Source organism: Butyricimonas sp. BSD2780061689_150309_C8 (assembly GCF_015560935.1).
Taxonomy (GTDB): domain Bacteria; phylum Bacteroidota; class Bacteroidia; order Bacteroidales; family Marinifilaceae; genus Butyricimonas; species Butyricimonas paravirosa.
On record NZ_JADMSV010000016.1, the window covers coordinates 57672 to 108569 of the forward strand.

The following is a 50898-nucleotide window of genomic DNA, read 5'->3' on the forward strand; positions in this document are numbered from 1 at the left end:
AATGCTTGCAGGATAGATTGGCGAATCCACCATACGGCATAGGAAATAAATTTGAATCCCCTCGTTTCATCAAACTTCTCTGCCGCTTTAATCAAACCCAAATTCCCCTCGTTGATAAGGTCCGGAAGGCTTAACCCCTGATTCTGGTATTGTTTTGCAACAGATACCACGAAACGAAGGTTTGCCCGAGTCAGTTTCTCCAAAGCCCGTTGATCTCCTTTCCGGATTCGTTGGGCAAGCTCAACTTCCTCTTCAACCGTAATCAAATCCTCCTTACCAATCTCTTGCAAGTACTTGTCAAGAGAAGCACTCTCTCTGTTCGTTATAGATTTTGTTATCTTTAGCTGTCTCATAATCTTCTAATATTCTCCCCCAAATATGTCGCAAAGGTAGAACAATTTATCCATAAACCAATATGTTAAAATCGACACCTTTCCAATATTAACGTTTTTTAATTCTGTAAAGATAAAGCGTAGTACTCGACACGTCCTCGCGGCGAGATAGTTGTCACAAGAACACCCTCATTTTCTGCCGCTTTCAGCGCCCGTACCAAATCGTCTTTATCATAAATCACCGTGTTATTAATTTTCACGATAATATATCCTTCATCCAAACCAATCGCTTTAAAGGGGCCATTCTTTATATCTATAATTTTCACTCCCCCGTTCAAGCGATAGCGATAACGGTCCTCCCGACTCAACGGCTCCACCGTGGCTCCTAGTATTCCGGTATAATTCTTATCTACCAAGGCAACATCACCATACGTATTCTGGAGTACCACATCCAAATCTTTTAATTTTCCTCCACGACTCACGGTCACGGAAATAGTCGCTCCCGGGTGATATTTAGCCAATTGGCCCTGGAATTCCGGTCTTGTCTTTATCTCGATACCATTAATACGTTTGATTACATCTCCTTTCTTTATTCCGGCTTTAGCTGCCGCCCCGTTAGGTATCACGTCATATACATATATTCCGCTCACTTCATCCGTTCCCAGTTCTTTCGCCACGGCAGGCGTCAACTCGTCTCTCCACATGGATATTCCCATCATCGCTCTCTGAACCGTACCGAACTCCTTCAAATCCCCGACAACTTTACGAGCAATATTCGAAGGCACGGCAAACGAGTAACCCGAGTAAGAGCCTGTCGGGGATTCAATTGCCGTATTGATCCCAATCAATTCTCCCTTGGCATTCACCAACGCACCCCCACTGTTACCGGGGTTCACGGCAGCATCTGTCTGTAAGAATGATTCCAGACTCATCTGACTCCGGTTTATTCCCAACTCTCTCGCTTTGGCACTGATAATTCCCGCTGTAACCGTTGAGGTTAAATTATACGGGTTACCCACGGCCAAAACCCACTCTCCCAACTCCACGTCATCCGAATTCGCATACTCCAGATAAGGAAGTCCGTTTGCTTCTACTTTTAATAACGCAATATCCGTGCTAGGATCTGTTCCGATTACCTTGGCCTCGTATTCCGTCTTGTTATCTAAGGTCACCGTAATCTTGTCGCTCTTGTCGATCACGTGATTATTCGTGATAATATACCCGTCCTCAGAGACAATTACACCCGACCCAATACCCATTCTTTGCGGGGTTTCCCGTGTACGCGGGGCATAACCGTAAAAAAACTCCAATAGTGGGTTACCTATATATTCCCGTCCCATTTGTACTGTTTTGACATGAACAACAGCCGGAACTGTCTTTTTGGCAGCCTCCCTCAAATCCACGCTACCCGCTCCCCCAACAGGAAGAGCCGTGTTAGACGCGAGTGAAACAGGACGAACCGCCGCGGGAGATGCAATTTCCAATTGTGAAACCGGTGCAGCACTTTCCCCTCGAATGGCATCTATCGCCACGAAAGCAAGGCAACCGCCAACAACCCCCAGTCCTAAATTTAAAAATGATTTTCTCATTGTCATATCTTTATCTCCTTTATAGATTAAACGTAAAGTATCCACATTTTGTTTGTATATTACAATATTAGCAATATCCTTGCCAACTGACTATTAAGAAATTCTTAATTAATATACCTTAACTATGTTTTGAAGCGTGCCAAAATCTTTTCATTCCAAATCCTAAATTCTAAATTTTACATTTTGTATATTTGTACCTGCGATTTCGATAATTTCAATTTACATGATAACACGTATAAACAATAAAAAGAGTGGTAAAACACGTACCCCCTATTCCTTTAATTTTCTGAAGGATCCCCGGACACGTGTAGTTGTTGGGCTGATTTTTATGCTATTTTCCATTTACCTGCTGGTGTCCCTCGTCGGTTTCTTTTTCACCGGTGGCATGGACCAGAGTCTGATCGATAAAGAGACCCGGGAATTAATGACCAACCCGGATATTGTCGTCGGAAACCCGGGACGCAAACTAGGAGCGTTTCTTTCCGATTTGCTCATAAACCGGTGGTTCGGAGTTTCGTCATTCATATTCTGCTACTTGCTATTTATCATCGGGCTACGTATTGCCGGACGGAATATCAAGAAATTCGGGAAAAAGATCATCATTAGCTTTGTCCTAATCATCTGGTGCTCCTTGTTATTGGGATATATTTTCACGTTCTTACCCACAGGATACGTATTCCCGGGCGGGGCTCACGGTTATTTCGTGTGTTTTTGGCTTAACTCATTTATCGGAGAGATTGGCTCATTCTTCCTGTTGATTGTTTCGTTTGCAGCCATTCTTTTCTTTGGCTTCGAAAACGCTTTCAACAAATGCGTGACCATGATCAAGAATTACTTCGCTCGTCGGGTTCAACTCAAGGAAGAAAGGGCCTTGGCACGAGAAGCCGCTCTTGCCCGGAAACGAGAAGAAATGGCAAAAACAGAAGAGCCGGAAGACCTGCAAGAAAAAGAAGAGGACATAGATACTGAAGAAAAAGAGAAATTGGATATCGAAACGGTCCCGCCTGTTGAAGATGAACTTTTCCCCCGTCATGAGTTTGACACGACCGATCCGGATGAATCAGAAAAACTGGAATTGCATGATCCGGAAGAGGAATTCACGACAGAACATCACTTCGATTTATCCGTGGACAAGAACCCCGAAAATCAAGATGAACACAGAGAAGATACTCCCCCGCTCACCAATGACGATATTGAATTGACCGTTATGGCTGACAAGCTGGAAGAGCAATTAACCAAAAACTTGATGCCGGACACGGAGTACGACCCGACTCTCGATTTATCGAATTATCAATATCCCCCGCTGGAATTACTGGAAGAACACTCTTCCGGTTCGCAAAAAGTAACAGCGGAAGAACTCGAAGAGAATAAAAACACGATTATCGAGACATTGCGCCATTATAAAATAGAGATCACCAAGATCAAAGCGACCATCGGGCCAACTGTCACGTTATACGAAATTGTCCCCGCTCCCGGTATAAAAATCTCGAAAATCAAAAACCTCGAAGATGACATCGCGTTAAGCTTGTCAGCCTTAGGCATACGAATCATTGCCCCGATCCCCGGAGCCGGAACCATCGGTATTGAAGTACCGAACCAGAATCCGGAAGTCGTTTCCATGCGGGGAATCATCGCATCCAAGAAATTCCAAGAATCCAAATATGCCCTTCCGGTAGCACTGGGACGAACCATCTCGAATGAACCTTACACGTTCGATCTGGCAAAAATGCCCCACTTGTTGGTAGCCGGAGCCACGGGACAAGGTAAATCCGTGGGCTTGAATGCCATTATCACATCGCTCTTGTATAAAAAACACCCGTCACAATTGAAATTCGTGATGGTGGACCCTAAAAAGGTGGAGTTAAGCATCTACTCCGTCATCGAAAAACATTTCTTGGCGAAGTTACCGGATGCAGAAGAAGCCATTATTACCGATAACGACAAGGTCGTGGCCACACTCAACTCTCTCTGCATCGAGATGGACAGCCGCTACGATCTGTTGAAACAAGCTCACGTGAGAAACATCAAAGAATATAACGAGAAGTTCGTGAAACGGCAACTGAACCCGAACAACGGTCACCGTTATCTACCTTATATAGTAGTAGTGGTAGACGAGTTTGCCGACTTGATCATGACCGCGGGTAAAGAGGTGGAACAACCGATTGCCCGTATCGCCCAGCTGGCCCGTGCCGTCGGGATTCACATGATCATTGCCACGCAACGACCTTCCACGAACATCATCACCGGGGTCATCAAAGCCAACTTCCCGGCACGAATAGCCTTCAAGGTGGCCTCCATGATCGACTCCCGCACTATTCTGGACTCACCGGGAGCCAACCAGTTGATCGGCCGCGGGGATATGTTGATTTCCAAGGATAGCGAGATGGTACGTGTACAATGTGCCTTCGTCGATACCCCGGAAGTAGATGCCATCACGAAATTCATCGCGGATCAACAGGGTTACCCGGAAGCCTACGCACTCCCCGAATATGTTTCCGACACGGAAAACGGGGTGAGTGGTGACATCGATCTCGGGGTAAAAGACCCGTTATTCGAAGAGGCCGCCCGTTTGGTAGTGAACACCCAACAGGGTTCAACCTCCTCTATCCAGCGACGTTTCTCCATCGGCTACAACCGGGCTGGAAGAATCATCGACCAACTGGAAGCGGCAGGCATCGTGGGACCATTCGAGGGTAGTAAAGCCCGTCAAGTACTTATCCCCGACGAGTACAGCTTGGAACACATTCTTAAAACCGTGGAGTTTTAAAAATTTAAAATGAAAAATTTAAAATTTAGAATGGAAAAAACTACCCCCTTTGGCTCCCCCTTACATAGGGGGAGAAACGAACGCAAGAAAACGTTTCAATGTTATAATGTAGCGTGTCTTCCCCCTGTGTAAGGGGAAGTTAGAGGGGGGTAGTTGGAAAGATTGAAGTTAAAAGATAAAAACTAAAAGATAAAAGTTGAATGTAGTAAATCTAGAAGGGTGATTTCGTGGGTGGAAATTTAAAATCTAAAATCTAAAATTTAAAATTAATAAGGTCATGTTTTTAGAAAAGTCATACAGAGGTAACAACAAATGGTATTTTTACATTCTCACGCTAATCATCGTGTTTGCCGCGGTACAAGTAGCGTCCATCCCGTTAGCAATTTACAGTATCATCATGAATCCCGAAATACTAAGCGGGGGAACGAATAACATTCTGGCTGTCACGAACACGAACCTGGGCCTGGCACTCATGCTATTCACGTTCGCCGGAGGCGTCATCGCACTTCTGTTATGCGTGAAATATTTCCATCACAAGAAACCGACGGATATACTCACGGGCCGAAATCGTTTTGACGTGAAACGGGTATTTTTCGGTGCCGCTATATGGGGCCTCTTGACCATCGTCCTACTGGGTGCGCAATACGGATTCGGAGACACGTCTAACCTCGTGTTCCAATTCCAACCATTCAATTTCATCATGATGTGCATCGTTATCCTGATTTTCATTCCCTTCCAAGTGGCATTCGAGGAATTTATTTTCCGGGGATATCTGATGCAAGGCAGTATCCTACTTTTCAAATACAGATGGGTAGCCCTATTACTTACCGGTTTTGCCTTCGGATTACTCCACGGATCTAACCCAGAAGTGGATCGTTTCGGTTTCTGGGTAGCTATGCCGCAATACATTCTGATGGGATTACTCCTTGGACTGGTAGCCATCTGGGACGACGGGCTGGAATTGGCCCTGGGATTACACCTAGCCAACAACGTCATTTCCTCCCTCGTGGTGACACACGACGCCTCGGCCCTGCAAACACATGCCCTGTTCAAGGATATGGCGCCAACGGCCTCACACATGGATACCGTGGTCATGCTCGTGTGCGGGATCATTTTCCTTTGGGTTTGTAACCGAAAATATAAATTTTTCTCCAAAATCAACTTGTGGGGAAAAGTTGAACGGGAAGTCATCGAGTAAAAGAAGTTCTTAAAATTTTCTTAATACTCGTGTCACTTTCATGACATTGCCAATAAAATAGTATCTTTGGCGGTAAACAAAAACACGATAGCAATTATATTAATCTATAAATCGAAGTTTCAAAAAAATGAGAAAAATTACATCTTTAATGTTCGCTCTCATCTTTGGGCTGTCTTTCTTAGCTAATGCTCAAGATGTTCAAAAGGACCAACCGAAAGGTTACCAATTCACTGATATTAAGAGATTACCGGCAACTTCTGTAAAGGATCAAGCTCGTGCAGGTACCTGCTGGTCATGGTCCGGAATCTCGTTCTTCGAATCAGAAATGATTCGTATGGGCAAAGAGCCTATTGATCTTTCAGCCATGTATATTGTAAGACACGCTTACAGCGACAAAGCGACCAAATTTGTTCGCCTGCATGGTAGCATGAACTTTGCTGTTGGTGGAGCTTTCTGCGACGTGATGCACGTGATCAAAAACTACGGTATCGTTCCGATGGACGTTTACATGGGATTGAACTACGGTGAACCAAACCACGCTTTCGGAGAAATCGACGACGTGTTGGCCGGTTATATCAATGCCGTTATCAAAAACTCAAACAAAAAATTAAGTACTGCATGGAAAAAAGGCTTCGACGGTATTCTGGATGCTTATCTTGGAGAAGAACCCGAAAAATTCGAATACAAAGGTAAAGAATATACCCCGAGAACTTTCGCTGACGAAGTTGTTGGCTTGAACATGGATGATTACGTGAGCTTGACCTCATTTACTCACCACCCGTTCTATTCTCAATTTGCTATCGAAGTACCGGACAACTGGTTATGGGGAATGTCCTACAACTTACCGATAGATGAACTGGCACAAGTCATGAGCAACGCTATCGACAACGGTTACACTTTTGCTTGGGCTTCTGACGTGAGCGAAAGAGGTTTTCAAACCTCACAACCCGGAGTTGCCGTGGTTCCGACAACTGACACGAAAGAAATGAGCGGTGCCGAAATCGCTAAATGGGAAGCTATGCCTAAAGGAAACCAAACTCCGGATGCCTTCAGACAAGGTCCAGCTCCTGAAAAAGAGATTACGCAAGAAATGAGACAACAAGAGTTCGACAACTACCTGACCACCGATGACCACGGTATGCACGTGATCGGTAAGGCAAAAGACCAAAACGGTACGGTTTACTATATCGTGAAAAACTCTTGGAACAAGTATAACAAATTCGGTGGATACTTCTACGCATCTGAACCTTTCATGAAATACAAAACCATGAACATCATCGTTCACAAGAATGCCATCCCGAAGGATATCCGCAAAAAACTTGGAATCAAATAAATCCACTCTATAAGGAGTTCGAGAAAAACTATAAAAAAAGGCCGTTAATCCATCCGATTAACGGCCTTTTTTTCATAATTTCGCGAGAGCGAAAAAGAAATACATAAAATTATAATCAATATGAATCTAGCGAGAGAAATTAAGAAAGACATTTACTGGATTGGAGTCAATGACAGAAGAACGCATATCTTCGAAAATTACTGGCCTCTTCCCAAAGGTGTTGCTTATAATTCTTACATCATCGTGGACGAAAAAGTGGTAGTCATCGACACGATCGAAAGAAGCAAAATGGATGACTACGTGGAGAACATCGAACAGTTACTGAACGGGCGGAAAGTGGATTATCTCGTGATTAATCACATGGAACCCGATCACACCGGAGCCATCAAAGCTTTATTATGCCACTACCCGGACGTGAAAATCATCGGTAACGCCAAGACTTTCCCCATGCTGAAAAACTTCTACGGGGTTTGTGAAAACTTGATGGAAGTGAAAGAAGGCGATTCTCTCGACCTTGGAAAACATAAATTGAATTTCTACATGGCACCGATGCTGCACTGGCCGGAAACGATGGTTACTTTCGAATCAACCGAAGGTATCCTGTTCAGTGGTGACATCTTCGGAGCGTTCGGAACACTTGACGGTGGCATCTTTGATGACGAGGTTGACCTGGATTACTTGGAAGAGGAAATCAGTCGCTACTATTCCAATATTGTTGGAAAATACGGTCAACCGGCTCAAACTGCACTGAAAAAACTCGGAGGTCTTCCGATCAAAATGGTATGCGCTACCCACGGGCCGATCCGTCGTTCGCACATTGCCGACATCGTGGCTAAATATGACAAGTGGAGCAAGTACGACACGGACAAGGGTGTTGTGATCGTGTTCAGTTCCATGTACGGGAACACGGAAAAAATGGCTGATATAATCGCTCGTTTCTTGGCTGAAAAAGGAATCAAGAAAATCCGTATTCACGATGCATCCAAAACTCACCCGTCATACATCATCAACGACATTTTCCGTTATAAAGGAGTTATCCTCGGAAGTTGTGCTTACAACGGTAACGCCTTCCCGACCATGGAAACCCTATTGTTCGAATTGGAACACATGGGCGTGAAGAACCACGTGGTGGCCTTCTTTGGCGGAAAAGCATGGGCTGGCGGTGCAATGCCCCGTTTCAACCAATTCGCTGAAAAAATCAAATGGGAAGTGGTTGCTCCTTCTTGCGAGGCTTGCGGTTGCCCGAAAGATGAAGATTTCGAAACGTGCCGCAATATCGCCTACGCTATGGCAGATAAACTGGACGAAATCTGTTGATTTCAAACGATATGAAAAAGGAGAGCGGGTATTTCAAACATACTCGCTCTCTTTTTTTCTATACAAAAAAGAACAGCCCCATTCACCATGAGGCTGTTCTTTTATAGGTAACAATAAATTCTATTCTAGTTCGCTTTGAACATCTCATCTATATGTTTGGCAGCCCGACGACCGTCACCCATAGCCAAAATTACCGTTGCTCCACCTCTCACAATATCCCCCCCTGCAAAGAACTCTGACAAATTAGACTGCATCGTTTCGTCATTCACCACGATCGTACCTTTACGTGAAATTTCCAATCCTTTCACGGAGTTCGGAACAATCGGGTTAGGAGAAACCCCCACGGCTACAACCACCACGTCTGCATCAATCGTGTACTCGGAGCCTTCCACCGGCACGGGACTACGGCGTCCACTAGCATCCGGTTCACCCAAAGCCATCTTCTGCACCCGTACCTGTTTCACACGTCCCCGTTCGTCGGCAATATATTCCACCGGATTAGTCAACGTGATAAACTCGCATCCCTCTTCCTTGGCATGTTTCACCTCTTCCAGACGGGCAGGCATTTCCTCCTCGCTCCGACGATAAACGATCATGGCACGTTCCGCACCCAAACGTTTTGCCGTACGCACGGAGTCCATTGCCGTGTTACCACCACCCACGACTACCACGTTCTTTCCGCGATATACCGGGGTATCGGAATCTTCACTATCGGCACCCATCAGATTTACCCGAGTCAAGTACTCGTTGGAAGAAAGGATACCATTATAGTTTTCTCCGGGAATATTCATAAACCGGGGAAGTCCGGCTCCTGAAGCCACGTAGAAAGCCTTGAAACCTTCCGCCTTCAAATCTTCCACGGAATCCGTCATTCCCACGATAAAGTTGGTAACGAATTTCACACCGATCTTCTTCAGATTATCAATCTCCACGTCTACCACACTATTCGGCAAACGGAATTCAGGAATACCGTATTTCAACACACCGCCGATCTCGTGCAACGCCTCGAACACGGTTACATCGTAACCCAATTTTGCCAAGTCTCCTGCACACGATAACCCGGAAGGTCCGGAACCGATAACGGCAACTTTAATTCCATTGGCATGGGCAACTTCCGGCACGGTAATATGCCCGGATTCTCTCTCGAAATCCGATGCAAAACGTTCCAGATAACCGATAGCAACCGACGGTTTCTTCAATTTCTGTAAATAAAAACACTTGGATTCACATTGTTTTTCTTGAGGACAAACCCGACCGCAAACTGCGGGTAAAGCACTCGTGCGTTTCAGCACGGCAGCGGCCTGCAAAAACTCGCCTCTCTCAATGTTTTTCACGAATCCGGGAATATCAATACCCACGGGACAACCTTCCATACAAGTCGGGGTCACGCAATCCATACAACGGGTAGCCTCCCGCATAGCCATATCGGCCGTCAGGCCTTGATTCACTTCTATACGCTGACTCTTGATACGTTCTTCCGGTGCGGTTTCGGGCATGTGAACACGTTCAATAGAAGTACGTTCCTTCCCAGCCACCTTCTGACGCAATTCCTGACGCCAAGGTTCGTTCCGGTCGCTCACGCCATGAGTATGTTCGGATTCCTCTTGCTTTACCTCGACATCATGCAATTTGGCCACCTCGGCATCCTTGAATCCACCTAACCGGGACAAGATCTCGTCAAAATCAATCAGGTGTGCATCGAACTCCGGTCCATCAACGCAAGTAAAGCGGGTCTTTCCCCCCACGGTTACCCGGCAAGCTCCACACATTCCGGTTCCGTCCACCATCAACGCGTTCAAACTGGCCACTGTCGGGATATCATATTTACGAGTCAGTCTCTCGCAGAATTTCATCATGATTGCCGGTCCGATGGTCACGGCCAAATCTACTTTCTCACGTTTGATCACCTCTTCCATACCTTCCGTGATCAGACCTTTTTTTCCATAGCTCCCGTCATCCGTCATGATAATCACTTCATCCGAAGAAGCCCGTATTTCATCTTCCAGAATCACCAGATCCTTATTACGTCCGGCAATTACTGAAACCACCCTGTTTCCTGCCTCCTTGAAAGCTCGCACTATGGGCAGTAGAGGAGCCACGCCAACACCACCACCGCAAGCCAACACGGTTCCGACCTTCTCGATATGAGTCGGTTTTCCGAGAGGACCTACCAAATCCGTGATATAATCCCCCACTTCCAAAGCGCACAATTTCCGGGAAGACACTCCCATCACTTGTACCACCAGTGTAATACTTCCTCTTTCCAAATTAGCATCAGCAATGGTCAACGGCATCCGCTCGCCCTTCTCTCCCACGCGTACAATCACGAAATTACCCGGTTTACGGGCCTTTGCTATCAATGGTGCCTCAACTTCCAGCTTTACAACTTTTTCTGAAAAATAAGTCTTACTTAAAATTTTATTCATAGTCTATAGGTTAATCTATTCTACTTATTTCAACCCCGCTATCGTTTTCGATTTCAAGCCGCAAAGATAACGAACCCCTTGGAAAAAACAATTTTTATTTCGATTAATGACAAGATTAATTAGAAGTAATCAAAAGATCAAACGCCACCAGAAATTCACGCATACTTCCCCGATATTACAAAGCCAGTCCTCAAACGACAATGAAACGAAGGGGGAACGTCTGTCATTCGCTTATCGTTCCTTATCTCCCGCTTAACTCGCCCCAAACCGAACACACAAAGTAAAGTAACTTCCTACAATCTGTCATATCGGAAAACTCACGCCATTTCGTGACAATCCGAGTAATATTGCTATTTTTGTTCCCGAAAACAAATTATACAGACATCATGGGCAATAAAAACGATAAAAAAGAGCGGATTAACGTGGTTTACTCCACGAATCCGAATTACCAATACGAATACAATCAAGAAGAAGAGCAGGAAACCCTAGCCCCAGAAAAACAAAACCTGCGGGTGACTCTCGATTCCAAACAACGCAAGGGCAAAACTGTCACCCTCGTACAAGGTTTCGTGGGTACGGAAGAGGATCTGAAAGAACTGGCCAAGCTACTAAAAAACAAATGTGGCGTGGGCGGCTCCGTGAAGGATGGAGAAATTATCATCCAAGGGGAAGTAAAAGAAAAAGTGTTGACTATTCTCCGGGACAACAAATACCGGGCAAAATAAAAAGATCGGCTAAGCAAGAGGGCTTTCCAGTTTATGAAAAGTGGAAAGCCCCGAGCTATTGAAAAATACAGATTATTATTCAAACACGAGAATATCCATAAGGGTTCCCTGCGTTTTCACGATCGGAGCAGAACTACATTGATCAGTTTTGCGATTATAGGTGAAAATTCCCGTTCCATTTTGTTCCGTTGCCAAACCAAAAAGAATGTCGTCCCCGTATTTATTTATTGCACAACTATATCCATTCGTGCGAGGAAGATTCAAGGCTTTCATCGTACAATTATATAAATCAGCTTTCAAACAGTAATTTGTCTTCTCGTTGATGTAATCAGGACTGGCACTAGCAAATGCCGGACAATAAGCTAAAACGTACAATTCTCCATTCCCGGCATAAAAGTTAGAAATAGAATATTGCAATTTACCCCCTTGAACTCCTTCCACGTTCATGTCACTCATATTAAAACAGTACTCCGGATCAAATTCCGTCGCTCCTTTTTTAATTCGTAACAATCCGAATTTCTGATCCGGGACATAACCATAAGATCCCCAACAAGTCACGTAAAGATCCCCTTTTTCATCAATAAACATACCGCAATCAAAAATAGATGCCGCGGAAAGTCTCGTGTCATGAATAATCTTTTCCGGCGTATCGGTTGCCTCATCAATGATCAAAATATGCGCACCACTTTTACAAATAGGCATCTGGTCAAATTCACCACACCCGACATAGAGTTTCCCATCCCGCAAGATCAGTCCCAGCGGGTTCGGAGTACTACTTCCGTCAAGCCCATACTCAGGCTTGGCAACATTAATTTCCCCTGTTTTTACCATGGTTGTTGGATTAAATATAATGATCTTGTTATCGTTCGGAGCGGATGCATAAGCTTTCGTAGTCGAAACGAAAGCAATAGAAGCACACATGGGAGCAGCCGTTGCCACTTCCAAACGTCCTTCCAGTTTCAAGGTCCCATTATCTTGTCGGGAATATTTTATAATCGTTCCCTCCGAAGTCCCCGGCACGTAGAACACCCAATCATTATAAGACATCAAATAAGGAGTAATTTTGGTTTCAACCGCATTCGTGTAAGACATCGTTCCGACATTCATATCCTGTATCGGTACGATATATCCCATATCCGCCTGTGGCTGCATATTAATACCCACGATGATCGACGCTTTACCATCGTTATCATCATCATTTTTGTTATCATCCGTACATGACGTTACAAACAAGGCTGTACATAGAAAAGCCCCCAGAATAAAGAGATTGTTTTTCATTGTGATTTACTTTATTTATATATTTCAATTAAAATTCTCAGGCACATCACCATTTCAACGTCGTGAACCGAATCTTAGCCATGATCGTCCGCCCCGCCAACGGGTAATTAAAATTAGTCATCTCATCCGTATCAAACAGATTATGACATTCCACGCCAAACAAAATTTTCCGGTTCATGATCCCGTACTCCATCCCGACCGTATGCAGGCAAGTAGAAGGTATTTTATAATCCTGATTGCGACTAAGCTCGTATCCATAATAGTATTTATCCGTGTAGCCGCCCTCGTAATACGCTCTGGCATACTGTCCTTTACCACCAAAGGGATTATCCTTCCGGTAATCCAGCATCCAGTTGAAAAAGAGAATCGGGATATGAGGCAATTGCATTTTATAGGTCTCACTTTCGGTGTTTGTTCCCGCTATATATCTTGAATAATCCAATGATTTCTGCCAGGTAGCATTAAATGATACAAACCAATTACGATTAATATCCCATTTGATTTCACCGTCCACCCCGTACAACAAAGCCTCACCCAGATTCTGGTATTTGGAATACCCCACAACAGAGGTCAAATACATCATGTTCTTCACTTTCATTATATAACCGTTCGACTCGAATTGTAAACGGGAATTCGCGTTATAATAACGGTCAAACATGATACCCAGATTATAATTATTAGCTTGTTCGGCTTTTAACTCCGTGCTTGTCAACGTCGTTACACGATCTCCCAAAGCCTCCTCGTAACGAGGAAGGCGAAAGTTATGTTCCAAGGCAAACTTCACCAACCAATGAGAAGATAAATCGTATTTCAAAGCAAGACTGTATCCCCAATACTGATCAGATTTATCCGTCTCTGCCGGAACGGCATCCCCCGGATAAGCCAAGTTCACAGTTTTCCCCCCTAAATGATAATAATAATGCCGTCCCGTCAGAACTGACGTCAAACGTCCTTGAAACCACTTATTCTGTAAAGCGATAGAACTGATCATTCCCGATATATTTGATTTCAAACCGCTATAATCCTTTTTCAGAAATCGATCGGCAACAGTGTCCCGGGTTTCATTGCTCACGTAACGGAAATCATTATTAATATTGACCAGCATTTTGTTCGGGACCAAATGATATTGCAAGTTCAAGTTATAACGATAATCCATCATCCCGTCATCCGACAAGTTCGGGACATATCCCACTTCTCCGCCATACGTGTTGGGAACACGATCACCATAAAAATCATAAAGGAAGGACGAAGTATCGATTAAAGCAGTATGAGTATAAGTAACCATTCCATTGAATTTTAAATCCAATTTCTCGTGCAAAAAATGTTTTTTCTCCAGCTTGGGATTTATACCGACTGTCCAGATTTTTGTCCGGGCATGACGGATATTTGTTTGTACTCCCTGGGTTTCTTTATAACTGTAATACCCGACAAATTCCAACTCGGCCTTGTCAAAATAATGATCCAGAAATTTAAGCGTCGCCCCGAATTCCCCCATTTTCAACTGGTCATGATCCCGTTTGATTTTCAAATCATTGACATAGGGAGAAGTGATCGTGTAATCATTTTTAGCAAAGGTTCCTCCCGCAAAAAGCGTAAAAGCCATATTCGCTTTATCAAAATAATGAGAAATACAAGCAGTAGGATTATGCACACCGTAAGACTGGTAGCTATACGACAAATCATAATATCCATGTTCGGCATCTATCGTCACCACATTAATCGCACTTCCTAATCCATCTCCCCCGAATTCAGGCGGAACAATCCCCTTGTATATCTCGATGCGATCGATGAATTGCAAAGGAATATCATTAATGGAAAAACTACCATCCGGGGTATTCAAGGCATAACCGTCCATGTATATCTGAACTCGATTTCCTTCCAATCCCCGGATATTAACTTTTGTTTGGTTACCGACACCGCCTGTTTGTCGTAATTTCACCCCTGTTTGGTGATTCAATACCTCCGTGATCGTGGTTCCACGTCCTGCCAACTGTTTTCCATCAATAACGGCAACTGGAGTCCCCTGACGTTTCACGTCATGGATCTCTTTTCTTTCCCCTTTAGCTGCAACGACCACTTGGTCTAGAGATTTCATATCTACCTGCATATAAACATCCAACTTCAATTCTTTGTTCGCCTCGACCTTCACTTTCTTGATGACATCTCTCATACCCACGAACGAAAAATGGAGTTCGTACTCCCCGGCAGGAATATTTTTAAAAAAGAACTCGCCCTTGGCATTTGTCCCCGTCCCCTTCTTTAGAGAATGTATAACAATATTTACTCCCGCAATAGGCGTGTTATCAGAGGAATCTTTCACGACCCCGGAAATCGTCTGCCCGTTAGAGAAAAGAATATTTCCAACAATAAAATAGATCCAAATATAAAAACACTTCATAACATACACGAATTAATTAATAATTAGTATTCTAAAGAATATTTTAATGAATGAACACTAAAAACATTAAATAGTCGTGCAAAAGTATACGGCAGATCAATTTACAACAATCCCTATTAATAGGGAATGTTTATCGTAAACTCCTTACTAATAAGGACAATTAAAACAAAATGCGGCTCCAAAGTCCTATATTGAACTTGGAGCCGCATTTTTATTAGTATATACCCGATACTATCCTACACCCATTTCACCAAAGCAAAATCCTGTCTGTGAGGAAGTAATATATTCTTCGGGAATATTCTCAATCCCAGCATAAAGATTCCGGGATCATCGGGAGTCACTTCAATGGAATACATGGCCTTCCCGTTCTCGAAAGAGACGGGTACGAATTCCTGTGTGAAACACACCTCGATCTTCTCGTCCTTTTTCATCATGGCAACCAATTCGACCCCGATGTCATCAATAGACAACTCTCCCAGATCAAGTACCACTTTCCCCTGGTAAGATTTACCCAAAGAGATAATCTGTTTCGATTTATCGGGAAGAATCAATGCATCCACCTGCACGGATTCCCATTCCCGGCTAACTTTCCTCTTCCACTCTGCAATCTGCGTGGCTAAAGCATAGTTGTTCTCACTCAAACGATGGAAACGGCGAGACATCGGTATATAGAACTTATCCTCGTAATCCGTCAGCATCCGATTACTCGTGAAGTTTGATGCCACCTTAGCAATCGTGTTCTTGATGAATCCCGACCACTTGCCGGAGATTCCATTCTCTCCCCGATCATAGAACGCCGGGGCGATTTCCGATTCGATAATATTATAGATCAACTCGGCATCCAACTCGTTTTGGAATTCCTGGTTCTCGTAGGTCCTTTCCATCGGTAACGCCCAACCTGCATCTTTCTGGTAGCCTTCAACCCACCAACCATCTAACACGCTAAAATGCATGACTCCATTCATGGCAGCCTTCTCTCCACTCGTACCGGAAGCCTCCTGCGGACGAGTCGGGGTATTCATCCACACGTCCACCCCTTGCACCATACGACGCGCTAAGTCCATGTCGTAATTCGGAAGGAACAATATTTTACCCAAGAACTGCGGGTATTTGGAGATCTCCACAATCCGCTTGATCAAATCCTGACCGGCCTGATCTGCCGGGTGAGCTTTCCCCGCGAAAATAAACTGGACCGGACGATCCGGATTATTCACGATCTCATTCAAACGATCCAGATTACTGAATAGCAAATGAGCCCGTTTGTAAGTAGCGAAACGACGAGCAAAACCTATGGTCAGAATATCATCCCGCAAGGTGTCTTGAATCTCCACGATTTGGCGCGGCGTGAAATAAGCCGTACTCTTCTCGTCAGCCAAACGATGCTTTATATGACGGATCAAGCGGCTTCGTAAAACCATACGAACCTCTTTAATCATCTGATCCGGAATTTGGTAGATTCCTTCAAAACACGTTTTATCGTAATGATGAGTCTTGAATTTCTCACCAAACACGCTCATCTGTATTTTCTTCCATTCCGGAGCCGCCCAAGTCGGGTAATGCACTCCATTGGTTACATAACTGATGTGTAACTCTTCCGGCATATATCCCGGCCATAAATTCTTGAATATATCCCGACTGACTTTCCCGTGCAACCAGCTAACCCCGTTCACCTCCTGCGATAAGTTCGCTGCCAGAAAACTCATGGAGAATTTCTCGTTCGGATCATTCGCATTCACACGTCCTAACCCAAGCAACTGTTCCCACGTGATTTTCAAACGTTCAGCCACAAACCAGAAGTAGTTTTTCAACAGGTTTTCTGTAAATGAATCATGTCCTGCCGGAACCGGCGTATGCGTGGTGAAAAGCGAAGACGCCCGAACAACTTCCATGGCTTCGGCAAATGAAAGTTGATCTTCCGCCACGTATTCCCGCAATCTTTCCAACCCGGTAAATGCCGCGTGTCCCTCATTACAATGGTACACATCCGCCTGGATATTCAATTTCCGCAAGGCCCGGATTCCCCCGATACCCAACAAAATTTCCTGTTTCAAACGATTTTCCCAATCCCCGCCATACAGGTAATGCGTGATACTCCGATCGCTTTCCTGATTATCCTCGAAATCCGTATCCAACAGGTACAATTCTACCCGTCCGACATTTACCTGCCAGATTCGGGCATACACCTCGCGTCCGGGGAATGAAAGACTGATTGTCAACCAATTGCCTTCAGCATCCCGAGCCGGAGATACCGGTATCTTCGTGAAATCCTGAGCCTCATATTCAGCCTCTTGATTACCCGCGGCAGAGAATTTTTGGGTGAAATAACCGTAACGATACAACAAGCCGATACCCGTGATCTTTGTTTTTTTGTCACTAGCCTCTTTCAAGTAATCTCCGGCCAACACGCCAAGACCTCCCGAATAGATTTTCAGAGAAGCGTGTAACCCGTACTCCATACTAAAATAAGCAATGGAAGGATCATTCATTTGCTTTTTCTCCTCCATATATTGGGAGAATTTAGCGTACACGGCTGCCAGACGGGCAACAAACTCCTCATCATTCTCCAATTCTTTATAGCGATTCAAAGAAATCTTATCCAATAACGCTATCGGGTTATGCCGTGTCAACATCCATTGCAAAGGATCGATGCTTTTAAACAAATCAACGGCCTCCTCGTTCCAACACCACCACAAATTATTCGCCAACTCTTCCAAGGCACTCAATTTGACCGGAATTGAACGATGGATGATCACGCTGATCCAGTTCGGAACATTTGTTGCCGTCTTTTTCTCTATGAATGACCATTGTTCCTCTTCCACAACCGGAATTTCATTCACCCGTCCGTTTACTTTATCTATCGCGATCTGATAAGCCTTCTTGTAATATGAAACCAAATTTTCCCAAAGTGCAATCTTCGATACCTCTTTGGCATTCTTGGCTACAGCTTGGTACTCTTTTTTGTTTAGTCTGGCAATCGCTTTTATTTTATCGGCAATTTTCTCGACCACTTCTTCGTTATTCCGGTCATCCCGTTCAATCACCTCAATTCCCGGGTGTGCTTTTTTATAATAGGACTCAACCCACAAGCCGAAACCGGCCAAAGTTGTCGTGATCGTCGGAACTTTAAATGCCAGACTCTCCAAAGGCGTGTATCCCCAAGGCTCGTAATAAGAGGGGAAAACGGTCAAATCCATTCCCACAAGCAAATCATAATAAGGCATGTTAAACACACCGTCATTACCATTCAAATAGCTTGGAGAGAAAAAGACCTTCACCCGGTCCCCCGGTTGATTCGATAATTGTTGTTCCTCAATCTTACGCAATACCGGATCATTTTGCGGGTCCGATAATTCATGTGTCACGTAAGGATGTGTGATTTCGATCGCCTGGTAAGGACGTTCCAAATTATTCAGTAATTCCAGATTTGCCCCCTTATGTCCTGCCGGCACCAGAATAAACGCCAAAATATCCCGTTTATTATCTACATCCCGGTTCAAACGCCCCAGTGCTTCAACAAACACGTCCAAGCCCTTATTTTTAAACTCGTAACGTCCACTGATACCCACGATTAAAGCATCTTCCGCGACCGCCCGGCCCAATAAAGCCTGCGCCACTTTCAACAGTTTTTCACGTCCTTGCTGACGCTTAGCGGGATAATCCTCCTCGCTGGGGGTGAAACTGTTCTCGAAACCATTCGGGGTGACAAGATCCACTTGCTTACCCAAGAAATGTTCACATTCTTTCGCGGTAATGTCACTGACCGTCGTGAAACAATCCGCCCATTCCGCCGCCTTACTTTCTAGGGATTGTTTGGAATCCACGCCAAAACGATGGGCCGTTTCCACCGGATTGTAATCCTTCATCGGATCATAAAGAGGCAAGCCGTTCCCGGCAATACTACGTCCTAACACGGTGGCATGAGTGGTGAACACACATCCCACTTGTGGAAGGGCATTTTTCAGGTACAACATACCGCTTCCCGTCATCCATTCGTGGAACTGGGCAATAATACGCTGACGAGGAGATATATGGTAACGAACAAAACTCTCAATCACTTTTCCCGCCGTGTAACCGAATAACACGGGTTCGATGTAATCCCATTGTCCGGTTAACGAATCCACCTGAAACTTCTCCCAGAAAGAAGTCAATATCTGATCCTTCTGGGGAATAAAAGAGGTGAAATCCACCAAAATAGCCACAGGGTTACCGGCTACATTCCATCGCCCTACCTTAATACGCAATCCCTCCTGTGCCGCTTTCACCCGCCACGATTTAAACAAATGGGCATCCTCCGTGAATTCCGGATTCGGTTCATTATACCGCCACACGTCCGGGCCGATCAATATATGGTTGTTTTTGAATTCCCCGGCCAAACTCAACACCTTTGTTGAAATTACCGTGTGAATTCCCCCAACCTTATTACATACTTCCCAACTTACCTCGAACAAATAGGCGGGATCTTTCAATTCCAAATTACTCATATTTAATTTTTAATGTTTTGACTTCACTTGTTTCTCCTTAGTACTCACCTTTTTCGTCGCCTTCGCAGCACTCTCCGCACTTTTTACACGAGGAGTCCGTTTCTTTTTTTCCGGACTTTTCTCTTCTTCGGTGATTTTATTGCCCGCAATATTACGCATTTTTTCCATATCTTCCACACGTGCGACAAAATCACTCAACACATTCATATAATTTATGAATGCTTCATACGGGGTTTCATAAGGTGAAACGTAACGATGGTAGTCGTTATCGGAGAACAGTTTCGTCCTCATATAATAGAAATGATCACTAGCCTGCAAGCGAGAGTAATCCTCGTTCAGCTCCGGATCATTTAATGCTTCCACTTTAGGTTGTATTTTGAATAGCTCTTCAAAAGCCTCATTTTGTAACTCATTTCCCAACCATCCGGTAATATCCTTTTCTTCATCCGCCCATGAAATCGGGTAAGGCACGTGTAAAGGAGCCACCGGCTGATGTTTTTTCACCGCCTCACTCGGGGTCAGGAATTCAAAATCGGTTGTCGAGAATATATATTCGGGTAAAGAACGCATAAACTCGAAAATTCCGGTCTCTGCCAATTGGTTTTCACCAAACGTTTCGTAGTTCATAAACAAATTCACGATCTCACTATCTTGTGTGCTATCTTTTAACCAACGGGCATATTTATCTGCCGTGAGAGGCCATTCATGCCAGCTATGATCTGAAAAACGCAGGGTCAAGTCGTCGCTCAACCGGGAATTTTTCAATAACAGTTTCAACCGGGGATTCATCACGTTCGTGTAAACGAAATTCGGACTCTTCCACCCCAACACATGCTTTGCCCCATCAGTCAGCATAGATTCAAATCCCATGGCAGCCACTCGCTCCCCGATCTGATCGGAATAAATCAACGAACTATTTCGCAACGTCACCGGCTTCTGCCCGAACAACTCTTCCATTTTAGCTGCATGGCGCTGTACTTGTCTCTCGAATTCATCGGTATCAGACAAGGATGCCAAAGAGTGAGCGTATGTCTCGGCCAAAAACTCCACGCTACCGGTCTTTGCCAATTCCTTGAAACTTTCAATCACTTCCGGGGCATGAAGAGCAAATTGTTCCAATGCCGAACCGGAAATAGAAAAACTCACCTTAAAATTCGTTCCGTAACGCTTGATCAAATCCATGATCAAATGATTCATCGGCAAATAGCATCTCTCTGCCACTCGTCGTATCGTGGAACGATTCACATACTCGTCAAAATAATCATGACGTTTACCTATATCAAAAAAACGATACCTTCTTAATCTTACGGGTTGATGTATCTGGAAATAAAAACATAATGTCTTTTTCATAATTTTACATTTTAAATTTTAAACTCTAAACTCCCAATACGTCCTTGTACACTTCCTCTACTTTCGACGCTGCATTCTCCCATTTTAACTGGTTCACCTCGTCCAATCCTTCTTCTCCGGCCATTTTACCTAAAGCCGGATAAGCTAACAGACCATATATAGCATCAGCCAGTGCATCAACATCCCAATAATCAACTTTTATAGAATGTTTCAAGACTTCCGCTACCCCAGACTGTTTGGAAATAATCGTGGGAACTCCCGCACGCATCGCCTCCAATGGAGAAATTCCGAAAGGCTCGGACACAGAAGGCATCACGTACACGTCACTATACAAGAACATCTTCTGAACATCATCACCTCGTAAGAACCCGGTAAAGTGAAACTTCGTGGCTATTTTCAATTGTGCCACACGCCGAACAGAACGATTGAACAAGTCACCGCTACCGGCCATAACAAACCGGACATTCGGGAAACGTTTCAATACCTTGTTCGCCGCTTCGATAAAATACTCCGGTCCTTTCTGGAAAGTAATTCTACCCAAAAAAGTAACCACCTTTTCTTTCACTCCACGATCAACTTCAACATCTTCACGTGTTTGAAAATCCACGGCGTTATGGACTGTCACTACCTTATCCGGATTAATCCCGTAACGATTGATCACGATATTTCGTGTCAGATTACTCACTGTAATCACCCGGTCGGCAGCCTCCATTCCACGCCTCTCTATATCATACACCTGCTGGTTGACATTCTCCCCACTTCGGTCAAATTCCGTGGCATGTACATGGATCACCAACGGTTTACCCGAAACTTTCTTCGCCACAATCCCGGCCGAATAGGTCAGCCAGTCATGCGCGTGGATAATATCAAAATCCTGTTGTGCCGCTATCGTCCCTGCCACCATGGCGTAACGGGCAACTTCTTCCATCAGGTTTGTTCCGTATTTACCGGAAAATTGGAACTTGTTACGGAAAACGATATGCTCTGAATGTTCCCCCGTCTTGATGGTCTCCTTTACCGTTCTTTCGAAGGTTTCCGGGTCCAGATAGGGAACAAGATTCGAACCGATCTCCATAAAGTTTACATTCTGCCAGTATTCATCTAAATTTGAATACTCGCTCATCATTTCGACATCACTCGCATTAATGATTTTCACGACGCTTTGATCCTCATCACCTCCGGCCTTCGGCATGACGAACATCACCTTGACGCCATGTTTCGCCAAGCCTTTCGTCAACCCGTAACTGGCCGTTCCCAAGCCCCCTGCAATATGCGGTGGAAATTCCCACCCAAACATCAATACTCTTATGCTCATAATATATTAATTTGCAAATTCGGAAATGGTCTAATTCGATTAATTTTCATATTTCCTTATCAATTTCATACTCCTAAGTACCTCTCCGACACTCCATGCCTGGGAAATACTTCCATTCGGATGATGTGGTGGATCGCCATCATACACTTCAGCAATCGAACACAAACCGTAAAGTGCCATATCTTCTTCAAATCCTTCCAACAATTCTTTCGCCTCCGGCAAGAACTGTTTCCCGTAAAGTTTAAGATTTGCCTCTATATACGCACCGATTAACCAAGGCCACACGGTTCCCTGATGATAAGCGTTGTCCCGCTCATCCTGATTGCCTTCATAATGCCCGTGATATTTCGGATTTTTGGGAGACAAAGTTCGTAAGCCTTTCGGGGTCAACAACTCACGGGTAACCACTTTCAGAACCCTCTCCTTCATATCATCCGTGATCGGGGAATAAGTTAAGGAACAAGCAAATACCTGATTAGGTCTCACATCCAAATTCTGCCCTTTTTCATCCACATAATCAGCTAAATATCCCTTTTCCTCGTTCCAGAATGTTTCCACGAATGAAGTACGAATCAATTCGGACATATCCTTCCATTCCTTTATAAAAGTATTATCTTTTGCCTCTTCAGCTAATTTCAGCATGTAACAAACCGCATTGTACCAAAGAGCATTGATCTCCACGGCATAACCGGCTCTCGGGGTCACGGGAACACCCCGCACAACAGCATCCATCCATGTCAGTGCTTTTCCGGGTTGTCGGGCCCAGATCAAACCATTCGCATCCATTCTCAACCCGGGATTCACACCCTCTCGAAAAGCTGTCAGGATTGATTTCATTTTACTTCCATAATTTTTCCATACCATCCCCGGCTCTCCTAACGCTTTATCGTACTCCAGCACGGCCCAAAAGAACCACATGGGGGCATCTATCGAATTGTAAGCAGCCTTATCCCCTTTACCAATGTTCGGGAACAAACCATCGTGTAGCTGACGAACCATCGTGTCAAGTACTTCTTTACAATTTCTCAAATCTCCCCCGGCTGCTAATGTCAAACCCGGAAGGGCAATAAACGTGTCGCGTCCCCAGCGCCCGAACCACGGATAACCGGCAACAACCTCCGTATCTTTGCCTTCATGAACAATAAACTGGGATGCCGAATAAGTCAAACAACTTTCGAAATCATCCCGACGCTCCCGTTTATTTTCCATTTGCTGGAATTTACGTTTCAGCGTGGAAGGCTTTACCTCTTCGGTTGAAGCTGAAAATATAATACTTTCCCCTTTTTTAATCGGTACCTCAAAATAACCGGGAACAAACAAGTCTTCCTTATAATCATATCCCCGGTTCTTTTCCTCCAAGTATTCTATATTATAATACCAATCAGGCACGGGTACAAACTCGTTCGCCTTGCTCAACTGCATATTCAAAGCCGGAAAACCGACATACAATTTCGAACGTATACCATTTTCCACGTGATCGAATTTCGTGTTTGCCATCATATTCGCCTTGCTCAAAGCGTGAACGTTCCGGTAAGCCAGAAACGGTTTCAACCGCAAGTACGTTTCCGAATGAGCATCTTCCAATGTATAACGAATCATCAATTGAGCCTCATTATGCACCATCAGAATCTCTTTCTTCAACACAACGCCTCCCACCCGGTAAGTCAACGTGAATAGCGGATCGTATTCCAAATCCACGATATATTTATGTCCCCGCGGTTCATATACCCCGGGATATTTATGGATCCCCAAATTAAAAGATTGCCCGTGTTGAACAACCGTTTCATCCAAAGAGGAAAGTAATACATGATTCTCTCCCCCGAACTCCGAGATCGGCAATACAAGTAGTCCATGATACTTCCTCGTGTTACAGCATACGACCGTTGTCGAAGAATACCCCCCGGCTCTATTCGTTGATAAAACTTCTCTCTTCAAAGAATATTCCAGATTTACCAATTCTTCTTTGTTGAAATTTAAATAACTCATAATCTAATTTTAGATTTTAAATTTTAGATTTATGATTCAACAATTACCTCAACACCCAAATCGTAAATCATAAATCCCATATATTTATGAACGCTTTAATACAAATCCCGTCCTCGCGGGTATATACAAACTTAACTGTCCCCTGCCCGGAGAAACGTATCGGGTAAAGTGTTCAATCTTCTCATCAATTCGTCCCAATCCGTCAAAATTCCTGTTATCCGTGTTCAATATCATCGTGTATTTTCCGGAAGGTGCATCAAAAACGTAATCCGGGAATGACTTTTCCGGGTTAAAATTGAACACGAACAAATAATCTCCGCGGGTAAAAATCAGCACCTGACGCTCGTTATCCCGCACCAACGGTTCCGGACGCCAGTGAAAAACACGCGTATCATTCACCATCTGAATCATCGACTTATCGAACACATTCAAAAAGCGAAACCGAAGATTTTCATCATCTACCAGACTCCATAAACGCCGGGCATGATCGTAACTCCACCCGTTACCCTCTCTCGGGAAATCAATCCATTCCGGGTGTCCCCATTCATTTCCCATGAAATTCAAGTAACCGTCGGCAGCAGTTCCGATAGTAACCAAGCGAATCATTTTATGAAGTGACATTCCCCGATCAATAATCACGCTCTTGTCAAACACACTCATTGAGGTATATATTGCCTTATCCACTAAACGGAAAAATATAGTCTTGTCACCCACCAACGCCTGGTCATGACTTTCCGCGTAACTAATTGTACGTTCCTCTTCCCGCTTGTTTGTCAACTCGTAAAAAAGATCTCCGACGTGCCATTCCTCATCCCGTTTCTCTTTCAATAGCTTGATCCAGTAATCCGGGGTTCCCATATTCATCCGGTAGTCGAAACCCATACCGCCATATTCCAAAGGACTGGCAACACCCGGCATCCCACTCATGTCTTCGGCAATCGTGATCGCCTCAGGATCGACTTGATGAATCACCCGGTTAGCTAATGCCAAATAGGTAATTGCACTCTCGTCCTGGTTTCCATCATAATACAAGCTATACTCCGTGAAATCCTTATTGATTCCATGATCCCAGTACAACATACTGGTAATCCCGTCAAAACGATAACCGTCGAAACGGAATTCCTCTAACCAATATTTACAATTCGAGAGTAAGAAATTCAACACTTCATGTTTTCCGTAGTCAAAACAACGAGACCCCCACAAAGGATGATACCCTCTCTCGCCCGGGTAAAAATATTGATCGTAACTACCATCAAAGCGGCTCAATCCTTCTTCCTCGTTATTCACCGCATGCGAATGGACAATATCCATAATCACCCGGATTCCCATACTATGAGCAGCATCAATCAAGGCTTTCAACTCATCCGGTGTCCCGAAACGGGAACTCACGGCAAAGAAATTCGCCACTTGATAACCGAACGAACCATAATAAGGATGTTCCTGCACGGCCATCAACTGTATGGTGTTATAACCTAGATCAACAATACGCGGTAGCACAAATAAACGGAATTCCGTAAAAGTCGATACTCTCCGATGCTCCGTTGACATCCCGATATGAGCCTCGTAAATTAACGGATAACCTGTTCGTTTGGGTCTTTCATGACGCATCTGGTAGGGATTCAATGGGTCCCATACCTGCGCACTGTATATTTTCGTGTATTCATCTTGAATCACTCGTCGCACATGAGAAGGCAACCGCTCCCCGCTCCCCCCGTTCCACTCCACGAGTAAACGATAAAGCATCTCGTGAGCCAACGCTCCCAGAGGCAGTTTAATCTCCCAATTTCCATCTCCGACCTTGGTCAAGGCATAATCAGGATGCTTTCTCCAATCGTTAAACTCGCCTAACAAATAGATTGCCGTGGCATTCGGCGCCCATTCTCGAAACACCCACCCCTCATTCGTTCGATGCAACCCATAATACAAATAAGAATTACACGAATCGGACAAACGAGTCGTCCGATAAGTAAATTCTCGTTCCATCGCCAATACTTGCTGGTGTCTTTTTTCAATAATTCCTGCAAATGGCTTCAATAATTTATCTTCTTCTACGAGTTTTAGCATCATATATCAATTTTATTTCTATTTATCATGTAATAATACCCTTCCAAATGAACTACTTTTATATTACGTTCCGGTTGTGATACTATTACTAATTAGTTACGTAGAATTACGGCTTTTGTTCTATTGCAGGTCTTAAAAAATCCTCTCCTTTCTATATAATCGACCTGCGGTAGTTCGAGTCGAATACGACAACTTTCTATCCTGTTACAATATACAACTTTTGAACCACAAATCATACTTTTTGAGTATAAATTTGTTAATCATACAAAATATCACAGATTTTCAATTTATTGAAAAATTCTTATCTTTGCCCGGCTAATATAAATGGATCATGAGCAATATACTAATTAACACGGCATACTTTCCACCTGTTCAATACTTTACAAAAATAAACAATTGTACCGAGATATGGATTGAACAATACGAAAGCTATGGTAAACAAAGCTATCGGAATCGGTGTGACATCATGACTGCCAACGGGGTTATGACCTTGTCCGTACCCGTCGTGAAAGGCTCATCCATAAAAATATTAACCAAAGATGTACTGGTTGACTATTCCACGAACTGGCAAAAACTCCATTTCAAAGGGATTGAATCCGCTTACAAAAATTCTCCCTATTACGATTATTACATCGACAACTTCATCCACTTTTTCGAACGGAAAGAAAAATTCTTGTTAGATCTCAATACCAAGATTCTAAAAGAACTCATGGATAACCTGCAACTCCAACGGTCAATTAAATTCACAGAAGACTATTATCCGACATACGATACCCTCACAGACTTGCGGGATGTTATTCACCCCAAACCTTCCCGCCGCCGTGTAGAAGATCCTTTCGTCGCCAAACCTTACCACCAAACCTTTGCCGAAAGATTCCCTTTCGCCCCCAACCTCAGCATCCTCGACCTATTATTTAACATGGGGCCGGAAAGCCAAGGATATTTATGATTTAATGATTTTAGATTGAAGAAGAACTTGTAACCTGTCAACTTGTAACCTGCAACTTTTTAATTCGTCTTCAGCGAATTAAAAAATCTGCCTCACCACCTTCAGTGTATGCGTGTAACGTTTCAAATCTTCATTGAAAATGCCGTGATGATCAATTTTATCCACCCGGACTTTTCCCGAGGCATGGATAATTCGTCCCTGTTCCCACAAGATACCGACATGAGTAACAGCACCGGAAGAATCACCAAAGAAAGCAAGATCCCCCGGTTGCGCTTCTTCCAGAAAAGACAAAACTTGTCCCTCGCCGGCTTGTTGCTCGATATACCGCGGGATAGTAATTCCCGCCAAACGATACGCCATTTGCACCAATCCGGCACCGTCTACACCATTGGGAGTTCGCCCTCCCCAACGATAAGGAGCATTATAGAACATCAACGCATATTGAATCAATAATTCCCGTAGACTTTCAATCCCTACTTCCCGTAAAAAACCCTTCACGACATACTCCTCATCCCCTATCATCAATTTTTTAGTATATGCATCGTAGAAAGGCAGCACACTCCCCGCCACGACCATCTTGTTCTCCCAATCCCCTTTTTTAACCACCAGATTAAACACCTCACTCATGATCAATTGATCGGAAGCCCGGTACTTTTCCGCGAACTCTTCACTTACCTCTTTGTAAGTTTTACGATCAATCCATCCACAACAACAATCATGTAACAAGCGAATATTAAGCCATTTATCCTCCTCCTCCAGTACCTCATACACCTCCCCGAACAACAACTGAGAAACCATTTCGCTCCGTTCCGATTTTTCCCGTCGCATGGGGATAACACTTAAATCCGCTATACCAAAAGTCATACCATACAAAATTGAAAATTGAAAGTTACGAAAATAGAGTTTTTTTATCTAACTTGCAATCGAATTCAATGATTAAAATACAATCTGATTATGAACAAGTTAGTCGTTTTAACAGGAGCCGGTATGAGTGCCGAAAGTGGAATTCGTACCTTCAGAGACAGCGACGGCCTATGGGAAGAATACAATGTTATGGACGTTTGTACCCCGGAAGCATGGCAACGTGACCCGGAATTAGTGAACCGTTTTTACAACGAGCGTCGTAAACAACTCTACGAGGCCCAACCAAACGCCGGGCATTACGGGCTTGCCGAACTCGAAAAAGATTTCGATGTCCGGATCATCACGCAAAACATTGACGACTTACACGAACGTGCCGGAAGTACGAAGGTATTACACCTGCATGGAGAACTTAAAAAAGTCAGAAGTAGCCGGAATCCGGACCTAATATACGACCTTGACGGTTGGGAATTAAAGCTAGGAACAAAAGCCGAGGACGGTTCTATCCTGCGCCCTCACATTGTTTGGTTCGGGGAATCCGTTCCGAACATCGAACCGGCCATAGAACTCGTTCAACAAGCCGATATTCTCGTGATCATCGGGACCTCGCTAGCCGTGTATCCGGCTGCCAGCCTGTTACACTATGCACCTGCCGGTTGTCGCATCCTGTTGATCGACCCGAAAATTCCGGAAAGTGTCAAAAACAGTAAGATCGAGTTCATTGAAAAAGGCGCCTCCGAAGGTGTCAAAATCCTGAAAGAAAAACTGAAAAACAAATAAATTAGGTGATTTCCGATTGAACGATTCTGCGATTCTAAATCACCTAATCAAAAATCATGAAATCACTTCATTGATCAGATCTAAAATTTAAAATCTAAAATTAATATGGCTCGTGGTAAAAAGCCCTTACTGGAAAATATCGAAATAAAAAAAATAGCCGCGGAAGGAAAATCCATCGCTTACGTGGATGAAAAGGTATTATTCGTACCGAACACCGTACCCGGTGACATCGTTGACGTACAGGTCACCCGGAAACGTAAAAGTTTCCTGGAAGGCTTTATTGTTAACGTACGGAAATACTCCGACATCCGCACGGACCCCTTTTGTTCGCACTTCGGAATATGTGGCGGATGCAAATGGCAAAACCTGCCTTATCAATTACAAACCGAGTTCAAACAACAGGAAATCATCGACAACCTGCAAAGAATCGGTAAGGTAGAACTACAAAATGTATCCCCGATCATCGGTTCACCCAAAACTACCTACTACCGGAATAAGCTGGAATACACCTTCTGTAACAAACGCTTTCTGACACGGGAAGAAATTGCCAACGGTCAGGATATAGACCGTACCCCGGCAGTAGGCTTTCACGTACCCGGTTTATTTGACAAAGTTATTGATATCGAGAAATGTTATTTACAGGCCGAACCTTCAAATGGCGTTCGTAACTTTATTCGGGAGTACGCTATCGAACATGAATTAAGTTTTTATGATATTCGTGAACAGGCAGGATTCCTACGTACTCTTATCATCCGTACCTCTTCCACGGGAGAAGTTATGGTAATCGTTACGTTTGGGGAAGAAAATCGGGAGGCACGAGAAGGTTTACTGAATGCTATCGTGCAACAATTCCCCGAAATCACCTCTTTAATGTACGTCATCAACGAAAAGATGAACGACACGATCACCGATCAAGAAGTGATCTGTTTCCACGGAAACGACCACATCTTCGAACAAATGGAAGATTTAAAATTCAAGATCGGTCCGAAATCTTTCTACCAGACCAACTCCGAACAGGCCTACAATCTGTACGCTAAAACAAGAGAGCTGGCAGGATTAACCGGAAATGAAACCGTGTACGACCTTTACACCGGAACCGGAACCATTGCCAACTTCGTGGCTCGCAATGCCCAAAAAGTTATCGGTATCGAATACGTCCCGGAAGCCATTGAAGATGCCAAAATCAATTCGGCACTCAACAATATCCACAACACGGTATTCTACGCCGGAGACATGAAAGACGTGCTGAACGAAGCGTTCATCCGTCGCCACGGTCACCCCGACGTGATCATCACAGACCCTCCTCGTGCCGGAATGCACAAAGATGTCGTGGATACTATATTAAAAGCCGCTCCCGATCGAATCGTTTACGTGAGCTGTAATTCTGCCACCCAAGCACGAGATTTGGCACTCATGGATGCAGACTATAAAGTAATGGCCGTTCAAGCCGTGGATATGTTCCCCCACACGCATCACGTGGAAAACATTGTATTGTTACATCGTAGATAAAAATAAAAAAGTCAATCCCTCAAAATAATTGAGCGATTGACTTTTATTTCATCTCCCAATTTCACTACTTCCCTTTTCTTCGAATCAAAACAACAGCCCCTATCAAAAGAAGTAACGCCGGAAATATCCATTGTAAAATAATCTTCAAAGTAGCACCTGTTTCCATCCCGATAGTCAATGCATTATCAATAGCACTCGGACGGGAAACATCAATCGGCAATTCTCCATAAGAAAACCAATCAAACATCGCCATGATTAAATTTCCATTGGCAGAACGTATTCCGCGTCGGGAAGTGGAAAATTCGCCCATACTGAAACAATCAGCATCCCCTAACACGATAATTCGTTGCTGAAGTCCGGCTTGTTCTCGTTCCAACCCCAGCATCGTTGTCTTTACCCCGGCTCTCTCGCCCACCAGGGGATTCAATCGGGCCGTATCGTTAACAAAATCAATAGTTTCAAGTTCATTCCAAGCAAGGGAATCCCGACTCGTCAGCAAAGGCGTCACTTGAAAGCCCTTATCTGACACCTGTTCTACGGCCACACTTCCCGGCATGACTAACGAATAACGCCTGCGCTCATCCCGATGGGTAATCTGGTACAGATTTTTCCACAACCGGGAAATATTCCGAGCGCTATCCGTAACCGTGCAAAGCATCACATGAGCCGGGAATTCATCAATCGGCTTTTGAACCAGCATACCCGGCTCAAAACGCAATCCCAAATACGCCATCAGGGGCGTAAGATAAGAGTATGTCTTCGGTTTTCCTGCCACGAGTAAATTCTTTCCACTCTCCACGTATCGATATAGAATATCCAGTTCCTCATCAGTAAATGGCTCTCTAGGTTCTGCAATAACCAGCACATCCAAACTATCCAGTATCTTCGGATTATGTTTCAAACTGACATCCCTCACATCAAACCCTTGATTAAGCAACGACTCTCGGTTAGTCTTCTCTGTCACCATATGAGAATAATCCCGATTCAAGGTTCCAACCATCGAACGAGCCTCGTAATCCGAAAGGAAACCCACGCAAGGCAACTTCATGGCAATTCTTTTCAATGCTGCCGAAATCTCTGTTTCATTAGGAACACGCCTCATATCCCAATAAACCCGCAAAAAAGATCTTTGTCCCGATTCCCGTTCAATTAATGTCACGAATCGGTACCCTTCCTCGCTTAAGTCTATCCCTTTAGCAACCTCTTCTTTGGCAATCTCTTCCGGTGTCAAATATTTACCCAAACGAGTATTTTGTAATTTTGCAGCATCTCTCGCTACTTCCAAAAAGGTCTTTTCCGGGTAATGCTTTTTAAAAGCTTCTGTTGTCGTGTCCGCGTAATAATAAAAAACATAATCCATTTTTGTTTCCGGCTTGAAACGAATGTACCGTTCATAACGATCTATGTCTCTTTTTATTCCTTTTGTTGTTGTATTATAAATATCCCCGAACAAATTCACGTAAGTAGTCATCTTCAATCCCCCATCCAGTTTAGCCATAATGTCCTGACTGGCCTGAGTCAATGTGTTCGCTTTTGTATAAGTCGAATCGTGATAAACCTTCATCACCGGACGAGACGTCAAATACCCCAAAAAGATCGCAATCACGAACACGCCCAAATAACGAACAGCTTTACCCGCGAAAGAGCAACTTTCCCGCAATAACTCCAACTTCAACACGGCAAAAGCCAAAAACATGCTACTCATGATCACGAAATAAAGTATATCCTCGCTACATATCAATCCTTTAATAAAAGAATTCACACGTCCCCCAAGCGATAACCAGTAAGTAATTTCCCGTGTAAAAGCATACTCTTGCCAAATACCAGAAATTAAACTCAACAAACTCAATAAAGCAAGCATCCCGATTGCGGCAACAATAGGATAATTCGTTAATGTTGACATAAAAAGACCAACCGCGGCATACAGACCATATAATAGATAAAGTCCTAAAAGTCCGGTTAATACCGCGGACCAGTCAAAAAATTCCACCGCATAGCCCGCAACCACGACGGCAACCAACTGTATTCCGACCACTAACAACCCATACAACATAATACCGAGATATTTCCCCAATACAATATGGAAACCTGTAATGGGTGCGGAGAAAAGTAATTTAATCGAACCTCGGCTAAACTCCTGGCTAATCAATCCCATCGTCAGCAAAGGCATTAACAAATAAAACCATTGACTGACTTGGGGCCAAAGGCCTTTAGGTGAATAAAATAAATTTTGCGACACGGCATATAAACCCCGAGTACCCAATTCCTGCTGCCGGGCAAAACCTTCCAGTGCCCCTGCAAACGTCATTCCCATCATGAATGTGAAAAAAATCAATAATAACCAAGCCACCGGTGAGTAAAAAAGATTCGATAACTCTAGGCGGGCGATTTTATATATTGCTCTCATAATATTTTCTTTAACAATGATTTACTTTCCTGATAACTTTGCAAAAACAGCTTCCATCGAACTTTTCTCGGACCGGATCTCTGTCATCTCCCATCCCCGAACCATACTTTCCCGGATCACCTGCTTAATCGTATCCCGTTCCCCGTCATACCACAAACGAACGCCATGACCGCCCACCATCTCAACTTTTTTGATTCCGGCAATCATCAGCAATTCATCCGGTAATGGTGGTAAATCGAATACGGCATAAAGCGTATTCGGCTCGATGTAATTATCAAACTCCTCCACGCTACCGGAAAAAACAACCCGCCCGTGTTCGATCATCTTGATCGTCGAACAAGTAGCTTGTACTTCTGACAAGATATGCGTTGAAAGCATCACCGTACGATCTTCTGCAATCTCACGAATTAATTGTCGAACTTCCAGAATTTGGTTCGGGTCCAACCCGTTCGTCGGTTCATCAAGAACCACAAATTTCGGATCATGCAAAATAGCTTGAGCAATACCTACTCGTTGCTGATACCCCCCGGAAAGATTTCTCAACAATCGATCCTTCATGTGCGTGATCCCACAACGTTCCTCGGTCTCCCCAACAGCAGCATTAATTTTTTTCCGTTCCATCCAGTGTATTTCTGCACAAAACCGCAAATATTCATCCACGGTCAAATCCGGGTATAATGGTGGTTTCTGTGGTAAAAAACCTATATATTTCCGAGCCGCCACGGGATTTTTTAACGTGTCGATACCATTAATATACACTTTCCCCCGGGTCTGTTTCAGCACGCCACAAATAATGTTCATTGTTGTTGACTTTCCGGCACCATTGGACCCAAGCAAGCCAATGACTCCGTTTTCCTCAATCTCAAAATTAATATCCTCGATAGCCCATTGTGTCGCGTAACGATGATACAAGTGTTCTACTTTTACAATTGGATTTTCCATACATACGATTTTTTAGTCATAAATACTGCATGACGTCACGTTTAGTGACATCTATCTTTAAATAAACCTATGCAGGAGAGCCAGTTTCCATCTTCGCACCCAAACAGTCACCGGTTCTCCTTGCCTTTCGGTTTTCAATTATACAATTCGCCGATCGCCTGTAGATCTATCCCTAGGCGTTTGAATTCATTCATCAATATGTCATACTTTTTTCGAATCAGACCATTTACATCTTTCTTGGGATGCAAAATTCCGGTAAAATCATTGGCATTATAATTTCCGTTGGCCGGTTCTGCCGTCAACTTTTCATAAGAATTTCCCATGATCAGCGTTAAATAATTTGCCAGATCAGTCTTTAAAATTGTAGTCAAAATAGTCGTCGTCGGTCTTATCACGAATCCTAATCCATAACATTGTCCTGTTGAAGGACGAGCTGAAGACGCCCCTCCCGCCCAAGAATAATCCGACACCAAGTTGAACTCATCCAACGAATACATGGACTCGATTCTTTCCGTGATAAACCACGAATGAACATCATTTTTAATTTTATTCTTTCCACTTGCAAGTAAATCATCCAAGGATTCATCGCCATGACTGAATATCAAGTTATGGAACGAGTAATAGTATGAATATTCCTTCAAACCATACATATACATGGAATTCGTGTACCACAAATTTCGTCCCAATATAATTTTCAAAGGTAAGGCAACCCGAAGTATTGTATCCGGATAAAAATTCAAAAACATCTCTTCCACCCACTCGAACTGCTTTCCTACATATTCATTTTTCGCCTCATTCACGTTTATGCTATTTTTAGTGAGAGTCACCGTGTAAGCACGCACATATATATCCCCGTCATCCGTCAAGATCACCTCTCGTTTAAGCGTGGTAAAATCTTCACCATCAGTTGTACCGATAGGATATTTTGTACCTTGGATATAGACATAATCACCTTCCACGTAAATATCATCCCCATTGGGAGTATAAGTCTGACTTGTTATAATCGTATCCACAAGATTTTCTTTCCATGCATTCGACCCGTCAAAATACACCTCTCTAGGCTCGAATTGGTAAAGGATATATACGCCCGTACGATTATAAAAATCCTCTATTTTTTCATCATAAACATTATTTCCCGAAGCAAGAACCGGTTTCCATTCTTCCATATCCGAAGGAGTAAGCGTTTCCGAATCATCGCTACAACTCTGCCACCCGATCATCCCGATGACAACAAATATCCATAATATATACTTTATTTTCATATCTCTATACTTTAAACATTGATCAGTTTTGCACCAAATAAGGATTTTGTTCCAGAACAAGTTCCGGGATGGGCAGTACATAATGTCTCATGTCCTGTGAATACGTCTGCCCTTCCGGCTTTAACACGTGAGTAACCGTCAATCCATAACGACGCAAATCACACCATCGATGGTTTGTCTCACCACATAACTCCCTGAATCTCTCATCAATAATAAATTCCAACAACTCCTGACCGTCTGTAATATTCAATTCGTCTGCAGGAAATTCCTTATTGAAACGATATTTTCTCAACTTATTCAAATCAGTCAATGCCTGATTACGATAGGCGTCATTCCCTTCTTTCAAAAATTTTTGCGTATAAGCCTCGGCCCGATTCAAATAAAGTTCGGCAGTACGAATGCCTTGAATGTAACTACTGGATCCACCTTTTGCAATACTTTCTCGCATATCCCCTTGGAAACCCCATATATCCATTCCAAAAGTAAAATAAAAAAAAGCCCTCAAATCACGCACCCTCTTCGCTGATATATCAGCGAAAGCACCTTGTTCATAACGTCCTATCAACTCTTGAGAAACGACAAAAGGTCCTATTACCCATGCTATCACACTCGAAGACAGCGAGTAACCAGTTAGATAATTCCTCGCCCATATAATTTCATCCGGAGCGGTAGCCAAATAAACCGAACCCGTACCAGATGTATTATATACGTCCATACTGAAATTATTCAGATCCAGCAAATCAGACTTCAAGATGAGGACTGAATCAGCGTATGCCAAAGCTTTATCCCAATTTTCCATGTAAAGATATACCCTTGACAACATCGCTTTCGCTGCAAGATGGTCTATCCGGTAAAATGTACGTTCATACCTGTTTTCCATTAACAAACGATTTCCATCAAGCAAATCCTTTTCTATACGGGCATACACTTCCGCAACCGTGTTACGAGTATAAAAATCACCGTTAACCGTAGCGTCCAATTTTAGTGGAACCCCCAAATCCGTTGACGGATTACCTTGACTATAAGCAATACCAAACATATTCACCAAATGGAAATAATTCCATGCACGCAGCACCAGAGCCTCTCCCCGTAAACTCTCCCGCAACACTTCTTTCCCTGCCATCTCGTCCAAGTAATCCAATACCAAATTACAACCTAAAATACGCCTGTAAGGCATCTCCCAAAAACAATGAAAGTATCCTGCCCCGGCATCCGTGAACATATCCTTATTCCACGTGTAAAGCCATTTTAACTCATCATAAGTGGATTGAAAAGATTCATCATCCAAATTCGTACTTGCCTGTTCATCCGTGAATATAGTCGTACTATAATAAGGAGATCCATAACCATCACCCAGCAATATCTGCTCTAGGTCTGTCACCTGAGAGGGACGTACCAAATCCTGACTTGTCTCCTCCAGAAAATCTTTACACCCTACAAGAGACAAAAGAATGATTAATAAATATATATTCTTCTTCATCATTATCGCTTTTATCGTTAAAAACTTACATTTATACCGAATGAAAAATTCTGAGAACGAGGCTGACTTCCTAGCGCAACCTCAGGATCACGTCCTTTAAAATCTTTACTCTTTATCTGTAAAGGATTTGTTACCGTGCAAGAAAGTGCCACGCTCTTCGCGAATCCTTTTATCCACTTATCCGGAAGATTATATGAAAATCTGAAATCATTAAAGCGAATATACCAAGCATTCACCACCCTGACATCAGAATATTGCCAAGCATCCAACGGATAAAGAGCTACTCCATTTTCAAAAGGATAAAGAGGTTGGCAATTCTTTCCTACCGGAATAGAAGGAATGTTCGTGCGAGTTTCGTCCCCCGGTTCACGCCATCGATCGTTCAACTCGTTAGAAGCATTCTTAAATTCACTCAACATCTCGTAACCATTCTCGTAAGGAGAATCAAGAAATTCATAATTACCCCGACTAATATAAAAATTCAACGGGAAAGAAAAACGTTTCCACCGAAACACCATATTGATTCCAACCGTGAATGTCGGTTCGCGGGTACCCATATAAACCATGTATTCCGTGGCATCTTCCGCAGCCTTACTCGTGTTGGCACGTGAAAGATCAAAAAGCGGTCCCCCGTTCTCCGGATCTAATCCGGTAAACTTGAATGCCCAGAAACTACCCACCGGATACCCGGCTTTAGCGATTGATCCATCTGTCGCGTGTTTCCATGTTCCATTCTTTTCTACCTCGGATTTAACATTATTACTATTACCGGAAAAGCTCGTACCCAAACTCCACATGAAATCCTTCGTCCGGATAGGGATCACGGTAAAAGACAAATCCCAACCTTGATTGGACACCTCGCCATCATTAACATACATACTCGTAGTCCCTGTCTCGTAAGGCACTTTTGCCGAAGTAATCACATCCACGGTCTTTTTATAATACCAATTAAATGTACCGTTCAGTTTATTTCCCAATATGGAAAAATTTGCCCCCAGATTAACCGTAAACGTCTTCTCCCATTTCAAATCAGGATTCGGCAAGCTTTTCCAAGTCATCTGGTATTCCCCCGTTTTCGAATCCACGGCCAAAACCTTAGCGATAAAATCAGGACTAATATTTTCCGCCACGTTTCCCTGATACCCCAACGAAGCAACAAAAGCCAGCGTATTCACGAACTTCTGATCGGCCATCCAATGTTCATCCGTTACATTCCAGCGTAATCCGGCTGACCATACCGGCTGAAACTTGGCGGTCTTACCAAAGGTATTCGAACCATCACCCCTTACGGATAAATTAATCGAATAACGATTATCATACATATAACTTGCCGTGGCATAATAAGAAACGTAATTCGAAACCTTATCCGTTATTGTCGGTTTTGTTCGGGCATACATTGTATTCAATTTCCCCGCAGGGGTTTCCAACGGAACATCCGTGAAAGTTTTACCACGATCGGGCATATACCCCCAGTTCGTTTGCGAATAACCGTCATATTCATTGCTCCGACTCTCTATTCCCGCCATCAGGTTCACTGAATGTACCCCTTTTAACAACTGCACGTACTCGAACTGCACCCGAGCCGTGTAACTAAAATTACGGCTCTCGGAAGTAGTCAACATCCCCCCGTAAGGTAAGAATGAGTTTTGAAACTCCGTGGTTGTCGCCCCGTACTCTCCAAACTCATAGCCACGGACAGATGCTATTTTATGAGAACGTTCCGTGAACCATGACTCGGCAAAATACGACGAAGTTGAACCACCCAAAGTTGCAGCTAACGTAAAATTTTCAGAGAACCGCCAACGAGCGCTCAAATTCAACTTTAAACTCTTGGTTGTATTTTCATTATTCGAATTAGACAACTCATTTATTATATTATATTTATACTTACCTTTCGTGTAATAAAACAATTCCCCCTCTTCATCAAAACAACCGATGACCCGACTCGTATTGATCGCGTAATTAAAAGGATCTACACCGGCAGCAAAAGCCTGTGTCTTCACGTGGCTACCTGACAAGCCTGCCGTCACGGTCAATTTTTTCCAAAAAATAAAACTCGTGTTCAAACTACCTGTATAAGTCTCCTGTTCATTCCCTTTCGCAGTATTCTTCACGTTACTATAACCGAAAGAAGCCCGGTAAGTAGCGTCATCATTTCCTCCGGAAAAGCTAAGCGAGTGAGACTGGCTAAACGGTGTCCGATAAAGAATGTCAAACCAATCGGTATTCGTGGCCTCTAATTTTTTTACTCCGGTATTAAATTCTTCCCAACTGATTTTTCGTTCAAGATAAGCGTAAGCTAACGCAGAATATCCCACCGTTTCCTTTCCGACCCTCGCTCCCCGGGAGAAAGCTTCCCTCGAAAGATCAACACGTTCTTTCGAGTTCATAACGTCCTGCCGCTTGTAATTCATCTTTTGACTCGTCGAAAAACTTCCCGAATAATTCACCGACATCGAACCTCTTTCACCTCTTTTCGTCGTGATCAAAATTACCCCATTAGCTGCCTTCACCCCATAAATCGCCGTGGCAGAAGCATCTTTCAATACAGTAATATCTTCAATATCATTGGGATTCAACCAAGAGACCGCTCCCCCGATAAAATCTTTCATCATATCAAGATTACTATCCCCGATCGCTCCCAATTCACTGGTTTCGAAAGGAAGATTATCCTCCTGTATAATTCCATCCACCACCCACACCGGTTCGGCATTACCCACCAAGGTTGAAGTACCCCGTACCCGGACTTTTTGTCGAGTTCCTGTCAACCCACTCTGATTAATTACCACCATCCCCGGAACCTTTCCCTGTAACATGGATTCAATAGTCTCATTTCCAGTCATAACAAGTTCCTCGGCCTTCACTTTAGAATAAGATCCCGCCATAGCCTTTTCTTTAATCGCCTGATAACCGGTCACGACAACTTCCTCTATTGCTTTCACGTCTTCTTCCAGCACCACTCGCAGCGTATCCGTTTTTTCTGAAAAAGCGACTCGCTTATTTTTGAACCCCACAAAAGTGAACTCCAAAGTCCCCTGCTGTATGGGAAGTTCTATTGAAAAATACCCACGGGCATTTGTCGCTGTCCCTAAAGACACTCCGACCAATTTTACGGTTACCCCCGGCATCGGGTCTTTATTTTGATCCGTCACGAAACCTTTCAACGTAATCGATTTTACCGTTCCTGTATTCATCTGCCGGGGTACAATCAAGATTACATCTCCATGTACAATTGCCACCAAACGGGTTTCTTTCAACACGGTTTCCACCGCTGCCAACACCTTAGCATCTTTCAAATTCACCGTAACCCGTTTACTCTCTTTCTCAAGTTCCTCTTTCTTGTAACTGATCGAATTTCCACTCTGACGATTAATTTTCTGAATCGCGTCAAGTACACTCTCTCCATCTAATTTCAACGAAATCAGCTTGTCTTTCTGCTGTCCGCGAGCAATCGTAGGGGCAAACATGATCCCGATCAACAGGATAAAGCCGCTCGCCAATAATAGCTTGCACGAAACAGAAAACATCCTCGAATGTTTCATTTTACAATTTTTTTTCATAGATTTGTAGAACATTTAAATTAATAATGTCCTGGTTTACCAGGAGATTGAATGACCGGTAACATCTTCCACATGTCACCGGTTATTTTTTAATAAATATACACGGTCGTTCCTTTGATCTCGAAACGAGGTCCACCTAACAAAGTCAACATACTCAACACACTGGCCAAATCATCATTACGGTTAATCCTTCCCGTAAAAGTATGCCTCTCCCCACGATCACCTTTCCACTCGTAGGTCACATCATACCAACGAGCCAACATTCGCATCACGCTCTCAAGCTCATCATCATCCAACACGATAATTCCATCACGCCAAAGAGACCGTAGGTCAGAATTTATTTCCCTCACGGAAATGTCTCTTGCTCCATCCGTCCAACTTGCCTGCATTCCAGGAGTCAGAATTTTTTTCAATAAAGAATGCTCAACAGATACCTCCACCCGCCCGGTAAATAAAGTGGTCTCTATTGCCGGTTCATCGGCATAAGCCAGTATATTGAAAGAAGTTCCGAAAACCCGTGTCCGAACCTCCCCGGCTAACACGATAAAGGGACGCGACGAATCAGGTGTCACATTAAAAAAAGCCTCTCCTTTCAAACGAACTTCCCGGTTTCCCTCGCCAAATCTTACAGGATAATGTAGTTCTGAATCGGAATTCAAAAAAACTTGTGTTCCGTCGCTCAAAATCAAAGAATAAATTCCACCCCGTGGGACAACGATCGTGTTGTATTCCATCGGCACCTCTTCCCGCCCCACATTCTTCTCTTTATAGGAAACTTGTCCCGTCGACACGGAAATATTCGAAGTGGCTGCAGAGATCAGCGTATCGCCTTTTTCCAAGGCAACCTTCTGACCATCATTTAAAATCAAAAATCCCTGAAACTTTCCCGGCTCGATCACCGCCACTTGCATAACAGACTCTTTTCCTACTCTATCCCGCAACCCGAACCATAAGCCCAAAGATACTAAAATGATAATCCCTGCCGCATAAGCCATCCACGTTCTCCAATTCACCACGTTCCCACCTCTTAACCCAGATTCTAAGCGTTTCCATTGCTCCTGTTGATCCGATACTCGAATGATTTCCTCAAACTCCTCATAAGACGTCTTTTCTTGATATGATCTAAACCATGCTTGATGCTCCTCCGATTCATCCAACCATTCCTGCAACATCCCCTCCTCTTTTTCCGTCATCTTTTCTCCGGAAAATAATTTTCGGGTAATAATATCCGCGACTTTTATCTCTTTTTCTACAAGATTCATCATACACTTATTTTTCTGAATTACACCATATAATTTCGTGAATCCGGAAAACGGGTGAATGAAAAATCACTTTTTTTCAAAAAACATCTTCTTTTTACTCGATTAACCCATGAATAAAAACGGCAACAACACCCTCAAATGTTTCAACTTCTCCCTCAGAGCTTGGTATCCTGCTTTTTTTAGCGTCTTCACCGTATTAGGTGAGATTTGCATGACTTCGGCAATCCTTTCAACCGTCATATCCTCCATGCTCAATTCGATCACCCGACGAGTCTGGGGCGGCAATTCTCGAACAGCACGCTGTACTTCACCGCAGATTTCGGCCGTGATTAACAGGTGATCTCCCGTCTCGCCCTCTTCCCGTTCGATACGGTCCAAAATACGCTTACGATTGGCCACATCCCGAATCTGCGCCATGACTTTATTTCTAACAATGGAAAACAAATAAGCTTTGACAGCTAACAGGCTATTAAAATTCACACGATTTCCCCAGTATAAAACAAATGCCTCCTGAATAATATCTTCCGATTGTTCTTTATCGTGCAACATCTTATACACATAATAAAACATCCGTCCGTACAACTCCTCGTGTAGCTCTTTAAAAGCGACACGATTCCCCCTAGCAATTTGTTCTACATGTAAATTATCGAGCATCAATGAATTAAATATTGAATTCCATCAATACAAATATAAAAGAAAAAGTGAGATAAAATCTCACTTTCTATTATTAAATCTTAATCTTTAACTTTTGTCCCGGTTTTAGATTCTTTGCCGATCGATCAGTCAACCCGTTCCATTTCATGATGTCCCGGTTCGACACGCCCGGATATTTCTTAGCAATCGACCACAGATTCTCGCCTCGCTTGATCGTGTAGTAGAAGAACTCGCCTTCTGTTAAAGGTTCTGCCTCGACTTCCGCGTTCGCAGCAACCCCTGCATACTTGGCATCCACTTTGGACTTATAGTAATCAACCTTATTATTCGGCACGTAAACCGTAAGTTTCTGCCCGATATTAATTCGGTCTTTCGTCATCCCGTTCCAATACTTCAAATCGGATAAACGCACGTTAAATTTTTCGGCAATCTTCCCGATCACGTCCCCGCTTTTCACCGTGTAAACCAATTTGGCTTTATTGCTGGGTACAGCATGGGCATGAGCGTATTTCTTGAAACGATTCTTCGGATCGGCCGTACGGTCACTATCATTAAAATAAGTCGTCCGGTTATAAGCAAAGATCGTATCTTGTTTATCAATAAACTCTCCAACATGATTATAAGGAACCTGCAAAGCGTAACTCTTCCCGAATCCGGCAGGCACAATATCCGAACGATATTGCGGGTTCAAATCCCGAATTTGTTCCACGGATATATCCATCAATTTGGCCACCTGCTCGAAATGCAAGGCATCGGAAATCATGATCGTGTCACACATCGTGGGCAACTCATTCTCTAACGGGAAAATATTATGCTCTTTATGGTAATTGAACGTGTACATGGCAGCGATAAAAGCCGGCACGTAACCACGCGTCTCCTTCGGCAAATGGAAATAAATGTCCCAATAATTCTTTTTACTTCCCGACCGTCGTATGGCCTTGTTCACGTTACCCGGCCCGCAGTTGTAAGCCGCGATCACCAGAATCCAGTCTTCGTAAATCTTATACAAATCTTTCAAGAAACAAACGGCAGCCTCCGTGGATTTTACCGGATCACGGCGTTCGTCAATAAAAGAATTTATTTCCAACTTGTACATCTTCCCTGTTCCGTACATAAACTGCCACAAGCCACAGGCTCCCGCACGGGAAAATGCCCGCGGGTTCAAAGCACTCTCAATCACGGGCAAGTATTTCAACTCCTGCGGCAATCCCTCCCGATCCAACACTTCTTCAAAAATAGGGAAATAATAGGAACTCAGTCCCAACATCGTTCCCACTTGGGCTCGACGTCTCACGGTATATAATTCAATATAATTCCGTACAATATCATTGTAGGAAAGCTTTATCGCTGAATTTAATTTATCCAAGCGTTGTAAATACACCGAATCCGGAACAGCCGGCCCGGTCACCATTTCGGTCAGGTACACCGAATCCACGTAATTACCTTCCTCCAATCTGGAAACGTACCATTTACTGTATAATTCATCCAATCGCTCGATAAAAGCTCCCGGAATAGAATCTGTCAACAATACCGGCGCCCCTAAATTTAACCGGGGCGCACCCAATCGTACTTTCAACGAATCCCGATCACTTTCACCATATACTACACCTGAAAATAAAATCGCACATAGCCACAAAAACACAAAACGCATGGTTATTCCTTTAAAAATTAAAAGTTAATGTCAAACCCACGGTTCCCCCGCTGACAGGAGAAAATCCGGTTGAGGGACGAAGATTCATCGACAAATCGTCGTTAATCTCGAAATCATAAAAATGGGCAAATACCGTAGCATCAATAATTTGTATTGCGTATATAGCACCCGACACGATATACAATAAGTCCCGATTCCGTTTATAATTATCTTTCTTTGTTTTCAACTGCTCTTGTAAACGCTTTTGCATGGATGCATTGTAATTCTCTGCCGTTTTACCCGGTAACATCAATTTATCCCAACTGGAATTGGCCGGGTAAGGCGTTTCCGGATCAGCCTCCAAAGCGTTCAGATAAGCCGTGTAATCCACGAATGCAGTACGGTATTTCTTGTAATATTTCATGTTCCACGACAACCCGTACACGGTAGCCCCGATACCCCCGTACAAGATCGGTAACTTCCACCATTGACGGTTATAAATCTGTCCGGAACCCGGTAATACCATCGCCATGATCGTTGCCCGATGCGGGGAATGGGGTTTACCGTTATCTCTTTTTCTCGCTTTACTTTTCAACACTTCCTCTTTTCCCGTGAACGTCAAGGAATCCGTGTGAATGATCGTGTCTTGCAAGAATACAGGGAAATCCGAACGATACTCCGACGCCGTTACTCCCGTACAAATAAGCAAAACCGGGATAATCAAAACTATTTTCACTAAAATACTTCTCACTACAAAGTTTATTTCTTATCCACCTTATCCAATAATTCAACAATTCGCTCCAGATCGCTATCCGATTTAAAAGAAATCACGATCTTCCCTCTTCCCTTCTCGTTCCGTTTCAGGTCAACCTTCGTGTCAAAATAACGAGCCAGATGAGTTTGTAACTCCATATAGTCCTCGATAGGTTGACGTTTCCTCTCGGCTTTTCTCTCTTTTTCCTCTTCCGGTTTCATCAGTTCCCGAACGATTTCCTCGACTTTTCGCACGGAGAAATCGTATTTCATGATCTGTTCGAAAACCATGTACTGGGTTTCCGCATCTTCTATATTAATAATAGCACGGGCATGCCCCATGCTGATTTTCCGTTCCTTGATTGCCAACTGTATCGGGGCGGGCAACTTCAACAAACGCAAATAATTCGAAATCGTCGTTCTCTTTTTACCTACCCGTTCGCTCAACGCATCCTGTGTCAGGTTGCACTCGTCAATCAAACGCTCGTACGAAATCGCAATCTCGATAGCGTTCAAATCCTCCCGCTGGATATTTTCAATCAATGCCAATTCTAGCACGGACTCTTCTTCCACCTTACGAATATAAGCGGGAATAGTTTCCAACCCTGCCATCTTCGATGCCCGGAACCTACGTTCCCCGGCAACAATCTCGTACTTCCCGTCTTCCACTTCCCTCACGGTGATGGGTTGCACGATGCCGATAGCCTTGATTGAAGAGGCCAACTCTTGCAAAGCCTCCTCATCGAAAACGGTTCTCGGTTGGTTCGGATTCGGGCGAATATCACACAATTTCAATTCTTCCTGTAACGCCGATGAGGCCGTTCCCCTTGGCTTCGCCTCCTCTGCCGCATCCGACAATAACGCTCCCAATCCTTTACCTAATGCACTCTTTTTCGCCATCTCTTGTTAATTTTAGATCCTATTAATTTAGTGATTTAATGATCTCAGATTAAGTGATTTCTTCCCTCCCGCTCTATTTCCACCTATTTTTAATCACTGAATCATTGAATCAGCAATCACAGAATCTTCTAAATTCTAAACTATTTTTTGTTTTTCTCCAGCAATTCGTTTGCCAAACTCAAATAATTCACGGAACCGCGACACTCGGCATCGTAAAGGATAACCGGTTGTCCGTAACTCGGGGCCTCTGCCAGTTTCACGTTCTGCTGAATCAACGTGTCGAAAACCATCTCCTCGAAATGTTTCCGCACCTCGGCAACCACTTGGTTCGACAGGCGGACACGCCCGTCATACATGGTCAGCACGAATCCTTCAATTTCCAGAGCCGTGTTCAGACGTTTCTGGATAATCTTGATCGTATTTAATAACTTACCCAATCCCTCCAATGCAAAATACTGGCATTGCACGGGGATCATCACCGAATTGGCCGCGGCCAATGAATTCACGGTCAACAAACCCAGTGAAGGCGAACAATCGATTAAAATATAATCGTAGTCATCTTTCACCTTTGCCAACACTTTTGCCATTACACTCTCTTTCTCCTCGAAATTCAACATCTCCAACTCGGCTCCCACCAAATCTATATTGGAAGGCAACAAAAACAAATTCTCAATATCCGTCTTCAGGATCGCCTCTTTCGGCTCCAACCCGTCCACCAGACATTCGTAGATAGTCGCCTTCAATTCCTTTAAATCATATCCCACTCCCGTTGTCGCGTTCCCTTGAGGATCAGCATCAACCAACAACACTTTCTGTTCCAGTACAGCCAAACTAGCCGCCAAGTTTACAGACGTCGTTGTCTTTCCAACACCCCCCTTTTGGTTCGCGATAGCTATAATTTTTGACATAAATCCACGTTTTTCGATTATGTGGTAAAAATACAATTAAAAAGAATACGTCCCCCATTTTTATTCAATTTTTTAATAACAACGCCTACTTTTTTACTAACAATAATTACCTTTACACCGGGAACTAAAGAACTGAGGGAAAGATGAAAAATTCAACGAAAGAAATTATAAATGAAATAAATACATACCGGGACGAATCGAAAGCGGCTTTCCTGCCCCGTTTCTTCAAAACGGGTAAAGGGGAATACGGTGAAGGGGATCAATTTATCGGGGTGGTCGTTCCGAATTTGCGTATCGTTGCCAAAAAACATTTTGACGCGGACTTCGACACACTCCGGGAACTACTCGCCTCCCCGTACCACGAGTATCGCCTGACGGCCCTCCTGGCATTAACCTATCGTTACGCCAAACTCAAAGACCACGCGTCCAGAGAGACTTGCGTGAATTTCTACGTGAGTCAGGTAGACGCCATCAACAACTGGGATCTCGTTGACCTTAGCTGTTACAAGATTTTGGGGCATTGGCTTTTCGACAAGGACAAACAACTCCTTTACGACTGGGCAAAAGAAAATCACCTCTGGAAACAGCGCATCGCCATGATCTCCTGTATGCATTTCGTGAAACAAGGTGAATTCAAGGATGCCCTCGCGATTGCCGACCTTCTCCAGCACCACCCTCACGACCTGATCCATAAAGCCGTGGGCTGGATTCTCCGTGAGATCGGCAAAGAAGACGAACAACTTTTAGTCGATTACCTCACTCCTCGCTACAAGAAAATGCCCCGTACCATGTTACGGTACGCCATCGAACGTTTCGAGGAAGGAAAACGGAAAGCGTTTTTAAATTCCATGATTTAAAAGAAGTTTAGAGTTTAAAGTTTAGAATGAAAAATCAACTACCCCCACCAACTCCTCCTTACACAGGGGGAGTTAGAGGGGGTAGTTTAAGTGCAAGCCTCGTGCGGTTGGAATCTAAAATCATAAATCAAGAAATCCCAAATCAACAATATAGCATGATTAGTTTTTTACAAGTCGAAAATCTCAGTAAACGTTTCGGGGAACAACTCCTGTTTGAAAATATAACTTTTGGAATCGGCAAAAATCAAAAGGTAGCTTTAATTGCCAAGAACGGGATGGGAAAATCCACCCTATTACGTATCATCGCGGGCAAAGACTCCGCAGACACGGGTTCCGTGATCTCCCGTAATGACATTTCAATCGGTATTCTGGACCAAGACCCGGAACTTAACCCGGAAAATTATGTGTTTGAAGAGGTGTTCAACTCGGAGAACCCGACCTTGAAATTAATCAAAACATACGAGCAAGCCGTGAAGGACAACGACGCGTCGGCTCTCGAAGAACTCATCCCGCAAATGGACGCTCTCGCCGCGTGGGATTACGACACGCAAGTGAAACAAATCTTGTCGGAACTCAAGGTCGACAAGTACAGCCAGCGGATTAAGGAGCTATCCGGGGGACAGCGCAAACGTGTCGGGCTGGCCAAAATATTGATCAGTAACCCCGATTTCCTGATCCTTGACGAGCCGACGAACCATTTGGACGTGGAGATGACCGAATGGCTGGAAGAGTACCTCGAAAAAACGAATGCCACGCTACTCATGGTGACTCACGACCGTTATTTTCTGGATCGGGTGTGCGACAAGATCATCGAGATCGACGATTTCGGTTTATTCGCCTACGAAGGAAACTACTCCTACTATCTTGCAAAGAGAGACGAACGGATTGAGGCCCGAAACGCCTCGATAGACAAGGCCAAGAACCTGCTCCGCACGGAACAGGAATGGATGCGCCGGATGCCGCAGGCCCGCGGGCATAAGGCGAAATACCGGATCGATAATTTTTATAAAATAAAAGAGGTCGCCTCTCAAAACACGACAGAGCAACACCTGGAACTCGATATAAAAGGACAACGCCTCGGTAAGAAGATTCTCGAACTGGAACACGTGAACAAGAGCTACGGGGATTTTTGCGTGTTACGGGATTTCTCCTACAAATTCGTACGGGGGGAAAAGATCGGAATCATCGGGAAAAACGGGGTTGGAAAATCGACCTTCCTGAATATCATCACCCGCCAGATCGAGCCGGACAGCGGAACCATCGAAATTGGTGAAACCGTGGTTTACGGTTATTATAAACAAGACGGGATCAATTTCAAGGAAGACGATCGCCCCATAGACATCGTGAAAAACATTTCCGAGAAAATCGACCTCGGTAACGGACGGGTGATGTCAGCATCGCAATTCCTTGAATATTTTCTTTTCCCGGACAAGCTGCAATATTCCCTCGTGGCAAAACTTAGCGGGGGCGAACGCCGGAGGCTTTACCTGCTGACCGTCCTCATGAGCAACCCCAACTTCTTGATTCTCGACGAGCCGACGAACGATCTCGACATCATGACGTTGAACGTGTTGGAAGATTATCTAAAATCTTTCCAAGGTTGCCTGATCATCGTGTCGCACGACCGTTTCTTCACGGATAAAGTGGTGGATCGGGTGTTCGCTTTCGAGGGTGACGGCGTGGTGAAAGACTTCCCCGGTAATTACACCCAGTACAAGAACAAAAAAGAAGAAGAGGAACTACTGCGTAAACAGGAAGAGAAGAAAATCCCTGTCGCACCCAAACCCGTGAGAGAAAAGGAGAAAGTCCGTAAACTGACTTTCAAAGAAAGACTGGAAATGCAGCAACTGGAATCCGACATGGAAAAACTGAACACGGAAAAAACAGGGTTGGAAACAGCCTTAAATTCCGGTTCCCTTGATACGGACGAACTGGTGAAATCTTCCCAGCGAATTGCCGAGATCATTGATTTGTTGGACGAAAAGGAAATGCGCTGGCTGGAACTTAGCGAGATTGAATAAAAAGACATTAAAATAAACTCCTCCGGCCTTCGGCCACCTCCTCTATAAACGAGGCCACTGAAAAAGTCCCCTTCTGGGGGACTTTCTCCAAAATATTTATTTTTTTACTTTTAACTTTTTTCAAATAAGTTTATCTTCGAGGGCTAAAACAATGTATGATGTTACCACGCCAAACCTCTCTTTCTTTCAGCGTTTATTCCGACTTGTATGATAAACTAATCCCCCGGGATAACAAGCTTCACCAGCTCAACGACCTGGTGAACTTCACTTTTGTTTACGATGAATTATCCTCGAGATACTGCCAGACGAACGGTCGCGTGGCTATAGACCCCGTCCGGGTCTTCAAGTACCTTCTTTTGAAAGTGATCTTTGACCTCTCGGATGTTGACGTTGTAGATCGTTCGCGTTACGATCTTTCTTTCAAGTATTTTCTAGATTTAGCCCCCGAGGATGACGTTCTTGATGCCAGCACGCTGACCCGTTTCCGTCGCCAGCGTCTAAAAGACATGAACTTGCGGGATCTCCTGGTGAGTAAAACGGTAAGTCTTGCCCGCTCCCGCGGTGTTCTAGAAGGGAAGGCGATAATCCTCGATGCCACCCACACGCTTTCCCGTTATAACTTGTACTCGGCCAGGGTTGCCTTGCAAGGTCGTCTCCGTCACCTTCAATCCACGATCCGGCAGGCCCCTCTCCCGGCCGGGGAAATCAACGATATTCTCTCGACGGTTTCCCCCGGGGAAACGCTGGAGCAAACCCGGGCGGCTTGCACGAGTTTGGTACAACGGGTTCGTTCCCACGGGGGACTGTCTTCCCTTCCGCTGGTGAACGAGCGAGTCAACCTTCTCGAAGAAACCCTTGAAGACGTCAAGGATTCCGTCTCGTTTTCCGTTGACAAGGAGGCCCGGGTCGGGCACAAGGCGGTGAACAAGTCCTTTTTCGGTTACAAGACACACGTTGCCATGACTAGCAACGGGATCATCACGGCGGCCCTTGTAACCACGGGAGAGAAGGCGGACGGGCAATACCTGGAACCGCTCGTCGAGCGAAGCGTGGAGAACGGGATGGAGGTGGACACGGTAATCGGTGACATGGCTTACTCGGGCCGGGATAATATCATGTACGCCACGGGGCATGACGTTCAACTGGTATCGAGATTGAACCCGGTGCTGGACGGTGTACGCGGGGAAACGGGATTCGTTTATAACAAGGACGAGGCGATGATGGTTTGCCCCGCGGGGCACCTGGCATACAAGGAACGCTACCATGATAGTGTTTGATAGTGTTTCAAAAAGTGTGTAAATTCCGAATTGATTATTTTTGTAATGCAATTTTCAAAAATGAATAATTATGGAATTTACACGTGAACAAATCTCGGAAATAATTTCCGAAATCACAAACGGTGAACTAGGTTTACAAGGCTTGGTCAAACAAGGTTTAGAGAGTTTAATGTTATCGGAACGTGATCTTCATAACGAGACACGTGGTGACGTGAGTAACGGTTTTCGTGGTCGTCGAGTATGTCATGGAGGTAAGGTCTTCGAACTTCGGGTCCCGCGTAGTCGTAACAACCATTTTTACCCGATGTTACTGGGGGTGCTAAAAGA

At 44.0% G+C, this 50898-nt stretch carries 34 protein-coding genes and 1 pseudogene (1 of these 35 cut by a window edge); 13 read left to right on the plus strand and 22 right to left on the minus strand.

Annotated features, from left to right (window positions below; genetic code table 11):
* Together I2I33_RS12690 and I2I33_RS12695 are read right to left on the minus strand one after the other, a co-directional pair.
* Positions 1 to 353, minus strand: partial view of an RNA polymerase sigma factor RpoD/SigA gene (locus tag I2I33_RS12690; RefSeq protein ID WP_026207779.1) — the 5' end (the start) only. The gene continues 508 nt to the left of window position 1, outside the view; the window shows 353 of its 861 coding nt (coding positions 1-353); its start codon is at positions 351 to 353; its stop codon lies beyond the left edge, outside the window.
* 98 nt (positions 354 to 451) lie between these two features.
* The gene (locus I2I33_RS12695; RefSeq protein ID WP_229128293.1) at positions 452 to 1921 is read right to left on the minus strand and encodes a trypsin-like peptidase domain-containing protein; all 1470 of its coding nucleotides are present in this window, start codon (positions 1919 to 1921) and stop codon (positions 452 to 454) included.
* A gap of 223 nt (positions 1922 to 2144) precedes the next feature.
* On the opposite strand from I2I33_RS12695, the gene I2I33_RS12700 reads away from it, so the two are divergent.
* From I2I33_RS12700 to I2I33_RS12715, 4 genes are all read left to right on the plus strand, one after another.
* Positions 2145 to 4688 carry a DNA translocase FtsK gene (locus I2I33_RS12700; protein WP_087422316.1) on the plus strand — a complete coding sequence of 848 codons (2544 nt, stop codon included), beginning with the start codon at positions 2145 to 2147 and terminating at the stop codon, positions 4686 to 4688.
* Between the two features lie 277 nt (positions 4689 to 4965).
* Positions 4966 to 5886 carry a CPBP family intramembrane glutamic endopeptidase gene (locus tag I2I33_RS12705; protein WP_195666816.1) on the plus strand — a complete coding sequence of 307 codons (921 nt, stop codon included), beginning with the start codon at positions 4966 to 4968 and terminating at the stop codon, positions 5884 to 5886.
* A 127-nt stretch (positions 5887 to 6013) separates the two neighbouring features.
* Entirely contained in the window at positions 6014 to 7219 is a 1206-nt protein-coding gene (locus I2I33_RS12710; protein ID WP_087422318.1) for an aminopeptidase C, read from the plus strand.
* Positions 7220 to 7339: 120 nt separating this feature from the next.
* Positions 7340 to 8536 (plus strand): FprA family A-type flavoprotein, encoded by a 1197-nt coding sequence (locus tag I2I33_RS12715; RefSeq protein ID WP_027203024.1) that lies wholly within the window; start codon positions 7340 to 7342, stop codon positions 8534 to 8536.
* Between the two features lie 125 nt (positions 8537 to 8661).
* Here I2I33_RS12715 and I2I33_RS12720 read toward each other — a convergent pair whose 3' ends face one another.
* The gene (locus I2I33_RS12720) at positions 8662 to 10962 is read right to left on the minus strand and encodes a bifunctional dihydroorotate dehydrogenase B NAD binding subunit/NADPH-dependent glutamate synthase (RefSeq protein ID WP_087422319.1); all 2301 of its coding nucleotides are present in this window, start codon (positions 10960 to 10962) and stop codon (positions 8662 to 8664) included.
* A gap of 106 nt (positions 10963 to 11068) precedes the next feature.
* Between I2I33_RS12720 and I2I33_RS12725 the strand changes: the two genes are divergently transcribed.
* Together I2I33_RS12725 and I2I33_RS12730 are read left to right on the plus strand one after the other, a co-directional pair.
* Positions 11069 to 11218, plus strand: a complete 150-nt coding sequence (locus tag I2I33_RS12725) for a hypothetical protein (RefSeq protein ID WP_162613858.1) — start codon at positions 11069 to 11071, stop codon at positions 11216 to 11218.
* 130 nt (positions 11219 to 11348) lie between these two features.
* On the plus strand, positions 11349 to 11687 hold the full coding sequence (locus I2I33_RS12730) for a translation initiation factor (RefSeq protein ID WP_087422320.1): 339 nt from the start codon (positions 11349 to 11351) through the stop codon (positions 11685 to 11687).
* A gap of 75 nt (positions 11688 to 11762) precedes the next feature.
* Here I2I33_RS12730 and I2I33_RS12735 read toward each other — a convergent pair whose 3' ends face one another.
* The 7 genes from I2I33_RS12735 to I2I33_RS12765 all read right to left on the minus strand — a co-directional run bounded on the left by I2I33_RS12735 (position 11763) and on the right by I2I33_RS12765 (position 26562).
* Complete coding sequence (locus tag I2I33_RS12735) at positions 11763 to 12965, minus strand: YncE family protein (RefSeq protein ID WP_087422321.1); 1203 nt, start codon at positions 12963 to 12965, stop codon at positions 11763 to 11765.
* A 46-nt stretch (positions 12966 to 13011) separates the two neighbouring features.
* On the minus strand, positions 13012 to 15363 hold the full coding sequence (locus I2I33_RS12740) for a TonB-dependent receptor (protein WP_140402621.1): 2352 nt from the start codon (positions 15361 to 15363) through the stop codon (positions 13012 to 13014).
* Between the two features lie 236 nt (positions 15364 to 15599).
* A complete protein-coding gene (glgP, locus tag I2I33_RS12745; RefSeq protein ID WP_087422323.1) occupies positions 15600 to 19844 on the minus strand; it encodes an alpha-glucan family phosphorylase in 4245 nt (1414 codons plus the stop codon).
* A gap of 9 nt (positions 19845 to 19853) precedes the next feature.
* Positions 19854 to 21194 (minus strand): glycoside hydrolase family 57 protein, encoded by a 1341-nt coding sequence (locus tag I2I33_RS12750; RefSeq protein WP_027203028.1) that lies wholly within the window; start codon positions 21192 to 21194, stop codon positions 19854 to 19856.
* Between the two features lie 25 nt (positions 21195 to 21219).
* A complete protein-coding gene (locus I2I33_RS12755) occupies positions 21220 to 22503 on the minus strand; it encodes a glycosyltransferase family 4 protein (RefSeq protein WP_317193315.1) in 1284 nt (427 codons plus the stop codon).
* A gap of 45 nt (positions 22504 to 22548) precedes the next feature.
* On the minus strand, positions 22549 to 24495 hold the full coding sequence (locus I2I33_RS12760) for an amylo-alpha-1,6-glucosidase (RefSeq protein WP_087422325.1): 1947 nt from the start codon (positions 24493 to 24495) through the stop codon (positions 22549 to 22551).
* An 84-nt stretch (positions 24496 to 24579) separates the two neighbouring features.
* A complete protein-coding gene (locus I2I33_RS12765; RefSeq protein WP_087422326.1) occupies positions 24580 to 26562 on the minus strand; it encodes an alpha-amylase family glycosyl hydrolase in 1983 nt (660 codons plus the stop codon).
* Between the two features lie 328 nt (positions 26563 to 26890).
* Between I2I33_RS12765 and I2I33_RS12770 the strand changes: the two genes are divergently transcribed.
* Positions 26891 to 27508 carry a WbqC family protein gene (locus I2I33_RS12770; RefSeq protein ID WP_087422327.1) on the plus strand — a complete coding sequence of 206 codons (618 nt, stop codon included), beginning with the start codon at positions 26891 to 26893 and terminating at the stop codon, positions 27506 to 27508.
* 78 nt (positions 27509 to 27586) lie between these two features.
* Here the strand turns inward: I2I33_RS12770 and I2I33_RS12775 are convergent, their stop codons facing one another.
* A complete protein-coding gene (locus tag I2I33_RS12775; protein ID WP_087422328.1) occupies positions 27587 to 28372 on the minus strand; it encodes a C40 family peptidase in 786 nt (261 codons plus the stop codon).
* Positions 28373 to 28462: 90 nt separating this feature from the next.
* On the opposite strand from I2I33_RS12775, the gene I2I33_RS12780 reads away from it, so the two are divergent.
* Entirely contained in the window at positions 28463 to 29149 is a 687-nt protein-coding gene (locus I2I33_RS12780) for an SIR2 family NAD-dependent protein deacylase (RefSeq protein WP_087422329.1), read from the plus strand.
* 105 nt (positions 29150 to 29254) lie between these two features.
* Positions 29255 to 30658, plus strand: a complete 1404-nt coding sequence (rlmD, locus tag I2I33_RS12785; protein ID WP_087422330.1) for a 23S rRNA (uracil(1939)-C(5))-methyltransferase RlmD — start codon at positions 29255 to 29257, stop codon at positions 30656 to 30658.
* 64 nt (positions 30659 to 30722) lie between these two features.
* Here the strand turns inward: rlmD and I2I33_RS12790 are convergent, their stop codons facing one another.
* From I2I33_RS12790 to I2I33_RS12840, 11 genes are all read right to left on the minus strand, one after another.
* The gene (locus I2I33_RS12790; protein WP_087422331.1) at positions 30723 to 33065 is read right to left on the minus strand and encodes a Gldg family protein; all 2343 of its coding nucleotides are present in this window, start codon (positions 33063 to 33065) and stop codon (positions 30723 to 30725) included.
* 21 nt (positions 33066 to 33086) lie between these two features.
* Positions 33087 to 34007, minus strand: a complete 921-nt coding sequence (locus I2I33_RS12795) for an ABC transporter ATP-binding protein (RefSeq protein ID WP_087422332.1) — start codon at positions 34005 to 34007, stop codon at positions 33087 to 33089.
* A gap of 134 nt (positions 34008 to 34141) precedes the next feature.
* On the minus strand, positions 34142 to 35269 hold the full coding sequence (locus tag I2I33_RS12800) for a hypothetical protein (protein ID WP_087422333.1): 1128 nt from the start codon (positions 35267 to 35269) through the stop codon (positions 34142 to 34144).
* Between the two features lie 22 nt (positions 35270 to 35291).
* Positions 35292 to 36749, minus strand: a complete 1458-nt coding sequence (locus I2I33_RS12805) for a RagB/SusD family nutrient uptake outer membrane protein (RefSeq protein ID WP_158571968.1) — start codon at positions 36747 to 36749, stop codon at positions 35292 to 35294.
* Positions 36750 to 36766: 17 nt separating this feature from the next.
* Positions 36767 to 40291: a SusC/RagA family TonB-linked outer membrane protein gene (locus tag I2I33_RS12810; RefSeq protein WP_162613859.1), complete on the minus strand. Its 3525-nt coding sequence runs from the start codon at positions 40289 to 40291 to the stop codon at positions 36767 to 36769.
* 107 nt (positions 40292 to 40398) lie between these two features.
* A complete protein-coding gene (locus I2I33_RS12815; protein ID WP_087422336.1) occupies positions 40399 to 41574 on the minus strand; it encodes a FecR family protein in 1176 nt (391 codons plus the stop codon).
* Positions 41575 to 41673: 99 nt separating this feature from the next.
* Positions 41674 to 42225, minus strand: a complete 552-nt coding sequence (locus I2I33_RS12820; protein WP_087422337.1) for an RNA polymerase sigma factor — start codon at positions 42223 to 42225, stop codon at positions 41674 to 41676.
* Between the two features lie 73 nt (positions 42226 to 42298).
* Positions 42299 to 43876 carry a lytic transglycosylase domain-containing protein gene (locus I2I33_RS12825; RefSeq protein ID WP_087422338.1) on the minus strand — a complete coding sequence of 526 codons (1578 nt, stop codon included), beginning with the start codon at positions 43874 to 43876 and terminating at the stop codon, positions 42299 to 42301.
* Between the two features lie 10 nt (positions 43877 to 43886).
* Positions 43887 to 44606 (minus strand): DUF5683 domain-containing protein, encoded by a 720-nt coding sequence (locus I2I33_RS12830; protein ID WP_229782412.1) that lies wholly within the window; start codon positions 44604 to 44606, stop codon positions 43887 to 43889.
* 8 nt (positions 44607 to 44614) lie between these two features.
* Positions 44615 to 45508: a ParB/RepB/Spo0J family partition protein gene (locus tag I2I33_RS12835; RefSeq protein WP_087422339.1), complete on the minus strand. Its 894-nt coding sequence runs from the start codon at positions 45506 to 45508 to the stop codon at positions 44615 to 44617.
* A 140-nt stretch (positions 45509 to 45648) separates the two neighbouring features.
* Positions 45649 to 46416, minus strand: coding sequence for a ParA family protein (locus I2I33_RS12840; RefSeq protein WP_087422340.1), 768 nt, complete (start codon positions 46414 to 46416; stop codon positions 45649 to 45651).
* Positions 46417 to 46559: 143 nt separating this feature from the next.
* On the opposite strand from I2I33_RS12840, the gene I2I33_RS12845 reads away from it, so the two are divergent.
* From I2I33_RS12845 to I2I33_RS12860, 4 genes and pseudogenes are all read left to right on the plus strand, one after another.
* The gene (locus I2I33_RS12845) at positions 46560 to 47273 is read left to right on the plus strand and encodes a DNA alkylation repair protein (protein WP_087422341.1); all 714 of its coding nucleotides are present in this window, start codon (positions 46560 to 46562) and stop codon (positions 47271 to 47273) included.
* Between the two features lie 155 nt (positions 47274 to 47428).
* Positions 47429 to 49294: an ABC-F family ATP-binding cassette domain-containing protein gene (locus tag I2I33_RS12850; RefSeq protein ID WP_087422342.1), complete on the plus strand. Its 1866-nt coding sequence runs from the start codon at positions 47429 to 47431 to the stop codon at positions 49292 to 49294.
* A gap of 158 nt (positions 49295 to 49452) precedes the next feature.
* Positions 49453 to 50571, plus strand: a complete 1119-nt coding sequence (locus tag I2I33_RS12855; protein ID WP_229128294.1) for a transposase — start codon at positions 49453 to 49455, stop codon at positions 50569 to 50571.
* Between the two features lie 70 nt (positions 50572 to 50641).
* A pseudogene (locus I2I33_RS12860) lies at positions 50642 to 50898 on the plus strand (IS256 family transposase); the annotation flags it as partial.

Coding starts and splice junctions, on each gene's coding strand:
- I2I33_RS12760 (WP_087422325.1), bottom strand. CDS start 24,495: ATGAGTTATTTAAATTTCAACAAAGAAGAATTGGTAAATCTGGAATAT.
- I2I33_RS12700 (WP_087422316.1), top strand. CDS start 2,145: ATGATAACACGTATAAACAATAAAAAGAGTGGTAAAACACGTACCCCC.
- I2I33_RS12725 (WP_162613858.1), top strand. CDS start 11,069: ATGACAAGATTAATTAGAAGTAATCAAAAGATCAAACGCCACCAGAAA.
- I2I33_RS12850 (WP_087422342.1), top strand. CDS start 47,429: ATGATTAGTTTTTTACAAGTCGAAAATCTCAGTAAACGTTTCGGGGAA.
- I2I33_RS12835 (WP_087422339.1), bottom strand. CDS start 45,508: ATGGCGAAAAAGAGTGCATTAGGTAAAGGATTGGGAGCGTTATTGTCG.
- I2I33_RS12795 (WP_087422332.1), bottom strand. CDS start 34,007: ATGGAAAATCCAATTGTAAAAGTAGAACACTTGTATCATCGTTACGCG.
- I2I33_RS12730 (WP_087422320.1), top strand. CDS start 11,349: ATGGGCAATAAAAACGATAAAAAAGAGCGGATTAACGTGGTTTACTCC.
- I2I33_RS12750 (WP_027203028.1), bottom strand. CDS start 21,194: ATGAAAAAGACATTATGTTTTTATTTCCAGATACATCAACCCGTAAGA.
- I2I33_RS12815 (WP_087422336.1), bottom strand. CDS start 41,574: ATGATGAATCTTGTAGAAAAAGAGATAAAAGTCGCGGATATTATTACC.
- I2I33_RS12770 (WP_087422327.1), top strand. CDS start 26,891: ATGAGCAATATACTAATTAACACGGCATACTTTCCACCTGTTCAATAC.
- I2I33_RS12840 (WP_087422340.1), bottom strand. CDS start 46,416: ATGTCAAAAATTATAGCTATCGCGAACCAAAAGGGGGGTGTTGGAAAG.
- I2I33_RS12800 (WP_087422333.1), bottom strand. CDS start 35,269: ATGAAAATAAAGTATATATTATGGATATTTGTTGTCATCGGGATGATC.
- I2I33_RS12735 (WP_087422321.1), bottom strand. CDS start 12,965: ATGAAAAACAATCTCTTTATTCTGGGGGCTTTTCTATGTACAGCCTTG.
- rlmD (WP_087422330.1), top strand. CDS start 29,255: ATGGCTCGTGGTAAAAAGCCCTTACTGGAAAATATCGAAATAAAAAAA.
- I2I33_RS12710 (WP_087422318.1), top strand. CDS start 6,014: ATGAGAAAAATTACATCTTTAATGTTCGCTCTCATCTTTGGGCTGTCT.
- I2I33_RS12810 (WP_162613859.1), bottom strand. CDS start 40,291: ATGAAACATTCGAGGATGTTTTCTGTTTCGTGCAAGCTATTATTGGCG.
- I2I33_RS12845 (WP_087422341.1), top strand. CDS start 46,560: ATGAAAAATTCAACGAAAGAAATTATAAATGAAATAAATACATACCGG.
- I2I33_RS12705 (WP_195666816.1), top strand. CDS start 4,966: ATGTTTTTAGAAAAGTCATACAGAGGTAACAACAAATGGTATTTTTAC.
- I2I33_RS12825 (WP_087422338.1), bottom strand. CDS start 43,876: ATGCGTTTTGTGTTTTTGTGGCTATGTGCGATTTTATTTTCAGGTGTA.
- I2I33_RS12765 (WP_087422326.1), bottom strand. CDS start 26,562: ATGATGCTAAAACTCGTAGAAGAAGATAAATTATTGAAGCCATTTGCA.
- I2I33_RS12820 (WP_087422337.1), bottom strand. CDS start 42,225: ATGCTCGATAATTTACATGTAGAACAAATTGCTAGGGGGAATCGTGTC.
- I2I33_RS12775 (WP_087422328.1), bottom strand. CDS start 28,372: ATGACTTTTGGTATAGCGGATTTAAGTGTTATCCCCATGCGACGGGAA.
- I2I33_RS12855 (WP_229128294.1), top strand. CDS start 49,453: ATGTTACCACGCCAAACCTCTCTTTCTTTCAGCGTTTATTCCGACTTG.
- I2I33_RS12720 (WP_087422319.1), bottom strand. CDS start 10,962: ATGAATAAAATTTTAAGTAAGACTTATTTTTCAGAAAAAGTTGTAAAG.
- glgP (WP_087422323.1), bottom strand. CDS start 19,844: ATGAGTAATTTGGAATTGAAAGATCCCGCCTATTTGTTCGAGGTAAGT.
- I2I33_RS12740 (WP_140402621.1), bottom strand. CDS start 15,363: ATGAAGTGTTTTTATATTTGGATCTATTTTATTGTTGGAAATATTCTT.
- I2I33_RS12695 (WP_229128293.1), bottom strand. CDS start 1,921: ATGAGAAAATCATTTTTAAATTTAGGACTGGGGGTTGTTGGCGGTTGC.
- I2I33_RS12715 (WP_027203024.1), top strand. CDS start 7,340: ATGAATCTAGCGAGAGAAATTAAGAAAGACATTTACTGGATTGGAGTC.
- I2I33_RS12780 (WP_087422329.1), top strand. CDS start 28,463: ATGAACAAGTTAGTCGTTTTAACAGGAGCCGGTATGAGTGCCGAAAGT.
- I2I33_RS12790 (WP_087422331.1), bottom strand. CDS start 33,065: ATGAGAGCAATATATAAAATCGCCCGCCTAGAGTTATCGAATCTTTTT.
- I2I33_RS12805 (WP_158571968.1), bottom strand. CDS start 36,749: ATGAAGAAGAATATATATTTATTAATCATTCTTTTGTCTCTTGTAGGG.